Origin of the sequence: Parasphingorhabdus sp. (genome assembly GCF_039977335.1) — a bacterium.
Lineage (GTDB): Bacteria > Pseudomonadota > Alphaproteobacteria > Sphingomonadales > Sphingomonadaceae > Parasphingorhabdus.
Window position 1 is genome coordinate 400,158 of the sequence record NZ_JBDWDI010000004.1, and the last position, 57,671, is coordinate 457,828.

Here is a 57,671-nt window from a genome sequence, read left to right on the forward strand (position 1 = left end):
TGATTGTTGTCGGCTCGATTGACCCGCTGGGCAATATCTCCAGCATATCAAATCGTCCTGGTTCAACCTGCTTGTTAGAAAAGGGTGTTTGCAAAGGCGCATACCTGCGGGACCAGTTCATTGTGGCTCCAGGCGAACTTATCTTGTTGGCAGATGGCAACGGCGGCGTTACGCGCCGGTCTGGCACTTCTTTTGCCGCACCCTTGGTATCGGGCGCGATAACTTTACTCCATGATCGCTGGCCTTGGCTTGCCAAACATCCTGAAGAATCGGTCAGTATCATACTGGATTCGGCTCAAGACTTGGGCGCACCGGGCGTAGATGATGTTTATGGTGTCGGTTTGCTGGATGTGGAAGCATCGCAGTCACCGTTGGACTTTGGTTCTCTTGAAATTTATGAATATAGTTCTGGCCAGTTGACGTCACGTACTACAGCCGAAATTCTTCAAGGCGGAGTGGGCGATACTTGGGACACAGATGGCGTATTTCTAACAATGTTCGAGACAATCGGCGATACATATCGTGATTTTGTTGTACCATTTTCTGATCAACTTATTGGCCAGCAGTCGAGTGTTACGGGATCTGAGGAATATTTTCAGTCCTACATCACTGAGCGCTTTGTGGATTGGAATACCGGTCTGCCGAGCCTCAACGCCAGCGGCGGATTTACCGACGTAGCTAGCTATGCAAGTCCAAAACGCGAAGGTTGGAATTTTGCAATCTCGGCAAGCAATCCAACGCGTTATCTTACCAATGGCCGTCAAGGCGAATTACCGCATAGCGCAGTCAAATTTGGCGACGCGGCTGGCCAATTCTCATTCAACGCAGGTTATGGACAGGGCTCTATTGCATTGCTCGGGCAGCAATCTTTCGGTCTGACATCAGACTATGATACGGCAACCGGCGGCTTGAACCCTGTGCTGGGCCTTGCTTCTGGCGGAGGATTTCTTGACGCAGAGTTTGCGGTTGCGAAAAATACGAAAGTTGCGTTTGGTTTGACCCATCGGCGCCTTGATCATTCCGAAAACCAAGCGTTGACCGATGCCGAACGCGCGCAACTGCATGGCGCCAAAGACTATCAGGCGAGCGCATTCAACCTGCGTATGACACATAAACCGCTAAAGGCGGCGACAATAAGTGTCAGTTTCGCATCATTGAACGAAAAAGACGGCTTGCTTGGCGTGCAGTCTGCTCTTGAAAATGACCTCCGGTACGGCTCGAACAGCAAAACAATGACTGTCGGTGCTAGCCTTGATCTGCCACATGGTTTGAATATCGCTGCATCAGCAACTGCTGCAATGACCAAATCAAATGGTGGAACCAAGCAAAACCTGCGTACCGACGGTAATGTAAGAAGTTCAGCATATGCTTTCTCAATCGGCAAACAGGGATTGATGCGCAAAGACGATCGCCTGCGGTTGTCTTTCACCCAACCACTGCACGTAGAAAACGGCGCGCTGGAATATAGCGCGGTCGAAGTAATTGATCGTTCTACCGGTGAAATTGGATCTGTAACGCGTGACTTTAGTATCGCCGATAAAAACCGGCGTTTCACAGGGGAATTCCTCTATGCCACACCAGTTATGGGCGGCGGCGAATTCTCCTTATTCGGACGCGCGCAATATGATGCTTCTGCTAGTAACAATGTTAACGAAATAATAGCAGGTGGCGTGCTAACCCTCCCATTCTAAAAGATTTATCGGGGACAGAACGCGTAACCATGTTTGTCCCTGACTAGTCGGATTACTGAAGCGGGGGCTTATGGTGGGACGGAAAATAATTGCTGCTTTGATGTTTAGCTCTGCGCTAACCATTCCAGCTGTGCATGCACAAACAAAAACCGCACCGTCTGCATTTGAAGCGCAGATCGCAGACACTAAATCTTCCATGATGTCTAATCCTGGCAATGCACTGAAATCTGCTCGCAAAGCAGCGATAATTGCAAACGCTATGCCCGAGGAAGAAGCCGCATTGGCTATTGCGACTAGTCAATGGCTAGAAGGGGAAGCCCTTACGCGACTAAATAAACCGAAAGAGGCAACACCGGTAATCGCCAGCGCATTGAAAACTGTAGAGCGCGTTGCGCCCAGTACAAAGTTGAATGCCGATCTGCTGAAATCCTCAGCCGCGATTGCCATACAAACGGGTCGGGTAGAACAGGCCCTGCCCATGCTTTACGAAGCTTATCGGATATATGGCACGCTAGACCAAAAACGCAGCCAAGCGATCATATTGCATAATATCGGCTCGATCTATTATGAAGCCCGAGATTATCCTCGCGTACTCGACTATTATGATCAAGCTAAGTCGATTTATGCCGATGATCCAGCACTTAACCTTTCATCTTACAATAATCGTGGCAACGCCCACAGAGATATGGGTAAATTTGGCAAAGCTGAGATGGAATATGCCAAAGCGCTTGCTGTGGCAAAAGAAATGGACAGCCCGCTTCTGCAAACCCGGATATTGACCAATTTGGCTTTTGCCCAATATTCCCAAGGCGACCTCGCCAAAGCAGAGAAAACTACATTGGCCGGCCTAAGCATTGCTCAGGCCGGAGCGGCTGACTGGGAACCGTTCCTTTGGGGTACACGTGCAAAAATCGCACTGGCTGCAAATCGGCTCCCTGAAGCAGAGCGTTTTATACGCAAGGCTTTCAAGGGTGTGGATCTGCAAAGTTCAACAATGTCATATCGCGACTATCATTCAACCGCCTATCAGGTCTTCAGCGCGCTGGGGCGATACAAAGAAGCACTTAAGCATCTCGCTGCATTCAAGCGTCTCGACGACAATGGGCGTGAACTCGCCGCATCGACCAACTCAGCGTTGCTGGCAGCCCAGTTTGATGACGCTAATCGCGAGCTTGAAATTTCCAAACTAGAGGCAAAGCAAGCGCAACGTGAACTGCTGCTGGCCAAGTCACAGACAATTTTGCGTTATACAAGCCTAGTATTGGTGGTGGCGTTTGCCGTTATCGGCGCATTATTTTTTGCCGTGGTATCCGTCCGTCGCAGACGAAAAGCGGTTAGCGCAGTAAATGCAAAACTGTCGCATGCCGCCCGCCATGATCTGCTGACCGGCTTAGCCAATCGCCGCTACTACAGGGATCTATTGTCCGACGCACTTGTTAGTGCGCATGAAAATGGTGATCGTTGTGCTGTCATGCTGATCGACCTTGATCGTTTCAAGACCGTGAACGATACGCTCGGTCATAATATCGGCGATAAGCTTCTGTGCCATGTTGCAGAACTCCTGAAGCAAGCTGCTGGAGACAAAATTCACGCCGTGCGACTCGGCGGTGATGAATTTGCACTTGTGATTCCGAATATTGAAAATGACGGTGAAATTGAAAGGCTTGGTCAGAAGGTCATTGAGGATCTCTGTGGTACACATTCTATCAATGGAACTTCAGTCAATATTGGTGCTACCATTGGAATCGCGGTCGGTCCGCGAGATAGCGACGACGTTCAGACGCTTACTCGCTGCGCAGATCTAGCGCTTTACCATGGTAAAGAGTCGGGTCGCGGTCAATGCGTTCGATATCAGAAATTCATGCAGGTTGAAGCCGATGAACGGCACATTCTGGAAAATGATCTGCGAGATGCGCTGAAAAATGGTGACTTGTCCGTCGCTTATCAGTCGATTGTCGATGCCAATAGCGAAGAAGTCATCGGTTATGAGTCTCTCTTACGTTGGAACCATCCTACGCGCGGAGAGATTTCACCGACAATTTTCATTCCCATTGCCGAAGAGGCAAGGTTAATTGGCAATATCGGTGATTGGGTATTGCGGACTGCTTGCGCACAAGCAAAAAGCTGGCCCGATCACGTACGACTATCAGTCAATGTCTCGGCGCTTCAGGTTGAAGGCGGCGGCTTGGCCAACAATATAATCGGCGCGCTTGCCTCAAGCGGCCTCAGCCCTGAGCGCCTTGAACTCGAAGTAACCGAAAGTGTGTTTCTCGACAATCATGAGAAAACCGATGCGACGCTAGAAAGCTTGCGTTCGCTCGGTATCAATCTTGTATTGGACGATTTCGGCACTGGCTATTCCTCGCTTGGCTATCTGCGCCGCGCTAGCTTTTCGACCATTAAGATTGACCGAAGCTTCGTGAAATCCGCTACGCGTGGATCTACTGAAAGTCTGGCAATTATCCGTGCTATTGTTTCTATGGCACAAGAACTAGGGATGAAAACAACTGCCGAAGGCATTGAAAACATAAGAGAAATGGATGTCATGCGGGACCTTGGTTGCACACAATTACAAGGTTATTTGTTCTCGCGACCAACGGAATCAGTATCAAGCAAGCCTGATAGCGCTCGCGATATACCAGCCGTCATTCCTTTTTCTAATACCGAGTTAAAACGTAAAGCTGGTTGAACGGTTCAAATCACCCAACCTTGTTTGCGCACTTGCTGCCTAGTTATTCGCTTTACCCACTAGCGACGCATCCAAGCGGCTGAATACCAGAGCCACTTCTTCATGATCGTTACACGGATGCGCTTGCGGAGGATGCAATCGTATTTCTTTACGGGCTGCTCGATGGTGAACCGGCCAAAGTGGATGTGGTCAAGATGGTGCGGAAGAATGCAATCCTGCACCCCTATTCGATGTTCAACGAAGTTCGGCATCCTGATCGCCTCCAGCGGGGAATGGCCCATATTCTTGAACGCTTGCTGGACGGACGTTTAAAACCACGAATCAATGACCGCATCTTTACGATGAGCGACGCCATAGAAGCCTACCGATACATGCTCGCGGGCGAACAGGTCGGAAAGATTGTGGTGAAGGTAAGCGACTGAGGAAAATGGCCATAAAACTAGGTGCGGGTGTAAAGTAATATCCAGCAGAAATTAGGCGGGCCGAGATAGAAACTCAGCAGCTTAAAATGGTAGATTGCCACAATTGCTCTCTATATCATCCCCCGCAAAGGCCGCTTTCACAAATGGCAGCGTATCGCCGGTCGAACCCGGGACGACAGCACGGTGATCCAGCGTTGGGTATAGCGTTGATACGATAACCGATCCCGCCTTGCACGCCTGTTTGACGAAAGCTGCTTGCATACGTGGCGGAGTGTCTTTGTCTTTTGCGCCTGTACCAACGAAAGTCGGAACGGGCAGTTTGAGCTTGGGATATCCCATTTTGGAAAAAGCGGTAAAGAGATGCTCATCTGGCGCTTGTTTGAACACCCGGTTGTGGGTCAGTTTTTCGGCGACGACCCGTGCTTTTACGTCTTTGTGGCAGGTATTTTGAACGGATTGAGCAATGGGCATGACTTTATCCGAAACATAATCTGCCAGTTTGAAATCCCTATTGGTACGTTGGACCAAGGAGAGCGCGAGAAGATTATATCCTAACATGGGATCAACACGGTCTCGTGGACGACTTTCCTGCAGAGCAATCAAGGCCTCGGGAGAGAAAAATGGTACGCCTGTCGCCACAGCGCCGACGATGTTGACATCGGGCGCATAGTCAGCGGCATAGGCAGCGGTGGCTATGGCCGCGCCAGCGCCTTGAGATTGCCCAAACAGCACGACCTTGTTTGATACCGGAAAACCGGAGGATTGAACGGCCCGGATAATGTCGAGATTGCTGTAAGCTTCCGGGCGTGTGGCAAGATAAGGATGCGTGCCGGCGGTGCCCAAACCCTGATAGTCAGAAGCAACGACCGCATATCCGTTTTTCAGCCAGAATTCGAGATGGTCGCGATCCTGCTGCTGCCGACCATTCCATGATGGGGCGCAGATATCCGCTATTCCAACTGTGCCATGCGTCCATGCCATGAGCGGCCATCCGCCTGCTGGCGCTGTGCCTTCGGGCAGAAACAGGACGCCGGAAACAGGCAATACCGCCTCGCTATCCAACCCGTCGGTTGACGAATAGAGCAGACGGATATTCTTGGCTGCTCCGGGATTGGACTGTTGCGCGTTTAGCGGTTCCTTTTTCAAAAGAGCACCGGGCGCCGCCAAAGCGACTTCATAGCTGTAAAAATCCGAGAGATAGCTATCGCCCAGCGTCATGTTGGGCGGCGGACTAATCGCCGTTGCTGCTGGTCTTGTCTCGGCCATGGTTGAACAACCAGCCAATAACAAGCTGGATGCAAGGGCGATTATTTTCATACTATTCTTCATAAGCCTAGCTTCCTCTATTGATTGCTGTGCTGCTAACTGGATTTTGTATCACGAAAGGTAATTTTGCGCCCAAGTCTAGTCTTAGCCCATCATTCTGCTGGAGCAAAATCTGGGCCTGCTTCCATATGAGTTTGCTCACTAGTCTGCTTCAGCAAAAGAAAAACCACAATCAGGGCCGCCAAGCTGATTGTTACAGGCAAACCGGCAAAGCTCATTACTGCTTCCTGATAACGCCCAATATACGCTATGATTATACCGACGAGTAACGCACAATTTGCTGTTATCAACTGTCGTTTTGTAGCCTTCCGGCCAGAGCGGCTACCATATGCAATCATCGTCGCGAGCGACAGCCAAAATATCGCAACAAGCCCCAGGGCCGGAACCACATCCAGCAGCGCTACAAACAAGGTCAATGCCAACGCTGTTGGTGTACCCCAGATTATGCCTGCCCATGCCCCTTCCAGCCTAGGGGCTGGATCACCCTTCTCGCGCCGTTTGGTGAAATAAATCTTCAGTCCGGAAGCCACAATTACGCACAGACTGACACCAAATAGCAAATAGGCGAGTTTTACCGGTAAACCGCCCCAGTTGCCGAAATGCACATTATAGACAGAACCGATGATTTGCTGACCGATTGTGCCATCAGAAATACCGACATTTCCTTGATACTCGCCCGCTGCATTATAGGTATAATAGTCGCCGAAGATCAGCCGGTTATTATGCTTGCCGACTATTTGCGAATTTTGCCCGACAGTTCCGGGATCGTGCATGATAAAAAATGTTGGATCAATATCCGGAAAGGTTTTTTCGATGTGTTCGATTGGCTTGGTTATTGTTGCAATATTGGCCGGTGCAGCATTGGCCGCGGGCTCGCTGCCAAATATGGGGGCGAAGACATCCCCGGTCTCGCCATCAAATCCTGCGGCCGCGATGACAAAGGCAAGGACACTGGCAACGCCTAATATGGAGCCGGTTAGCGCATTGGAAAAATGGAAAGGCATGGTCCAAACGCTTAACCTGTTATGCAGATCGACGGTTGTTAGCCGCCCTGCTCCGCGCCGGAATGTGAAAGCGTCACGGAATATCCGGGGATGCGCAAGCACGCCGGATATCGACAACGCTATCAGCATGATCCCCAAAGCTCCTACGACCGTCAGCCCCAGCGTCTGCGGCATATGTAGATAATAATGCAGATCCAACAGAAACTGTGTCCAGGGGAATGATTCCTCGGCCACGATTTCACCATTTTCATCGGCGAAAAAAGCTTGGGTATCTGTTGTGATCACTGTCCTCGGCAAGTCTGTGCGCGGGAAGGTAACATAAAGGTGCGTTGTTGGCGTTTCCTCGCTCTTAAAGACTGCATAAGCTGCGCGCTCAGCTGCCTCTGCGCTGATGCTCTGCATTTCGGGTGCATTAGGCTGCTCCCAACGCTGGAGCTCATGATTAAAGACCGATAATGTTCCGGTAACCGCTAATATGTAGATAAGCCCGCCAAAAATAATGGCGAGCAAGCTATGGGCCTCCAACGAACGCATAACACGTAGTGCTGATTTCTTCGGTTTGCCGCTATCCTGCATGATCTACACCTTAACTTGTGAGGGTCAGGGCAACAGCGGGAGCAATCGCCAGACCCAATATTATCAATGACTTTCTTAGCATCGCCTGTTGTGAACCAACATAAACCGCCAAACTGGACCACAGGATCGAGAATAGGAAAGCGATCAGGGTCAGGTTGGCACTGTGCTCCATTCCGAACCAACGCAGCAGTATGAATAAGCCTGCTGATATAAAGACGGCGGCCAAGCCCGTTATGAGGAACAGCAAGATCCCGTTGTAAATGCGCAATAACCACAGCACCGGACCAACCTGCGGATGTTCGCTCGCCCGCTCAGGCACCTGACGTCCTTCTCTTTTCGCGCGCTTTGGCACCTGCAACGCGGTCATCGAGACCGCTAATCCACCGGTAATCACAACGACTATTATGCCCAATGCAGCCCCTTTGTCGGCACCGCTGGTTTGTGACCATGCGATAAGAGAGAACAGGACAAGTAACGAACCGCCCAGCGCTTCAAGTCCCGCATTCAAACGTTTTTGCCAAGCTTTGCGCAGCAGGAATATCCCACCAATGGCAACAACGGTACCAATGGATTGCCAAAGCAAGACGCCCTCCATGGTCAGAACTTATATCCGACGCGGACAACTGCGGTTCGCTCTTCACCTACGAAACAGTCGCCGCGCGCCAGACACGTTGAAAAATATTTCTCGTTTGTAATATTGCGGACGTTAAAAGTGACGTCCCAGCGTTCTGTTTCGTAACCCAGCAGAAAATCGCCAAGGACATTGCCGTCCGTCACCACCCGTATCGGGCCGACGGCACCGGTTCCATTGCTTTCATTGTCACCAACATAGCGCAAACCGAAGCCCGCTTTAAAACCTTGCAGGGCACCAGCGACAGGTTGGTACTGCACCCATGCTGACGCTTGTTCTTCAGGGATTGAGGCAAAGGGGACACCGTCGGCTGTCTCTGTATCTAATATGCTGCCGTTAAACTCCAGATACCAGTCGCCCAGCGTTGTCTGCGCCTGCATTTCGAAACCTTTGACTGTGCCAACGCCTTCTTGTTGGCTGTCCGGTTGATTGATCAGTGACGATGGATTGGGTAGATTGGATTCTTCAATATCGAAATAGGCAAATGTGATATAGGTTTGCGTTCCGGGCGGCTGGTACTTGACGCCCACCTCCCATTGTTTCCCCTCGCGTGGTTGAAGCGGATTGTTGGTCAAGCCGTCGGTCCCAATTACTGGCTCAAAAGACTCTGCAAAGCTGACATAGGGCGAAATACCACCATCAAATGCGTAAAGCGCGCCGACACTGAAAGATACCGCATCATCCTTTTGGACATTGGCGCCACTTTCGGTTTTGCTGTCATCGTAACGCAAACCAAAGTTCAATTTGAGATCACCGATGGACATCTGGTTGTTGAGGTAGAAACCATAGTCATCGGTTTTTGTATCCCCGACATCAAAAAAATTAGCGTCGTCGAAAAGCGGTGGCGGTACATTCCCGTAAACGGGACTATAGATATTTATCGCTCCGAAGCTGCGAGTTGTAGGATCGCTCAGAAAAATCACTTCGTTGCCGGTCTTGACGTTTTGATAGGCGACACCTCCGAATAGTTCATGTTCAATCGGACCGGTATTAAAAGCCCAACGGGCACGAAGATCAAAGGCAGCCTGTTTTGAAAAGGCATTGCTACGAAAAAACGTTCGTCCACCGTCACCGTTTGCATCCACACGTGGAGGACCTACTGCACCCAGAAAATCAATATAGGATTGTCGGTAATCTACATCCGCGTCCTTATATCGGAAGATGCCGTCGATCGAGAAATTGTCAGTAAATGAGTGGCTGGCGAGCAAGCTCACCAATGTAGAATTCGTGTCATAACGGTTAAAGCTTGGATCTCCCAGATATGTATCGAATTCCACCCGCTCGCCCGAAGAATTTGCGCACACAGCAATTGGTGTAATGGTAACATCACCACTGACGCAGCCAGTACCGGTCAATGGCAAAAATTGCTGGGCTGTATCGCTGTCACGGTCTACATATTCGAGCATCGCCGTCAGCCGGGTTTGGCCATCATCATAGGTTATGGATGGCATTACGATAATGGCATCGTCATTAACGTAATTAATCTGCGTATCAGATTCCCGGTACAGTCCCACAAATCGCACAAAGAGATTATCGACCAGTTCTGCGTTCAGGTCTGCGGCGGCCTGATAGCGATCAAAGGTACCGACATCAAAAATGACCTCACTCTGCTTGTCAGGGCCAGCCAGTTTTGACACCGCGTTGACAATGCCGCCAGGAGTGCCTTTGCCATAAAGGACGGACGCTGGCCCCTTCAGCACTTCCACTTGCTCCAAAACATAAACGTCGGACCGCGTGTTGTTGTAAAAACCGAAAAGAACTTGCTGGCCATCCCGATATTCCGCTGCATCAAAGCCGCGTACCTGGGGGAAATCACCGCGCGTCGCAAAGCCAAATGTATCGCCGACAACGCCAGGGACATAGTTCAATACGTCATCTAGAGTGAGCGCGCCCTTGTCGCGGAATTGTTCTTCTGTTTCAATAGTAACAGACCGCGTGGTCTCCACGATAGGGGTTGCTGATTTCAGCGCGCCAAAGTCAGAGAGCTGGCCGGTGACAATGATTACATCTTCTTCAAGCACTTCTCTGTCATTTCCATTAGCGTCCTGCGCAAATGCTGTGGATGGCAACGCCAGAGCGGTAGTCACCAAAAGAAGCTTCTTTATCATTTTTGATCCCTCATTTTCAGATTATCGGGAGCCACATAAAAGTTACTTTTGCTAATGTAAATAAGAATCATTATCAATATTTATATTAATTGAATAGCCTTATCCTAATGTCCGCTTTCGGGATGTTGGGGACATTGACATTAATGCGTTGCTCACACACTCATGGCTCTTTGAAACTTTGGGAAGGTTTGCATGATGAGCGCAACAGGTTGTGAAGCGAAATGTCATTGCGGCGCAGTGAAAGTGGCTATCTCTCACCAACCTGAATTCATGCAAGATTGTAATTGTAGTCTATGCAAAAAGAGTGGCGGTATCTGGGGATATTTCAAACCATCAGAAGTTGAAATTGAAGGCGATACCGGAAGTTACACGCGCAGCGACTATCCGCAACCGGCGGTTGAAACACACTTTTGCAAAAGATGTGGATCAACGACCCACTGGATACTGACGAAAGAACACGTGGCAAGCATTGGAAACAATGATCAGATGGGTGTTAACATGAAATTGTTCGATAGTGACTATTTGACCGGCATTGAGCTGAGGTTTCCAGACGGCAAAAACTGGTCTGGCGAAACCGAATTTGGATTCAGGCGTCAAGCAGTGATGTTGGGAGAAGACTTTGCGCTCTAGCTTCTGCTTTCGGGATAAAGCCGCCATATCAACATAGAAGTTTCAAAATATTCTACCGCAACTCCATATGGGTATATTTATGGGTATAAAATTTCAATAACCTTTTAAGTAATTGATATAAAGAATATTTATACAAGATTTTGGCGGAGAGACAGGGATTCGAACCCTGGGTACGATCGCTCGCACAACGGTTTTCGAGACCGCCCCATTCGACCACTCTGGCACCTCTCCGCACTTTGGCAAATAGCCTAGGAAACCATGGTCTAGCAGACCATATGTGTCGAACGTGCGGCGCGCTTAAACTATGATCTGCATTTTGCCAAGCGAGAAACCATTTTAACCCACAGATGGCGAGCGCTTGCATATGTCTGTTAACTGACTAAATTGAAGATATGGTTCAAACCAAACATCTTGCGTCCACCAATCCTCTCCCGAAGGACACACCTTCGGTGTTGAATGCCACTTTCACGATTGGTGATGTGGTCAAACATCGCTTGTTTGATTTTCGCGGTGTGATCTATGATATCGACCCGGTCTTCGCCAATAGTGATGAATGGTATGATGCCATTCCCAAAGACTTGCAGCCTTCGAAAGATCAACCTTTCTATCATCTTTTGGCCGAAAATGCCGACAGCAGCTATGTCGCTTATGTCAGTCAGCAAAATCTGCTTGAAGATGACAGCGGAGAGCCGGTGATGCATCCTGAGGTTGGGCGCATGTTCAAGGCTGTGGATGGCGGCAAATATAAGCTACACCGGATTCATCGGCATTAAACGATTTCAATAGGCTAGGATTTGATCTTCCAGCCTTTTTTAAGCAAAATATAGCATAAGGCTGTCAGGCCGACATTGATGCCCAACAGGACGACCGAACCTACCATTACAGGTGAATCGGCTTCTCCCAAAAATCCGTAACGGAAACCGGAAATCGCGTAAAAAAATGGATTGGCATGGCTGACGGCCTGAAATGTAGGAGCCAATCTGTCTATCGAATAGAATGTGCCTGACAGTAAGGCAGCCGGAGCGACAATGAAATTGGTCACAGCCGCTGCATGATCAAATTTTTCTGCCCAAATCGATGTCAGCACGCCCAGCAAAGCGAGCATTACTGAGCCCATGAATCCGAACCAGAGGACCGCCCACCAATGATTAACACTGACGTTTACACCTGGCCAAAGGGCCATGGCCAACCAAACCGCAAAGCCCACCAACGCCGCCCGTGTGATTGACGCAGCAACCAAGCCTGCCAACAATTCGCCAACAGACAGAGGTGGCATCAAATAGTCCACAATCGTACCCTGAATCTTCCCGACCAGAAGCGCAAAACTGCTATTCGCGAAGGCATTTTGGATCATACCCATGCAAATTAATCCAGGTGCAATGAAATCGGCAAACGGCACACCCAGAACGGTGCGATCCCCCCTGCCCAACGCGACCGTAAATATTACTAGAAACAGTAGCGTGGTAATCGAAGGTGCCCAGACGGTTTGGAGTTGAACCTTGAAAAAGCGCCGCACTTCTTTCCAGTAAAGCGCCAGAAATCCACCCCAGTTAACACCCCGAATGACGGCTACACCGGGCTCAGCGTATGTCTGTGCAATAAATTCAGATTGATCCGAGTTGTTATTTTTGGGCTGGTCTAACATAGGCTTTTCGCCTATCGGCTCCAGACAGCAATCACAACCCCATATTATATCGGCCGATATTTCCGTATGATTGAATATACGGCTATAAGGCTTATATTGGGCTCAGTATTGGAATAGTTAGGATTTTGCATGGCGTGGACCGACGAACGTATCGATCATCTGAAACAGATGTGGGAGAAAGGCCTGACCGCCAGTCAGATCGCAGAGGAACTCGGCGGCGTGAGCCGCAATGCTGTTATCGGCAAGGCCCATCGTCTTGGTCTGAAATCACGTCCGTCCCCGGTTAAAGCCAAAGCGAAGACTGCAAAAGGCGATAAGCCCGCAGCCAAACCGAAAAAGGCCGCGGTCAAAGCAACCAAGAAACCGAAGCAAAAAGAAGAACATGTGGCTCGGCGCGCGATGCCGCCGCCAACGCCTGCTGCGCGTACCCATGCCGCTCAACAGTCAAAAATGCCCAAGCCCGATGGACCGAAAATTGTATCCGTTGGCCCGGGTGGGTTTTTGCGTCAGGGCCCCGGTGATCAGCAAGCACCTATTCCGCCAGCACCTCCTCGGCGTCTTGTTCCGGCGAAACCCAGCGAAGAAATTGCCGACAAGACCAGCCTGCTGGATTTGAACGATAAAATCTGTCGCTGGCCTATGAACCACCCCGGCGAGCCCGACTTCCACTTCTGCGGCGAAGAGGTTAATCCCGGCTTCCCTTATTGCGTGGAGCATTGTGGACGTGCGTTTCAGGCACAATTGCCACGTGGTGCGCGACGGGCACCTCCGCCACTGCCTTTCGGTGGCCCAAGAGTCCGCTAAATCAGCCGACAAGGCAATATTTTACAGACCATTTGGCAAGAGGCCCAATAAGCCTCTTGCCAGTCTGACTCTGACGCTCTTATAGGATCATTATGTCTGATGATCTTTTTGGTGCTGATCCGCCAACCGCTTCAAAGCCCGGTGAATATGATGCCTCTGCCATTGAGGTATTGGAAGGTCTGGAACCCGTTCGCAAACGCCCGGGAATGTATATTGGCGGCATTGACGAACGCGCGCTCCATCACTTGGCTGCAGAAGTTATCGACAACAGCATGGACGAAGCCGTTGCCGGCCATGCGAGCCGCATTGAAATTACACTTGATAGTGAAAACCGTCTAACCGTTACCGACAATGGCCGCGGTATTCCGGTCGACCCTCATCCCAAATTCCCAGACAAGTCAGCGCTGGAAGTCATTATGACCACCCTGCACTCCGGTGGTAAGTTTTCTGACAAAGCCTATGCCACATCAGGCGGTTTGCACGGTGTTGGTGTCTCTGTGGTCAACGCCTTGTCATCCGATACCGTAGTGGAAGTGGCCCGCAATAAGACCATTTATCGCCAGTCTTTTTCGCAGGGCAATGCCGTATCAAAACTCGATGAAGTTGGCAGCACCCCCAACCGGCGAGGAACCAGTATTTCATTCGTTCCGGACATTGAGATTTTTGGCGAAGGTAACAGGTTCAAGCCATCTCGCTTGTTCAAAATGGCGCGATCCAAGGCCTATCTTTATGCAGGCGTCGAAATTCGTTGGAAATGCGACGCAGAGCAAGCCACTGACGATGTTCCTGCTGAAGCAGTGTTTCAGTTCCCCGGCGGATTGTCTGACCATTTGCGCGAACAGCTCAGCGGCCGAGAGTGCGTCACAACCGATTTCTTTGCAGGTAGTCAAGATTTTCCCGACAGTGCTGGACGCGTCGAATGGGCAATTACCTGGCCTATCTGGACCGATGGCAGCTATAGCTGGTATTGCAACACTATTCCGACACCCAATGGCGGTACCCATGAAACCGGGCTGCGCAACGCATTGGTCAAAGGCATGCGGGCCTTTGGCGAACTGGTGCAGCTTAAGAAAGCATCACAGCTAACCGCTGATGATATTATTTCGGGCGGAGAGATGATGCTTTCCGTTTTCATCCGCGATCCGCAATTTCAGAGCCAAACGAAAGACCGGCTAACGTCTCCAGAAGCAGCAAAATATGTCGAGAACGCCGTACGCGATCATTTCGACCATTTCCTGACTGACAATATGGATCGCGGCAAGGCGCTGCTCGGCTTTGTCATGGAGCGGATGGACGAACGGCTGAAACGCAAAGCCGAACGCGAAGTTAAACGCAAAACCGCCACTAGCGGGCGTAAAGTCCGCCTGCCCGGTAAGCTCACTGATTGTTCTGGCAATGACCCAGCAGGAACAGAAATCTTCATCGTTGAAGGTGACAGCGCTGGCGGGTCTGCCAAACAGGCGCGCAATCGAAAAACTCAGGCAATCTTGCCGATACGTGGTAAAATCCTCAACGTCGCTTCGGCGGCCAGCGCCAAGATTTTTGCCAATTCGGAAATAGCAGACCTGACACTGGCACTGGGCTGCGGCACGCGCAAAGACTGTGATCCTGACAATTTACGCTATGAACGCGTGATCATCATGACCGATGCTGATGTCGATGGTGCGCATATCGCCACGCTTCTGATGACCTATTTCTTTCAGGAAATGCCTGAACTGGTCCGGCAAGGACATTTGTTTCTGGCCCGTCCGCCGCTTTATCGCCTGACCGCTGGCGGCAAGAGCCTTTACGCGCAGGATGACGAGGCGCGGGCGGTAATCGAAAACGGGCCGTTTAAAGGCAAGAAGGTTGAGGTCAGTCGGTTTAAAGGCCTTGGTGAGATGAACCCGGGACAGCTGAAAGAAACCACTATGGATCCGGACACGCGTTCATTGTTCCGCGTCACTCTGCCGCAGGAATATGAGAACCGGGCGGTGGTAAAGGATCTTGTCGACCGTCTGATGGGTAAAAACCCGGAACACCGGTTCAACTTCATCCAGCAAAACGCAGCCAGCCTTGATGAGGAATCTATTGATGCCTGACCGGTTCAACCGGTTCTGGCTTTTCGCGGCACTCGCCTTTATATCCGTCGCAGGGGTTCCCTCTCCAGCAAGGGCGGAACAAATGTCGACTGTTTCTTCTGAATATCAGGACCGCGCGTCGGAGTTATTAGAAATCCTCAAAGGCTCGGAGCAGGAAGAACTTTTCTTCGCGGACTCTTTCTTGCGTGCTGTTCCGCTGATCCAATTTCGCGGTCTGCTGGTTCAACTCAACAAGCAATATGGCGAGCCGGTCAGCTTAAGCCGGATCATCCCGACAAATGATCATGATGGTACGGTGGAGATCACCTATGAGAAAGCTACCTTGGCCATGAAAATGGTTTTGGATAGCAAAGCGCCCCATCCGGTCATTGGGCTCCTGATCACCGGTGCCAATATGAACGACGACAGTATTGAGAAAATCACGGAAGAAGTCAGAATATTACCCGGTATTGCAGGGTTCCAGATTGCTGATTTGTCTGGTGATAGCCCTCTTTCAGTAACAGAACTCAACTCCGACAAACAGTTGGCTATCGGATCAACCTTCAAGCTCTACGTGCTTGCCGAACTATCTCGTAGCATCAAAGCTGGAGAAAGACGCTGGAGTGATGTCGTACCGTTAAACCGTAAATCCTTGCCCTCGGGTGTCTTGCAAGACTGGCCGGACGGCACGCCGCTAACGTTGCAAAGCCTCGCAACAATGATGATTTCGATCAGCGACAATAGCGCGACGGACATACTGATTGATGTTCTAGGCCGTGAAAAAGTTGAGGAAATGCTACGGATCATAGGACACTCCCAGCCAGACAAGATCGCGCCGATGCTTACGACGTTAGAAATGTTTGCGCTCAAAATGCCGACTAATAATGACCTTCGCGAGCGTTATGTTGCGGCTTCAGAGAGCGAACAGAAGAATATATTGAAGACTCAGCGAGACAGACTGGGTATCAAGTCTGTGTCCATAGCCAATTTCGCCAATGATCCTGTTCATATTGATACAATCGAATGGTTTGCTTCCCCGGCAGATATCAGCAACTTGCTCGACCATATCTTAAAAGCAAACGATCCCGTGGTCCTCGACATATTGAAAATCAACTCCATCGTCCCGCCAGGGGATGCGTTGCGCTGGTCCTATATTGGCGGCAAAGGTGGTTCGGAACCGGGCGTCATTTCCTTTGCCTTTTTGACTAAATCAAAATCGGGCAAAACCTATGCAGTTTCGGGAAGCTGGAATAATAGTGAAACGCCAGTCGACAATGGCAAATTTACTTTGATGATCAATCGCTTGCTAAACTTGCTCGCAGCACGCTAACCCTTCTCTCTCGCGGCCTGCCACTCATCCTGTAGCAGCCCGAAAATGAGACTGTCACGGATACCGATATGCGTTTCCCATTCTTGACGCAAATGTGCTTCCTGCTGAAAACCCCAAATCTTCAGCAGCTTGATCGAGGCCAGGTTATCAGGATCAACATCAGCATAAATGCGCCTTAGACCTAATTCTTCAAATCCGAACTGTATCACTCGGCCAACCGCCTCTCGCGCGATCCCGGTTCCCCAAGCAGGTCGGTTGAGAATATAGCCAATTTCTCTGACATTCGGGCGATCTAACGAACGGATAAAAACAACCCAACCCAGCGCCGTATCATCTTGCGTTGTCGTTATGGCCCAAGTTTGCCAGCGCGTACCATCGCAATTTTGCATCACATATTCCCGCGTTTCGGCAACAGTTTTATGAGGTCCGCTGGACCACCAGCGCATTAAGTCCTCATCTGCAAAAGCAGGATGAAGGGCATCGGCATCATCGACTCGTAACGGCCGCAGGCGAAGCCGTTCGGTCGTCAAAACCGCAAAGCTCATGCTGTCAGCGCGGCGACGAGCGCCTTAACCTTCTTCTGCCGCCATTGCGGAAGCGGCGCGACCAACCAATAGCCGCGTGAGGACTTGCTGTCCTCGCCAATCACGTCGACACGACCTGTTGCGACATCCTGCTGTACCAACATTTTGGGTACCCAGGCATGGCCAAAGCCGTTAGCAGCCGCTTCTATTGCCAGCCCGCCATCTGCAACCCGCATCAGGGTTTCTTCACCCTCGGAGATCGGACAGCCCGGCCAGTCAATTTTCTGACCCGGTTTGCCGCCAGACGCAGCCACTTTAACGAACATCGTATCGCCGATGATCACACCCTCATTGTCGCCGGGGCCGTCGGTCAAACCAATAGCCACATCCAGATTGGCTTCGGTGAAATCCGCGCCACCTTCGGAAGCAACCAGCGCGAAACTGACGTCGGCGTTTTCCTGCGAAAATTTCGCAAGCCTTTCGTTCAACCATTTTGCCGTCAAATCCCGCGGCGCAGCGATAGTCAATTTGTGTGATGATTGCCCCGCCTGCATAGCCCGTACGGCGTCTTCAAATTCCAGAAAACCAGATCGCAACGCATCCAGACCGGCGGCTGCTTCATCGGTCAGCTCCAGACCCTTTGGTGTACGCCGGAACATCACAACGCCCAGCATGTCTTCCAATGCCCTGATCTGCTGTCCGACAGCTGCAGGTGTGACGGCGAGCTCATCGGCGGCCCGCGTAAAGCTCAGGTGTCGAGCCGCAGCGTCGAGCACACGAAGCCCGTTAAGCGGTAAATGCGTACGCTTCATTGCTCGACTGTGGGCGCAGTCAGAGGAAAATGTGGGATTCGGACTTCAAAAGCATCTGGCTCTTCACCCACGAACATAAAATGCCCTGCCATGGCCCCACTTGGTGTGTTAAGTGGACAACCCGAAACATAGTCATGTGATTTGCCTGGCTGAATAATCGGTTGTTCTCCGATAACGCCGTCTCCATCCACCCGGTGCAATCCGCCACGCGCATCGGAAATCCGCCAATGGCGGGTCAACAGTTGAACCGCGCTATCGCGCTCATTTTCGATACGAATGTGATAAGCCCAAAACCAACGTAACCCGTCTATGTCGGATTGCTCCGGCAAAAAAGTAACCGAAACTCGGACAGTCACGCCATCGGTAGTTTCAGAAAATGGAAAGAACGCCTGCATCATCAAATTGTAATAGCGTCAAAGACCGACAGACGAAAGGGCTTGATCCAAATCTTCGATCAAATCGGCGGGATCTTCCAGACCAACATTGATCCGCAACATGTCTTCCGTAATTCCGATTTCCAACCGCGCTTCCTCACCCAAGCCATGATGGGTGGTCGAAGCCGGGTGACACATGAGTGATCGACTGTCTCCAATATTATTGGATATGTCTATTAGATTCAATGTATTAAGTAGACGATGCGCTTGCTTACGACCACCGCCAACATAGAGTGAGAAAATCGGTCCTGCTGCTTCCATCTGGCTCATCGCAAGATTATGTTGCGGATGACTTGGCAAACCTGGATGCAATATTTTCTCTATCCGCTGCTCTAAAAACTTGCCGACTTCAATAGCATTCGTACTCTGTTTACGGATTCGTAGGTCAAGAGTTTCGAGTCCCTTCAATACAACCCAAGCGTTAAACGCACTCAGAGTCGGTCCGGTATTGCGGATGAAGGCGAGCAGAGTTTCTTCGATAAACTCCTCTGTCCCACAAACAGCTCCAGCCAATACGCGCCCCTGACCGTCCATCATCTTGGTCGCGCTATAGGCAACCACATCAGCACCAAATTCCATCGGGCGTTGCAGGACATTGGTAGCAAAAGCATTGTCCACCACGCTGGTAATGCCTTTCGCCCTCGCCAGATCACAAACAGAGCGCAGGTCGATGACATCCATGGTCGGATTCGCTGGCGTTTCGAAGAAAAACACTTTGGTCTTTGACGTGATCGCCAGTTCCCAATTTTCGATCTCACGGCCATCAATGACGGTGGTTTCTATTCCGAATTTCGGCAACAAACTGTCGGTCAGCCAGCGGCAAGAACCAAATAAAGCTCGGCTCGCCACCACATGATCGCCAGCTTCCAATTGACACAATAAAGCAGCGGTCATTGCCGCCATACCAGAAGCTGTCGCACGACAAGCATCTGCGCCTTCCATCACTGCAATACGCTCTTCCAGCATCTGGACCGTCGGATTTTGCAGGCGGCTGTAGGTCATACCGGATTGTTCGCCATTAAAGCGTGCAGCGGCATCTTCAGCACAGTCATAAGTATAGCCGGATGTCAGGAACAAAGCTTCCGATGTTTCACCAAATTCACTCCGCATAGTGCCGCTGCGAATAGCTTTGGTTGCGGGGCGCCAGTTTTTGGTGATCGCTCGATTTTGACCAGTATCTCTTTTCATATCTATTCCTACGCCGCTCGGCGCTTAACTGGCAAGCTGTGCGACAACTGCATCGCCGATTTCGCTTGTCGAGGCACTGCCGCCCAGATCATGCCCCAATATACCTTGCTCAAGAACATCAGCCACAGCCTGTTCAATCCGCAAAGCTTCATTTTCCATATCAAAACTGTGACGCAGCATCATCGCGGCAGACAATATCATTGCAGAGGGATTGGCAATCCCCTGCCCCGCAATATCAGGCGCACTGCCGTGAATTGGTTCATAAAGGCCGTGGGTTCCCGTACCTAAAGACGCAGAAGCAAGAAGGCCGATTGACCCTACACACATGCTGGCCTGATCAGACAATATGTCACCAAAAATATTGCCGGTCAGCATCACATCAAATTGTCCAGGATTGCGCACCAGCTGCATTGCGGCATTGTCGACATACATGTGGCTGAGCTCGACATCAGGGTAATCGGCAGCCAATTCATTTACGACAGCCCGCCACAATACCGATGTTTGTAGTACATTGGCTTTGTCCACCGAACATAGTTTCTTCCGGCGCCCTTGTGCTGCCTTAAATGCGACATGGGCGATGCGAGCAATTTCTTCCTCATCATAGGCCATGATGTCATAGCCTTCCCGCAAACCAGCATCGGTCGTCCGTTGCCCCTTTTCACCGAAATAGATATCCCCAGTCAGTTCCCGTAGGATCAACAGATCAATCGCACCCGCGACATCCGGCTTCAGCGCAGAGAGGTTTTCCAGCCCCGCAAAGGCTTTGGCAGGGCGCAAATTGGCGAAGGTTTGCATTTCCTTACGCAATCCAAGCACGGCCTGTTCCGGGCGCAAATGACGTTCCAGATTATCACAATCGGGATCACCAACGGCTCCAAATAATACAGCATCGGCGGCCATGACCAATTCCAGTGTCGCCGGTGGCAAAGGATGGCCGTGGTTCTTATAGGCCATGCCGCCTACATCTGCATGATCAAGACGGATGTCGGAGAGCCCTAGCGCTTCCAATACGCGTAAGGCCTCGACCATAATTTCCTGACCAATGCCGTCCCCGGCGAGCACCGCTATATGCATGTTGTTTTTCCCAGACTTTCTCGGCAAGTTTCGCCACTCCCTGCCGCGCCCAACCGAATTAGGCAACCACCCTTTTCAAACGATCCACCAAAACTGAACGTGCCGCCATAACGTCATTGCGACGGTCTTCAAAAAAATGACGCTTGAGGAAAAATCCGGTGACCCTCAATCCATCAAAAATATCATCCCATTCGGGACTATCTGGTTCTTTCAAAAAAGTCGGCAGCGGAAGCAGCTTGTCCTTGTAAATCTGCCCTGCCCTTGCACTCACTGCTGTCGCGCTTTTGGGGCTGATAAAGATCAAATCTTCCTTATCACCGGTCACCGCACATCTATCGAGCGACAGGCCAAATCCCAATTCTGACAAGAGGAGCAGTTCATAGCGCACCAGTGCCACAGCCCAACCCTTGGCCGAGGGCGCGCCACATATCGCATCGAGTAACGCAGATAGCGCAGAATGAAGTTGCGGATAGCTATGTTCTTCCGGCAATATCGCTGCGGTCAGCGCGGTCACCCAATCCAGTGCAGCACTCGCTAAAGGTTCACCAAGATAGGGGCCCCGGCTTTGCTGAAGCTCAGCCGTCATGGACGCGAGTTGATCCTCGGTCCGAGCCCGGTAATCGGCCTGCACAATATTGGAGGGGATCAATACAGGCCGCATCGTCCGCGAGCGCGCACCCCGCACATAGCCCGCCATCAATCCATTCTCGGGTGTCAGAGACCGCACAACCGCTCCATGCTCACCATGCTGGCGAACGGAGCAAATAATTGCTGAGGTGCGTAAACTAGCCATGAAAATAGTCGTATACTTTTTGCGCCACTGTCGCGGAAACGCCTGGCGCTCCCTGCAAGTCTTCCAATGACGCGTTTTTCACGGCGCGAGCGGTTCCAAAATGCAGCAGCATCGCCTTTTTTCGAGCGGGGCCAATGCCCGGCACATCATCTAGCGAACTATGTCCCACCGCTTTGGCTCGCTTCTGACGATGCGCGCCAATTGCGAACCTGTGTGCTTCATCCCGTAAGCGTTGGAGATAGAATAACACTGGGCTGTTGATCGGTAGGTTGAGTTCCCGGCCATCCATAAAATGAAACGTCTCCCGCCCGGCATTCCGATCCGGCCCTTTGGACACACCGATCATATTGACGTCTTCGACCCCGATTTCCGCCAACGCATCCTTGGCTGCACTCATCTGGCCCTTGCCGCCATCGATCAATACCAGATCAGGCCACTCTCCCTTTTCCCGGTCCGGATCTTCTTTTTGGGCCCGAGCGAAACGGCGCTCAAGCACTTCACGCATCATCGCAAAATCATCGCCGGGAGCGGTGTCAGGGTTTTTGATGTTAAACTTGCGATAGGCGTTCTTACGAAAACCTTCAGGTCCAGCAACAACCATGCCGCCCACCATATTCGTCCCCTGAATATGGCTGTTGTCGTATATCTCGATACGATCAGGCACCGCTTCGAGTTCCAGTAGATCTACCATCTCGCGCATGATTTTGGCTTGTGTAGAGGACTCGGCCAAACGGCGGTCAAGCGCCTCTTCAGCGTTACGGCTCGCCTGCTTCAGCAGCTTCAGGCGGTCGCCACGCTGAGGTTTCGAAACGCTGACTTTATACTCTGCCCGCGTTCCGAGCGCTTCTGACAGCAAAGCTTCATCCGGCAACTCACGGTCCAGCAACACTAATTTCGGAGGCGGCATCCGGTCGTAAAATTGCATCAGGAAGCTGGAGAAGACCTCTTCAATCTCGACATTAGTCGTATGGGCGGGAAAGAAGCTACGATGTCCCCAATTTTGGCCGCCACGAATGAAAAAAGCTTGTATGCAAACGGTTGAACCCTTAGCTGCCAATGCGAAAATATCGGCATCGGGCAGACCTGCTGCATTGACCGCCTGATTACCCTGAATGAAGGTGAGAGCTTTTAATCGGTCGCGGTAGAGAGCGGCCATTTCAAAATCGAGTAGCTCGGAAGCCTTTTCCATCTGCGCGCCGAGTTTCTGTTGCACCTCCGTAGACTTTCCGGAGAGGAAGTTCCGCGAGTCTTCAACCAATTCGGCATAATCATCCTTGGTGATCCGGTCCACGCATGGTGCCGAACAGCGCTTGATTTGATAGAGTAAACAAGGGCGCGAGCGGTTATTGAAGAAGCTGTCAGTGCATGAACGAAGCAGGAAAAGTTTCTGCAGTGCGTTGAGCGTTTGATTGACGGAGCCAGCGCTCGCAAAAGGTCCAAAATATTTGCCCTTCGTTTTTTGTGCTCCGCGATGCTTCTGGATACGCGGAAAGTCGTGATCTTCGCGTAGCAGAATGAACGGAAAGCTCTTATCGTCGCGGAGCAGCACGTTATAAGCTGGACGGAATTTCTTGATCAGCTGCGCTTCGAGCAACAAAGCTTCAGCTTCACTGCCCGTCGTTACGATGGTCATCGACCGGGTTTGCGCGACCATACGCAGTAACCGATGAGGTAGTCGGTTCATCTGGACATAAGATCCGACACGGTTTTTAAGGGACCGGGCTTTGCCAACATACAGCACATCGCCGCGGCTATCCTGCATCCGGTAAACACCAGGCCGCGTTGGCAGCGTATTTAATGTTTCGCGGATAGCCGCCATGCCTGTTTCAAGGTCAGGCGTTTCATTGCCGCGCACGGCATAGGTTGCCTTATCCTCGTTAAAACGGTCAGGAGATTGTGGGCCAGACATAGCGTATATCTAAGCCTCGACGCCGATCATTACCAGCGCCTAATCCTTTGCAGAGAATGATAATTTAGTTGAGCTTAGTACCCAAATCGCTGATCGTTTTGTCAATCAAGCCTTTGTCTGCAGTCGCGTCATGTTTGGCAGCAATCAAATTCTGCGCCGCGATAGTCGCTGCGCCGGCTGCTTTTGACCGAACATCGGCAATAGCGGCACGTTCGGCAGCGCCGATCTTATCTTCAGCCATTTTCTTACGGCGCGCAATCAGATCAGTCGTGGCTTTCTTTGCGTCCGCAACCACCAGTTCGGCTTCGCTCTCTGCTTGCGCCAAAATTTCAGCAGCTTCGTCGTCTGCCGCCCGCAAGCGGGATTCATATTTCGCGCGCAATTCTTCGGATTCTTCGCGCAACTTCTTGGCTTCATCCAGTTGTTCGCGAATATCGGCTATTTTCTTATCCAGCGATGCACCAATAAGAGCTGGAACTTTCTTCCAAAGCACCAAGCCGATAACGACCAGCATAGACAGCGACACGAACACAGTCGCATTGAACACGCCGAATACAGACGGCGTAACATGCTCTTCAGCAGCGCCCGACGCCAGTATTGCGACGTCAGCCGCTGCGGATGCTAGATTAGCGAAATCAACCATGTTTCAAAGCTGCCTTTGTTTCTTTCAATGCCGCCGCTTTAGTCACTTTCGCGCCAGAGATTTTGGCAACCAAGTCCTGCGCGACTTCGGCAGAGACGCCTTCAATCTCTTTCAAAGCTTCGCCGGCGCGGGCTTTGATATCCGCTTCTGCCGCCGCCACTTTTGTAGCAATGTCAGCATTGGCTTTGTTTTTGCGCTTCTCGGCAGCCGCATTGGCTTTCGCTTTGCTTGCTTCTACCAGAGCCTGAGCCTCGCTACGGTCATTTTCCATTTTGACACGGTAGCTTTCTTCCAACTCATCTGCTGTTACGTTCGCAGCACGAGCGGCTTCGAGATCGTCGGCAATCCGTTTGTCACGGGCATCAACTGTGCCCTGAATTTTCGGGAACATGCCTAAACCGATGACAAAAAATGTGAACCCGAAAGTCAGCAAAAGCCAGAAAATCTGGGACGCATAGGTTGCGGCGATTTGATCTATTTGAGGCATTGAACCAAAGGCTCCAATATTTTGAAACAGCAGGGCAGCTTCAACGCTACCCCGCCAGTTTCACATCATTCATTAGGCAACGAAAATCAGGATCATTGCGACAACAAATGCCAACAGACCCAAAAGTTCAGCTGCGGCAAAGCCGATGAACAAACGGCCCTGTTGACCGTCTGCAGCAGAAGGATTGCGCAGTGCGCTTTCCAAGAAGCTGCCGAATACGTTACCCACACCAACGGCGGCTACACCGGCACCAATTGCTGCCAGACCTGCGCCCAATAATTTTGCTGCTTCTGCGTCCATGATAATAACTCCTGTTCAAAAATATCGTTTGGAAATTTAGTCGTATTTCAAATCAATGCAGGTTCTCTGCATCATTGATGTAAAGCGATGTCAGCAATGCAAATACATAGGCTTGCACAACCGCCACCAGCAATTCGAGAGCGCTAATACCGATCATCAGCGCAAAACTAGGGATCCCAACAAGTACGCCGTAGCCCGCACCTGCGTTGGAACTGTTGATCACAAAACCGGCCAGAACCTTCAGTAATATGTGACCCGCTGTCATCGCAACAAAGAGACGCAGGGCAAGGCTGAAAGGACGAACCAGAAAAGACAGCAGTTCAACGATGAAAATAAACGGGATCATCGGAAGCGGCGTGCCATGTGGAACGAACAGTGAGAAAAAGTGCAGTTTATGTTTGGCAAAGCCAACGATCAGAACAATCGAAAAACTCAAAATGGCCAGCACGCCGGTAACCGTCAAATGGCTTGTCACCGTAAACGGATGCAATCCTAATACACCAACGGGGAGAAGACCAAGCACGTTGGAAAATAGAATGAACATGAAGAGCGAGAATACATAAGGCGCGTATTTCTTGCCCGCAGGGCCGATATTGGCTTCCATCATATTGTCTATAAAGCCGGTAAAGCCTTCAACCATCATCTGCCAACGACCGGGAACCAATTCGCGCTTCATCCCACCGCGCATAAATACGAAGATAACTAGGACCGCAAATCCCATCCACACAGCACTATTGGTCAGAGCAATCTGCTGACCACCTAGCGAAAAGCCCTCAAAAATCGACTGCACCTCAAACTGGTGCATTGGATCAATTTTACCTTCTTCAGCCGCCACGCAATGGACCCCTGTTTTTCAAATAGTACGCAAAATCACTTATGTTTTTTTGCATTCTCATTTGAGAGTTTAATAATATTTCTGAACGCCACGATGATACCCAGAAACAGGAACATCAAAAGAAGCCAAGGCCCGGTTCCGATAAAATAGTCAAGCGTCCAGCCGACCAATGCACCGCCACCAATGCCTGCAATCAAATCCGCCAAAACCCGGTTTCCGAGCCGATAATTATCATCGACCCCTTTTTGGGTTTTGCCTGATCTGACTGCCTCTTCCGATTGCGCCTGATCGATCCGCTTCTTCAGCGCCTCTATCTTAGCATCATCGTCCATCAGATTTACCGGTTCCATTCTCTGTCGTGATTCTTTGAAAAACTAACGAAAATCAGCGAAAAAGCCGATTAACTTGGTTCTACCCACGACAGCGAGCAGTCCCGCTAACCGCGCCCGTTTAGAAAAGCGGGTGCGCCAAGTCAACAGCCATGCTGCACTGCAGAAAATTCAGCCAAATATCAGCAATTTGAAACGAAAAAAGGCGCGCTGATATTACCAGCGCGCCCGATGTCAAAATATTATTATATATTAGCCTTATGGGCAGCGCGAATCACGCACTGGATCGGCCGAGGCCCGGGTCTGCCAACTGCCATCCGGTGCCTGGTATTTCTCGCCAGATACCGTGCGCTTGATAAGATTACAGCCAGAGGTGAAAGCAAATTGCTCCACAGTCGAATTGGTTTCCTGCGCCTTGCGGGTATATGCCGCCTTACGCTTGATATTCAAATCCTCGACCAATGCCTTCACTGAAGCAGATGGCGCACTTACATAGCCCAGATAACCATCTGGTTTCTCGCCAATCGCGCCAGAAGCACGTGCAGCGGCATAGGCTGGATCGCGCTGTGCCAAGACTGGCGTTGCCACAATTGCGGTCAAAGCCAATCCGCCTACAACGGCAACCGCTTTATTTTTCCGTATAAACTCAAACATCAGAAAATCTCCGCTTCACTATTAATCAAATCCTGTGCATCGCCATCCAGTCGATACACGACTTCCTGCTTTATATTGATATTCAGGTTGATCACGATGGGTTTATCTGGCGCAGAAACCTGCACACATCCTGCCAGAACGGCACTTAGCCCCAAGGCGACACCCGATATCAGGCCGGTTGTCTTCCTACTCTTCATAATTGCTCGAATCGCATTTCCAGACCGATCCGTCAATTGGCATATCTTATGGCTCATTATCGCTTTCCCGTGGCTGAACAGTTGATTCAGAATTGTTTTTTAACGCTTTTTCCGCCTCTGTAGCCCGCTCTTCTTGTGCTCTTAGCAGGGCTGGTAAATTCTGACCAACCAGTATTTCCGGCTCATAAAAGGCTTTTGCGCTGCTCATGAGCTGCATGAAGGGTGCTTGAATTCTGACATTAAACTCAAGAGGAATCTTGGCGATCTGCTTCGTGAAGAAATTTTTGCTTGCACTATCGCCTTGTTGCAGCCCCGCAAACTTCACTTCAGTAATGATTTCACCATCGATTGCACCATCCATACCAATAGTAAGTTGGTCATATTTTAACGATTTCAAAGCGTTAAAGGCGAAATTTGCGAATGTCCCCATATCTTCATAGGTCAATTCACCGATATAAGACAGCGAACCACCGCCCTTCCGTGCCACCAGATAGCCGCCAGCGATCCGGCCACCATCTTGATCAAAGACCATCGGGAGCTTGCCGTCAAAAACGCCCGTCGCGGTCATATTCTCGAAATCAAATTGCGTCAGGAATTGAGCCGCGTCTACCCCGACAACCGTGAATTCCAGCCGTCGCTCTGCTTCCTCACCTAGGTCAAGAATTGTCGGTTCCAGATAGAGCATACCGCCCGCAAATGGCCACTGACCACCTTCGACCTCCATTTTATAGTCAGGCAATAATCGATAGAATAGCTGGCCGTTAAAGGCGGCCACGCCGGGATTAACCTCAGCCATGCGCACTAACTGCCCCGCCTCAGTTTCGAGGCCCAGCAAATCAGAAAACTTGATCTCGCCGGCAAGCCCGGTAACCGGACCAAAAGCGGCTGCCAAATTGATGGATTTGGTACGGAAGGCACCAGTGCTGCGAATGCCATCGCTTTTGTCATCCCAGTTGATTTGGCCAGAGCCAGTCACAACTCCATTGACATTGGCAATGACACCCAAGGTCAGCGGCGTCAGCATTTCTGGTTGTAGTGCATCATCGAAAGTCAGCGAGCCAACATCAAGAAGTGCCTGGCCTGTGCTGTTGTCGAGAGTGTGCACCATGTTGATAGTCGCAACCTGCCGCAATGTCGTGGGCTCTCGCAACATACCGTCAGCAACTATCCTGCCCTCGGCAAATTTCAACTTCACGTCATCGCTTATGAGAGGCCGGAAGCGCTCAACCTGCTCTTCATCGCGGACACGCAGCTTAGCATCAACCAAAAATTCACCATCGACATAGCGCCAATCGCCTTCGACATTTTCCAACAACAGCGGCACGCTGGCAATCTGCCCATTGGCGTCAGAGATTTTACCCGTAATATTGCGACCAAAGGCAGCACTGAGCAGCGCCATGTCGAACTTGGTCATGCTATCTGCAGTGCCCATTCGTAAGGAAACATCTTGAGCCCGCATGCCTTTCGCCAGAGAGATGCCGACCGCGCCACTGGAAAGGGAAAGCGGTGTTCCATCAACTGTACCGGTCAGGTCAAAAGATGGCGCACGAGCCGCGACGTTGATCCGACCGCCATTACTCGAAACGATGGCACGATTGCCCTCCGGACATAGCCGGGTTCGGGTTGGACCAGCGATGAAAGAGGCCGTCCGTAGACTGGCAAATTGCAGATCCACACATTTGCGAAATACTGAAAACCCACCTCGCCCATCAAAAGAACCGCTGATGGGCACTTGCAATCCGGTGACCTGCCCATCGGCTAAAGGACCAGAGAGAATCAAGCGGCCGTCGAAATTGGTGCCGCCTCTCGAAGAGGGTAAGAAATTAAGGCTAGGAATATTGAGCTTCGCGCTACCTGCTTGATATGCCGCCATCTGGACATTGCCAGAAAAGCCGCGCGACAGACTGCCATCATTCAAGTCTATCCTGGCATCAGGGAACCCGCCACCATTTATCTGAAGGTCCCCTTCGGCAAGCATTTTTACATCATCGCCAATAAATGTCAGCAAAATGGGATTGTCCAGCGCCATCTCCCCGCCTGACCGGGACCGCGCATTCAATTCATTGATCGCTAATTTTGTTCCTGTTGCGCCCATGTCAAAGCGCACATCGCTCGACATGTTCAAAGCACGACCAGCCTCGCGCATGGCGGTGACGAGCTTCTCGGCAATCGGTCCCACTGGTGTGCCGTCGGTTGATGATGCCAGTCCAGCGGTTTGTCGCAGCAGGCTATTTGATATCCGAGCGGAACGAATTTCCGGAGCTCCTTCAAACCGTGCTGTCATCGGATCATCACCATAGCCAATTTGAAATGGTCCGCTGACCTGACCAATATCAGCGCGGCCATAGGGCGATTTCACACCATTTGTTGTGAGATCAATATTCCCGCTGCTGCGATCCAAGTCACCCGTAAAGGCAATAGTCGATTCGATCTTTTCAGCGCTATAATCTGCATAGGTCAAAGCGCCGCTGGATATACCTGCATCGCCTGACCAGCTTGTGAAACTTTGTCCCAACTCCATTGCAAGCTGAATGCCCACATCCTGAACAGCCATATCCATATCCGGGCATTTGACAGCCGGTAACCGCAATGGTCCATTTAAACGTGGTTTCCGATCACCAATAGCGATCTCGCCGAAATAGCTAGGCTTGGAAATAGCGCATCCGCCCAAATTGAGTTGCTCACTCAAAGCTGCAAGCTCGCCCTTAAATCCATTATGCAAATTACCGGAACCGTTTAAGGCCAATCCAATCGGGCCATAATCGCTATCAATCCGCAACTGAGCCTTTTCCAACGTCAGCGAAATATCAGGTAGCGCCAAAGGACTGTCATCCTCTGGATCAGAAAATTTATCGAGCGCTCCGAAGGATAGTTTCCCATCCTGCAAGCGACCATAGACCTTCACTCTGCGCGCTCTTACCCAGTTTATACCAGCGCCCTCGGTGCCTAGGCTATTGCCGATCTCGACCAGATCAGCCGCCAAGTCGGGATTGTTGGGATCTCCGATAACCAGATTGCGGATGATCTGTTTGCGAAAACCGATATCCTCAATCTCGTAACTGGCCTCGATGCCCAATTTACCCAGCTCCGAGCGGACAAAATTGTCGGCGATACTAATCCGGCTGAACCAGATTATGATAAAACCGACGAGCAACAAGAAAAGGATCAGATAGACCAATAGTCGTGGCCGTATTCGGCTGCCTAAAGGCTCTTGGTCTATTTCTTCCTCCATCCCAGCTGAAATGCATAAGTCTAGCTTAAGTTGCAATGTACAAGTGCATGGACTGCACAGTTTTTACGCTATTCATTTGAGATTGGACATATTCGGCCAATCCTTGGCTTTGATAGGCTTTCTCATCCCATTCTCGAGCAAACTGGTTATTGTTCAAAAATGCCTGAATTGGATCTCGAATTGGACATCGCCAAAAAATCCAATGGAAACTCTCAAGCACATCATGGCGAGGGACATCGTGGGCGATTGCGGGAACGTCTATTGGACGGCGGCAGTAATGCACTTTTGGATCATGAGCTTGTCGAATATCTCCTCAGTTTAGCAATTCGAAGACGGGATACGAAACCATTGGCAAAGGACTTGATCGACACATTTGGTAGCCTGTCTGCTTTGCTAACCGCCGATGGAGAGTCGATCAAAAAAGTTCCTGGCATGGGAGATGTCAGCACCGCAGCCATTAAAATTGTACAGGCCGCTGCCTTGCGTATGATTTCCGAGCCGGTGCGTGAGCAGCCTATTTTGACGAGCTGGCAGGCGCTGCTTGACTATCTGCGTGCCGACATGGCTCATCTGGTCCATGAACGCGTGCGGGTGTTGCACCTCAATAGCAAAAATCGATTGATACGGGATGAGTTAGTTAGCGAAGGGTCCATTGATCAGGCTGCTATATATACTCGCGAGGTTATCAAACGTGCGTTGGAGCTGGGATCAGCAGCCATCATATTGGTCCACAACCACCCTAGCGGCGATAGCGCGCCCAGCCGTCAGGACATCGCCATCACCAAGGATATTTGCGATGCCGGACGCAAATTGGGCATCGCGGTGCATGACCATATCATCATCGGCAAGGATGGACACACGTCATTCCGGTCAAAAGGCCTGATTTAAGCGAAGCTCTAAGCGCCGCTATCCTTGCCGGTGATGAGACGGATACCAAGCTGCAGCGTGAAATAGGACCATATCCAGTTCACCAACACCGCTATCCGATTTCGCATGCCGGAGAGAAAGCCAACATGCACTGCTCCCCAAAGCCACCAAGCCAAAGACCCATGTAGTTTCATAAAGCCAAAATCAGCGACTGCACTTTTCCGCCCGATGGTCGCAAGGCTGCCCTGATGTTTATATTTAAAAGGCTCGACTTGTTGGCCGTCCAGAAGCTGTTGCTGGATATAGTTGGCGACATAGGCTCCTGCTTGTTTGGCCGCAGGCGCTAGCCCAGGAACCGGATTCCCATCCCAAGCGTTGCTGCCCGCTGTATCTCCAATCGCAAAGACATTTTCGTGGCCCGCAACCCGCATATGCTCATCGACTGCAACGCGCCCTGCCCGGTCCGTATCGGCTTCCAGCCATTTGCCAGCAGGAGAAGCAATAACGCCGGCAGCCCAAAGGACCGTCTCCGTCGCAATCTCTATATCGTCGCCGATTTTGACGCGGTCGGCAGCTATATCGGTCACGCGTGATTTCAAACGGATATCCACACCCAAATTGCTGAGCGACGCCGCAGCATGGGTAGACAGGTCTTCCGGAAAGGCTGGCAATATTCGGTCGCCTGATTGCACAAGGATGATTTGCGCCTGTTCTGGGTCAATCCGGCTGAATTCGTCTTTGAGGCCGTGATGCGCGAGTTCGGCAATGGCACCGGCCAGCTCGACACCCGTCGGCCCAGCACCGACAATGACAAAAGTCATCAGACGTTTGACCCGTTCCGGGTCATTGGACGATTCCGCTCGCTCAAACGCGCGCAAAACATGACCTCGAACCGAAACGCCGTCTTCGATGGTCTTTAAGCCGGGTGCAAAAGGCGCCCATTCATCTTTACCAAAATAGCTATGCGATGCGCCTGTAGCCAACACAAGATGATCGTAATCCAAACTGTTTTGGCCGTAGGTCAGTGATTTCTTTGTACTATCAATGCTGCTTACTTCACCCAGCAATACCCGGACATTTCCATCATTGCGGAACAACCCTCTTATAGGAGTCGCCACATCCGCAGGTGACAACGCAGCCGTTGCAATTTGATAGAGCAGCGGCTGGAACAAATGATAGTTATGCCGGTCGATAAGCGTAATCCGCACTGGTAAGTTCTTGAGTTTAGCGACACATGCCAGTCCGCCGAAGCCAGCGCCGACCACAACAATATGAGGCCAATGCTTTGGAACATCCTCATATTTCCGGTCGAACAATATATTGGATTCCAGCCAGGCAGAAATTATCCGGTCGACCGACAAATAGCCCGCTCCAAAAATGGTCATCAATCCAAAAAGCAACATCGGATAAAGCGTGAGATCAGGATGCAGGCCCATGACAGCCAACGTGCTGAGCGAAACAATAAGCGTTAGTCCCGTTAGCGGAACGACCAACCCAATGATCAACAATACCGCTAAACAAACGGCCAAAGCAGGGCTGATGCCAACGAAAGTTTTAACGGGAAGGAACACTTCCTGACCCGCCATGCCGATTATTCCAGCAACCGCAAGTAAGGTCGCGGCCAGCCATATCCGGACGACCAGCAACCATCCGATTGCAGCCTTGTCCGTCAAAAACTCAAACAGGCGCAAAACAGGATCAGTAAATGGTATAGCGCTGCCGCTTAATCCGCCTGCCACGGCGCGGTCGAAAGAAAAGCCTTTTGCTCCACGTAGCACAAACCAGCCCAATATCGCGATCAACCAAAGATTGAGATCGGTCGGAACATATTCAACCTGACTAACCGCCAGCAGCAGCAATATTGCCAAAGCTGCCTCGCGTGTTAGAAGTCCGATCAGCAGCAATATAGGCGCAACAATTTCTATAGTCACACCAACTACGGCCGCCGTTTCTGGAGCCATCCAAGATACCGGATATTCGAAGCGTGCAAGGCTAAGGGCCGTATCCCAATCGGAGAGCTTCACTACGCCTGAACGAAATATCGCCTGCGCGACGAACAACCGGACCAGCAGATCAAAAATGGGACTGATCAACGCTATGATCGAACGACAGGTCTTTACCCAGATGCGTAGAGTAACTCGCAAAAATGGCGACAGGCGTTCTTCTTGCAACACGGCTTGATCGATAGTCATTTCAGGATCCCCTTACCACCCTATTCGCAGCATCTCTTCGCAGGTTACAGCCTGCTTTCACGCAATCAATATAGAAACATCGGCATACCTTCTATTTGCACGAGATTGGCACGATATTCGCGCGCATCATATAAACCTGATACATTGACACCTTTGGTGCCGCCAAGCAGCGTACCGATAGGTACCACGCCATAATTGCCGTCAGTCAAGCAAACCATGTTGGACGTGCGCCCTTCCTCGATTAGCTGCACTGCCAATGCTCCAAATGCGAAGCCAACCATCCGGTCCATCGCATCCGGTTCTCCCGCGCGCATCAAATAAGCTAGTTCCTGAACGATCGTGCGCTCCGGAGAACGCGCCTCGATTTCTCTCGCCAATTGTGTGCCGATGTTAACGCCGATACGATTGGTATTGGATTTGCTCATTTCACCATCATCGGCATTGCTGCCAGCCAGTTTTGCGCCCTCCGACACCAAGCATATCGCATAGCTTTCCGGATTATTGGCTTTGTCTGCCAGCAACAGCGGCAGCAAAACATCAATATCGGCTGGCACCTCGGCAATAACAGTGCGATCGGATTGCGACAGAAAGCCGGACAATAAAGCCGTTTCACCGGACCGGCGCCCGAACAATTCAATAACCGCTATCCGTTCATGACTCGCCACCGTCGTGCGCAGTGCATTTATCGCTTCCACCGATCGTGTAACCGCTGTGGAAAAGCCGATACAATAATCGGTACCAAAAACATCATTGTCCATCGTCTTCGGTATCGAGATAACGTTGCGGCCAAGACTAGCCAGATGTGCCGAAAAACGCAGCGTACCATCACCGCCCATTGTAATGAGAGCGTCGACTTTCAGCGCGTCCAATATATCGAGTACCTTTTGCGTCTGATCACCTTCAAGGGTTGCTCGAGGATCACAGCGCGAGCTGTGCAATATTGTTCCGCCTTGCCGATCAATGCCGCGCACAGCGTCCTTATCCAGCACCATGGCACAATTTTCCAGCGACCAAGGATCTGTCGGATCTGTCTCCAGTACCCCTTCCCATCCCCGGCGCAGACCAATAATATCCCAGCCGCGCTGCCAGGCCGACATCGCAATCGAACGGATACACGGGTTAAGCCCCGGAACATCGCCGCCACCGGTTAATACTGCCAGACGCATATTCTTCTCCCCAATGATCCACCCGTTGCCGACTCATAATGTAGCTGCTAGCGGGGCGGCAAATCTCAGATCATCTAAAGGTTGGATTAAACCAGCTTTTTCAGTTTCAAGGAAAGAAAAAATGATACCGCGCTATTCCCGACCCGAAATGGTTGCCATTTGGGAACCTGAATCCAAGTTCCAAATCTGGTTTGAAATAGAAGCACATGCGACGGATGCCTTGGCTGAGCTCGGCGTGGTACCGAAGGAAGCTGCAGCCGCAATCTGGACCAAAGGAAAATTCGATGTTGCGCGGATTGATGAGATTGAGCGCGAAGTAAAACATGATGTTATCGCCTTTCTGACCAATGTCGCGGAAAATGTTGGTGACGAAGCGCGCTTCATGCATCAAGGCATGACATCCAGCGATGTTCTCGACACTTGTGTTGCCGTGCAGCTGACGCGCGCCACCGACATATTGCTCGCAGACATGGATAAGCTTCTAGCCGCAATAAAGACCCGTGCTTATGAGCATAAAATGACGCCAACCATTGGCCGCAGCCATGGTATTCACGGCGAACCGGTCACCTTCGGTATGAAACTGGCGCAGGCTTATGCCGAGTTTGAACGGAATCGCGAACGTTTGGTATTGGCGCGCAAAGAGATTGCAACCTGCGCGATCTCCGGAGCTGTGGGCACATTCGCCAATATCGATCCCAAGGTCGAAGCGCATGTCGCAGAAAAAATGGGCCTCGAAATTGAGCCCGTCTCGACACAGGTCATTCCTCGTGACCGCCATGCGCAATATTTTGCTACATTGGCTGTCATTGCTTCGTCCGTCGAACGGCTGGCGGTTGAGATTCGCCACTTGCAACGCACTGAAGTGCTTGAGGCCGAGGAATATTTCTCACCTGGTCAAAAGGGCTCCAGCGCGATGCCGCACAAGCGCAATCCGATCCTGACCGAAAACCTGACCGGTCTTGCTCGCATGGTGCGCAGCTACGCGCTGCCCGCGATGGAAAATGTCGCTTTGTGGCATGAGCGGGATATCTCACACAGCTCGGTCGAGCGCATGATCGGTCCAGACGCGACTATCACATTGGACTTTGCCCTCGCCCGCCTGACCGGTGTTGTTGAAAAACTGCTCATCTACCCGGAGCGCATGCAGAAAAACCTCGATCGGATGGGCGGCCTCGTTCACTCGCAGCGGGTTCTGCTAGCCCTTACTCAAGCAGGTATCAGCCGCGAGGACAGCTACCGGATCGTACAACGCAATGCCATGAAAGTCTGGGAATCAGATGGTCAAATCGCGTTACTCGATCTGCTCAAAGCTGATCCTGATGTCACCGGAAAGCTGACTAATGAAGAGCTGGAAGAACGGTTTAACCTCGATTATCATTTCAAGCATATCGACACGATTTTTGATCGCGTATTTGGCGAATAAGCCGCTGGCTTAACCCTAAATAGTAACAACTCTGGTCACTGATCGAATTTACGCGTATTATGTAAAAAAATGCTCGAATGAGGGTTCTATATGCAGTTTATAAAAACGCTTTTCTGGGTGATATTGGCGGTCATATTGGTTGTATTTGCAGCCAATAACTGGTCACCAACATCCGTTCTAATTTGGGAAGATATCCGCATCGATACCAAATTACCGGTTCTGGTAATTGGCGCATTTCTGCTAGGATTCGTGCCTCTATGGTTGATCCATCGAACATCCAAATGGCGCCTCAACCGCCGGATCAAAACCTTGGAAGCAGCTGCTCGGCCAACACCTGCGCCAGCCAAAGCCAACGCATCACCGGCACCGCCTCCGGCATCGCCGCAGGCAAAACCTGCTGCCGCTCCGCTCGATCTTGGCAAAGAAAAAATCGCCGAACCGGCCCCGGCCGTCTCATCCATCACTGATGACAAGGCAGCGGGCGCATGAGCAACCCGATATTTGTCGCGCTGGATACACCGATACTCGACAATGCCATTGAACTGGCCAAATCCGTCAAAGGTCATGTCGGCGGCCTGAAACTGGGCTTGGAATTTTTCTGTGCTAATGGGCATCACGGCGTCCATGAGATCCAGAAAATCGGTCTGCCCATTTTTCTAGACCTGAAATTGCACGATATTCCCAATACCGTGGCCAAGGCTATGCAGGCGATCAATGTCCTTGAGCCAGCCATTGTCACCGTCCACGCTTCTGGTGGACGGGCGATGATGGAAGATGCCAAGGCAGCGGCTGGCAGCCATACCAAGGTTGTTGGCGTGACCCTGCTGACCTCTTTGGACGAGCGTGACATGGGATCTATTGGTTATAGCGGTAGTCCTCATGATCAGGTTGAGAGGCTCGCCAATCTAGCTGCCGAGGCTGGCTTGGACGGCATTGTCTGTTCCGGCAATGAAGTGGCCACCGCCCATAAAGTCTGGAAAGATGGCTATTTCGTCGTTCCCGGATTGCGCCCCGCCAATGGCAAGGCTGGTGATCAGAAACGCACGGTAACGCCAAGAGCTGCTCGTGATGATGGGGCCAGTATATTAGTCATCGGTCGTCCGATTACCGCAGCGGAAAATCCCAATACGGCGGCGCGGTCGATTGAGGCAACGCTTTAGTCGAATCGATGAAAACACAGATTAAAATATGTGGCTTGTCCAACGAGGCCAGCGTCGCAGCGGCTGCTCAGGCTGGGGCAGACTATTTCGGCCTCGTTCATTTCGAGAAAAGCCCGCGTCATGTGTCATTGGAACGCGCAGCCGAACTGCGTGAATCTGCGCCGGATTCGCTGAAGACAGTATTGTTGCTGGTCAATGCAGACCCGAAACTGACCGGGCATGCGATTAACTTTGTTCGCCCCGATGTGATCCAGTTTCATGGCAGTGAAACACCCGAATGGATCAAACTGGTGCGCGATCAAAGCAATGTCGAGGTTTGGAAAGCACTGGGCCTGCGCGACAAGGCAACGCTCGCTAAGAGCGCTCGGTTCGATGATGCCGCTAATCGTCTGTTGTTCGATGCTCCGGCAAAGGCCCTACCAGGCGGCACGGGAACGAGCTTTGACTGGTCTGTCCTGAAGGGGCATGATCACAAATTGCCATGGGGTCTTGCCGGCGGTTTGGATGCCGATAATGTCGTGAGTGCGATGGAAGCGACGAGTCCTCCACTCGTCGATGTTTCCTCTGGCGTTGAATCCGCGCCAGGCGTCAAAGATGTGGACAGAATCGCTGCCTTTTGCCAAGCGGTTCGCACCTATGACGAAACACGATAAACTCTCGAACAGCTTCCGCAATCAACCCGATGAACGCGGCCATTTTGGCCAATTTGGCGGGCGTTATGTGGCCGAGACGCTGATGCCGCTGATCCTTGATCTGGAAAAGCACTATCGCGCCGCTCAGGCTGATCCTGCTTTTGCGGAAGAATTTGATGACCTGCTGGAACATTATGTGGGTCGTCCCAGCCCGCTCTATTTTGGCGAGCGCCTGACCGATCATATCCGCAAAGAGGCACCGGAAGGCAAAGGCGCGCAAATCTGGTTCAAGCGCGATGAGCTCAATCATACCGGCGCGCACAAGATCAACAATTGCATTGGCCAGATTTTGCTCGCCAAACGCATGGGTAAGACGCGGATCATCGCGGAAACTGGCGCGGGCCAGCACGGAGTTGCCACCGCCACCGTATGCGCTCGCTTTGGTCTACCCTGCGTCATCTATATGGGCGCAACCGATATTGAGCGGCAGAAGCCGAATATTTTCCGGATGCGTTTGTTAGGCGCAGAAGTCGTGCCAGTAACCAGTGGTTCCGCAACGTTGAAAGACGCAATGAATGACGCTTTGCGCGACTGGGTCGCCAATGTGCACGACACGTTCTACATTATCGGCACTGCCGCTGGCCCCCATCCCTATCCCGAACTGGTGCGCGATTTCCAAAGTGTTATCGGCCGCGAAGCGCGCGAGCAGATGCTGGCGCGTACCGGCCGTCTGCCCGATATGCTGGTTGCAGCCATTGGCGGCGGGTCCAATGCCATTGGCCTGTTCCATCCATTTCTCGATGATCCCGACGTCGAAATGTTGGGCATTGAAGCGGCTGGTCATGGTTTGGAAAAAGAACATGCCGCATCGCTGGCGGGCGGGAAACCGGGGATATTGCATGGTAACAAAACATATTTGCTGCAGGACGAAGACGGGCAGATTGACGAAGCCCATTCGATCAGCGCTGGCCTCGACTATCCCGGCATTGGTCCTGAACATAGCTGGCTGAAAGAATCCGGCCGGGTGCGCTATGACAGCGTGACCGACACCGAAGCGTTAGAGGCGTTCCAATTGCTGTGCGGCACGGAGGGGATCATTCCGGCACTGGAGCCGAGCCATGCGATTGCAGCCGTGGCGCGGGAAGCGGTGAAGATGGACAAAGATCAGATCATCCTCGCTAATCTCTGCGGTCGGGGGGACAAGGATATTTTTACGGTCGCCGAGGCTTTGGGGACTGAGATTTGATCGCAAGCTTTGTCTATCGCCTGATGCGTTACATCGCGATCCTAGGTTGCCTCGTGTACATCGTGTCACCTGGAATCAGTTTCTTTCGTGGCAACGGATTTGTAATCAACGAGACCGATTGGATTCTCGTAATTCCTGTCGGAATAATCATGCTAGTTCATGAGATACGTCGATATCGCAAATCATTGCCATGAACGGAGATCGATTCTTGACCCGCCTTTCCTCGGCCTTCCCAACCGACCACGCAGCCCTCGTCGCCTTCGTCACCGGAGGTGATCCCACCGCTGCGGACTCTGGCGCAATACTTGACGCGCTCGTCGAAGGCGGCGCGGATATCATCGAACTCGGCATGCCCTTCACCGACCCAATGGCTGACGGCCCCGCCATTCAAGCCGCGAATATCCGCAGCCTGAGCGCTGGAACAAAAACCGCCGACATATTGAACATCGCGACTGCTTTTCGGGAGCGCCATCCCTCTGTTCCGCTCGTCCTGATGGGCTATGCCAATCCGATGACAATACGTGGAGCTGATTGGTTTGCCAACGCTTGCGTTAAAGCAGGCGTTGATGGCGTGATCTGCGTCGATATTCCAGTCGAGGAAGATGATAGCCTGGGCGACGCGCTGCGCGCCAAGGATGTCGCGGTGATCCGTCTCGCTACACCAACAACCGATGCCGAACGCTTGCCGGAAATCCTGAACAATGCCTCGGGCTTTCTCTATTATGTTTCTGTGGCCGGCATAACCGGACTGCAACAGGCTGCACAAGCCAGCATCGAAGAAGCGGTCTCTCGCCTAAAAGCCGGAACGGATCTGCCCGTCGCCGTTGGCTTTGGTGTCCGCACACCGGAACAGGCCGCGGATATCGCCCGCGTTGCCGATGGCGTTGTCGTTGGCTCAGCCATTGTCGAGATCATCGCTGAACATGGCGCCGACGCTGCGCCGCATGTCAAAGACTATGTAAAATCACTTTCTGATGCTATCAGAAGCGCACGATAAAAATCTGGGGAATTGACGCATGTCTTGGCTTAGCAACGTCCGTAACAAGATCGCTTCGATCACCAAAAAGGAAACACCGGATAACCTCTGGCACAAATGCAAAAAATGCGAAGCGATGGTGTTCCTCAAGGAATATGAGGACAATATGCATATCTGCCCGAAATGCGAGCATCATGGCCGCATCGGGCCGATGATCCGCTTTGACCAGATTATGGACGAGAATAGTTGGAAGATTATTCCGTTTACGGCGGTCAAGGAAGATCCGCTGAAATTCAGGGACCAGAAGAAATATACTGATCGCTTGAAAGCCGCGCGCACCAAAACCGAAGAACAGGACGCGCTCATCACCGTAACCGGGACCATAGAAAATGTTCCCTGTGTCGTCGGTGTCCAGGATTTTGCGTTCATGGGTGGCTCCATGGGACTAGCTGTCGGGCAAGCCTTTGTCGATGGCGCCAACCGTGCCCTAGAAGACCAATGCCCCTATATCATCTTCACTGCTGCCGGTGGCGCACGGATGCAGGAAGGCATTTTGTCGCTGATGCAGATGCCTAAAACCACGGTCGCCATCTCCATGCTACGCGAGGCGGGACTGCCGTTTATCGTCGTATTGACCGATCCGACGACCGGTGGGGTAACCGCTAGCTATGCGATGCTCGGCGATGTCCAGATATCAGAACCCGGCGCCTTGATCGGTTTTGCTGGCCAGCGCGTGATTGAGAATACCATCCGCGAAAAACTGCCCGAGGGTTTTCAGACAGCAGAATATCTGCTCGAGCATGGCATGGTCGACATGGTTGTGCATCGCAAAGAATTACGCGCTCAGTTGGCTCAAGTCATGAGCTATCTCATGGCCTGGAAAACTGCGGCTTAAACCAGCCGTACCGATTATGGCAGACGGCGCACGCTCCGACCATCCGGCGGTTCAGAAACAACTCGACCGGCTCTCACTGCTCTCCCCCGGGCGCGATGTGCTGGGGCTGGAGCGGATTAACGCAGTTGTGGAGCGCGTGGGCAACCCGCATCTGAAACTGCCGCCCGTTTTTCATGTCGCCGGAACCAACGGCAAAGGTTCAACCTGCGCCTTTTTGCGCGCGGCGATCGAAGCAGAGGGCCTGAAAGCCCATGTCTATTCCAGTCCCCATTTAGTGCGGTTTAACGAGCGGATCAGGCTTGCCGGGACACTGATCGAGGACAAATATCTTGCGGCGTTGTTGGCGCGTGTCCTCGACGCCAGTGAAGATATAAACCCAAGTTTCTTTGAAGCCACGACCGCTGCGGCGATGCTCGCTTTTGCCGAAACACCAGCCGATGCCTGCATATTGGAAGTTGGCTTAGGCGGCCGGTTAGATGCGACGAATATCGTGCCTGCGCCTGCCGCGACCGGTATAGCAGCGCTCGGTATTGATCATGAAGCTTTTTTGCTATCCCCGGAAGATGGCGCGCCGGATGATCCAATGGTCCGCATCGCTTGGGAAAAGGCAGGTATCGCCAAGGCTGGCGTGCCACTGGTGACTCAGCAATATGATGACGCAATGATGGACATCATAGATAAGCATGCAAAGACCAAAGGTGCGCAATGGATAGCACGCGGTGACGCTTGGAATTCCGCCATTTATAAGAAACAGCTCCATTACCGTGACGAAATGGGGCAGCTGAGCCTCCCCTTGCCAGCGCTGGCTGGCGCGCATCAGGCAGATAATGCCGCGCTTGCGATCGCCATGATGCGGCATCAGGACGCCGTGCAGGTTTCCGACGGTGCATTCCGAGCGGCAATGGGGTGGGCCCAATGGCCCGCGCGCCTGCAAAAGCTAGACCCCGGACCGTTGACGGCGCTTTTGCCCGAGGCAGAAATCTGGCTCGACGGCGGTCATAATTCCAATGCGGGCGAAGCGCTGGCCGGCTATTTCCAGAACTCAGGGCGCGGCGAGATTCATCTGGTCATCGGTATGCTCGCGAACAAGGACCCTGAATCCCTGCTCCACTGGATGGATGGCGATCTTGCCAGCATAACGGTCGTCCCGGTGGAAGCACATGAGCATCATGATGTTGACGCTTTTACACGACCCGGGTTGGATGTTCGGAAAGCGGGTAGTGTCGAGGCGGCACTTCGAAAACTGAGTCAGGATCAACCGGAAACCGTTTTAATCGCCGGATCGCTCTATCTTGCAGGAGACGTGTTGCGCGCTAATCGGCAACCGCCGGATTAGGTGGTTTGTTGCGTAGCGCATTACGATTGGTTCGAACCCACTCAAACAAACAGAGAATAATCGCGCCAACACCAAGCGCAGCGGTAAACAAGAATATTTGATAATAGCCATTTCGCTCAATCATCTCGCCAAGGGCTCCACGTCCCAAAGTCCCAATCAAGAACGTCAACGACGAAAGGAGCGCATATTGCACAGCGCTATATTGCTTGCTCGTGATCGAAGACAAATAAGCAACAAAAGCAGCGCCAGCCAAGCCACCCGCTAAATTTTCGCCAGTTATTGCAAGCATGAGCTTAGCCATTCGTTCATCAGCTCCAAACAGACCTACCAACCATGTAAACCCTGTAACCTTTGCAAAAGTTGCAATTGCAGCGCCTCCGGCGGCCAGATTGGCGTATAGTAAGTTGCTGGCGGCAGCTGTCACTGCACCGATAGTCAACGTCGCCATGCGACCAAAATATGCGAAGGATATGCCACCCAGTGCGATACCCAACATAGTCATTCCTACACCAAAAAACTTCGAGGCAACTGCGACTTCACTCTTCGTGTATTGCAATTCCCCAAGATAAAATGGGTAAGCAAAACTACCCCAGATATTATCGGTGATCCGGTAAGACAGGATCAATGCCAGCACTAATATCGCAGCCCAACCAAGTCGCCCCATGATGTCAGCAAGAGGAAGTACTAACGCTCGATAACCATGATCCAAGACAGCGTCGAAAGTCGTTTCGCGCTTCGTATCGGTTTGAAGAACATATTTTCCGTTGCGGCGCCAATATTCGAGAACGGCCGCGATAATGGCAGGAATTATGACTGTGGCAATAACAATCAATGGTCCGTTAAATTGAATAAATGCAACTGAATCTGGACGCAGTTCAGGGTCTGATCCCAGTGACTGCACCATAAATACTCCGACCCTGATAAGGGCCCATGTCCAAAGCACTCCAACTATGACCAAGCCATATGCACGGATTTTGGGATCAAGTTGCCCTGCCATACGCAAGACATTGTCTCCATCAGAGCTGTCCATCGCCTGTGTATCGGGTGCAAAAAACGAAGCAACAGAAATGACGATCATGATCACACCCATCAGTGCGTAGACAAGAGGCCAGCTATATGCATCCGCTAAAAACAACGCCAAAGCACCGCCAGCTAGTGCAGCTATTCGATATCCTAGTTGATACACAGTAGACAGCATGTCGAGCGTCGCCACTTCGTCAGCCACATCTACACGCCAAGCATCAATTACGACATCTTGCGTAGCAGAAGCAAAAGCTCCAAGACCCGCCAGCAAAGAAAACCAGCCAATTGAAGTTTGCGGGTTAAGAATGGACATTGTTAGCAGAATAACCCCAAGCAACAGTTGCGCTGGGATCAGCCAACTCTTGCGACGGCCCAGTCGATGAAGACCTGGAATTTTCACACGATCAACAATCGGCGACCAAAGGAATTTGAATGCATAAGCAAGGCCGATGAGAGAAAATACACCCATGGTCTCAAGATCAACTTTTGCATCGGAAAGCCAAGCGTAGAGTGTTCCAAGCAACAATGAATAAGGCAGACCAGCAGAAAAACCGAAAATGAACATCATTCCGGTCTTTCTTTGACCCAGCGATGCAATCAATTTTTTGAAACCCGGCTTTTCTTCTGATTGGGCTGCTTCACTCACGCCATACTCTCCCTCGAACTGAGGGAAACACTAGCGGCAAATGCCTCGAATGCCAGTCAGATTTTTCAGAAGCCCCTAAATATCGAGCAGCTTGGCGCCAATAATCGTGCCTGCGCCGGGGCGCTGGACGATAATCGCATATTTGTCGGCTCCGGCGACATTCAAGTCGTCATCGGAAAGCCTGACGCGCATGGACGTACCATCCCAACTGCCGAGATTGCGTTCGCTCTTCACCACATTGGTGTAATGCAGCTTACGTCCGCCATTTTCGCCGCGACCGACCTGTACCGTTTCCGATGAGCTCAGCGCTAGCAGCGAAACACCGGCCATATAGCGGGATTGCCCTGTCACGGTGACGGTAACATCACCGCTTTTATCGCGATTGGCTTCAATGACAGGACCAGCATCGTTTTTAGCTAGCCGGACCAGCGATCTTATATCACCTTCGCGCGAGCCCACAGCTCCGCCGCCACCATTGATGATTACTTGCGGCGTATAAACGCCGGAACCGGTCTTACCTTTTCCGGCATAGGTGCGCTGCAACTGGGTATTTTCTTCCCGTGCCAGCGTGTCTTTCCAACCGAGACGGTCCCAATAAGTAACAGGTCGCGAAATCACCAGCAGGGAGACATCTTTTGCTAGCCGGGACGCTAGCATGTCTGCAGGGGGGCAGGATGAACATCCCTGGCTGGTGAACAGTTCGACAACGACCGGTGTAGGGGAACCCGTTTCGTCGCCTAGTGTTTTCGCGGGTGTCGTTGCTTGTGCAGAGGCCTCGCTCGACGACTGGGCGATTTGGGCGCCCATAAAGCCTGCAAATGCAGTGGCTGCAATCATTGCTGGCAATATTATCTTACGCATCGAGAGACCTTCCTAACAAGTAACTATCCTGTCATTCGCGGGTACCATCCTGCAGGTTACAGATTGCGACAAAGTTTTTTTTCCGCCATGCGCAAAATCATGACCGATAAAGAATCAGGCAAAATCTATAAGGCCAAACCAACGCGTGGTGCAAAGCAGCAACCGGCAAAGGCCCAACCTTCAGAACCGCAAGTGCGCGAAGGGCAACGCATTGCCAAATTGCTGGCCCGCGCGGGTGTCGCCTCGCGGCGGGAAATCGAGCGGATGATCGGAGAAGAGCGGATCGCGCTCAACGGCATGACCGTGGATCATCCGTCCTTGCTGCTTAAAAACCTCACCGGGATCACTGTTGATGGCAATCCCGTCGCTGAACCCGCGCCAGCTAAATTGTTTCGTTTTCATAAGCCCAATGGCTATATCACCGCCGAACGCGATGCTTCGGGAAAGAAAACCATCTATGATGTGCTTCCTGACGATCTGGAGCGGGTCATGCCAATTGGCCGGCTCGATCTGAATACGGAGGGCTTGCTGCTGATGACCACAGACGGCGAGTTTAAGCGCGAGATGGAATTGCCCAAAACCGGCGTCGAACGCACCTACCGGGCACGCACTTTCGGTGACATCACACAAAACCAGCTCGAAGAACTATATCGCGGCATCACTATCGAAGGCATGCACTACGGCCCGATTGAAGCTAATCTAGAGCGGCGCACCGGGCGTAACCAGTGGATTGAAATGACCCTTACCGAAGGCAAAAACCGCGAAATCCGCCGCGTACTCGAACATCTTGGTCTGAAAGTTTCCCGCCTGATCCGCACCCGCTATGGGCCATTTGTGCTCGGCGATCTCGCCAAGGGTGAGATTGACGCTGTCCGCCGCCATGATCTGGTAAAGTTTCGGAAGACTCTCAAATAATGCGGATAATATCAGGCGACTGGCGCGGGCGTAAAATTGTAGCACCTAAAGGAGACACCACCCGTCCGACCGCTGATCGCACGCGGGAGCGGCTATTTTCCATGCTGACGAGCCGGTTGGGCGATTTCACTGATCTACAGGTTCTGGACCTGTTTTCTGGTTCCGGTGCGCTTGGCCTCGAAGCCTTGTCACGGGGCGCAGCCCATTGCACCTTTGTCGAGCAAGACCGTGAAGCCCTTAAAGCACTGGAAAAAAACATCGATGTGCTGGGAGCAAAGGCGGACGTCCGCATCGGTTCGGTGCTGGCCCTTGGACCGGCGCGCAAGGCTTATGACTTGATCTTAATGGATCCGCCCTATGACACAGGCGCCGGAGCGGTCGCCCTGGACAAGCTCGGCCGCCAAGGCTGGTTCGCGCCTTCCAGTTGGATTGCGATAGAAACGTCCCGAAAAGAGGACATAGCCATTAAAGGTTTTGAGCTGGAAAGTCAGCGGGATAGCGGCAAAGCAAGGCTGCATATCCTGCGCCCCGCCGGATAGCATTTTTAGCTATTGGCAGTCTCATAGGCCGTAGCTGTTTCACTTTGATCATTTTGCGTCTGCGCATAAAAACTTGTGGTCGCCATTAGGGCGGTCGCGAGTATCGCGCTAAACATCAGTCTTTTACTCATTGTCGGTTCCAATCCGGGGAAGAATTTCAATCTGAAACGCATATGGTGCGACGCAACATAAGTTACAACCTGCCCATAGGGTCATGTCAAAAGTGATATTGGTCTTGCCGCCGCTTCCGATGTTCCCTAACTGTTCACCTGTGACCAATGCTGTAAACACACCCGCTGAAAGCGATCCACCCTATGTGCGGGGCTTAAATGCACCGCAGCGCGATGCTGTGCTAAACACCGAAGGACCTGTGCTGGTTCTGGCTGGTGCCGGTACAGGCAAAACTGCCGCTCTCACGCGGCGACTGGCGCATCTGGTTTACTCTCGCAAGGCTTGGCCGTCCGAAATTCTCGCGGTGACTTTTACCAATAAAGCGGCACGGGAGATGAAGGAACGGATTGGCACAATTGTCGGTGACGCGGTCGAAGGCATGCCATGGCTCGGCACGTTCCACAGCATCGGTGCCAAAATGCTGCGCCGCCATGCCGAATTGGTCGGGCTGCAGAGCAATTTCACCATTCTCGATACAGATGACCAGCTGCGCCTGCTGAAACAACTCATTCAGGCCGAGGAACTGGACGAAAAACGCTGGCCCGCACGCGCCCTCGCCGGGTTGATCGACCAATGGAAAAATCGTGGGCTAAACCCTGCTGATCTCGATACCAATGAGAATGAACGTTATGCCAATGGCCGCGGTCAGGAATTTTACGCCGCCTATCAGGCCCGTCTAAAGGTACTGAATGCCTGCGATTTCGGCGATCTTTTGCTTCATATCCTTAACCTGCTCAAGACCGACCGCGAGATTTTAAAACTCTATCAGGAGCGCTTCAAATATATCCTCGTCGACGAGTATCAGGATACGAATAGCAGCCAATATCTCTGGCTGCGGTTGCTTGCCCAAGAGCGCAAAAATATCTGCTGCGTGGGTGATGACGATCAATCTATCTACAGTTGGCGCGGAGCCGAGGTTGCCAATATCCTGCGCTTCGAGAAGGATTTCTCCGATGCCAAGGTGATTAAGCTCGAGCAAAATTATCGCTCTACACCTCACATATTGGCGGCTGCCTCTGCGCTGATCGCCAATAATAGCGGGCGGCTTGGGAAGACACTTTGGACCGAGGAGCAGGATGGCGATAAGGTGCAGGTCACCGGCGTCTGGGATGGCCCCGAAGAAGCCCGGCGTACCGGTGAAGAAATGGAAAGCCTGCAAAACAAAGGTGTGTCGCTCAACGACATGGCGATCCTCGTCCGCGCGCAGTTTCAGACGCGCGAGTTTGAGGATCGGTTTATTTCCATCGGTATGCCGTATAAAATAATCGGCGGCTTTCGCTTTTACGAACGCGCGGAAATTCGCGATGCCCTCGCCTATTTACGGGTCATAGCGCAGCCCGCTGACGATCTCGCCTTTGAACGGATCGTCAATGTGCCGAAACGCGGCCTTGGGGATAAAACTGTGGAAAAGGTCCATAGGCTAGCTCGTGCGCAGGGCATTCCGCTGGCCGCAGCGGCGCTCAGCATTTGTGATACAGACGAATTGCCTGCGCGTGCCCGAACAACGCTGCAGGAACTCATGCGCAGTTTCGCCCGATGGCGGACCAATGCCGATGAGCTGCCCCACGCCGAACTTGCGCGGATTGTCCTCGACGAATGCGGCTATACCACCATGTTGCAGGCGGACCGCACGCCGGAAGCTGCTGGCAGGCTCGAAAACCTGACCGAGCTCACCCGGGCGATGGAAGAATATGAAACGCTCGGCGATTTCCTGGAGCATGTGTCACTAGTGATGGATAATGACGCGGCGAGCGACGAAGCCAAGGTCACGATCATGACCATGCACGGGGCCAAGGGCTTGGAATATGACCATGTCTTTTGCGCTGGATGGGAGGAAGGCGTCTTCCCATCTCAACGCAGCTTGGACGAAGGCGGGATTGCCAGCCTCGAGGAAGAACGACGCCTTGCCTATGTCGCGATCACCCGGGCCAAGAAAAAATGCACGATTTTTCATGCCGCAAACCGGCGGATATATGGTCAGTGGACGAGCTCCATCCCTTCCCGCTTCATTGGCGAATTACCGCCCGAACATATCGAAGAAGAATCGAGCATGATGGGCGGCGAGAGCCTGTGGCGCGCCAACTGGTCGGAACGGGCTGATCCTTTTGCTGATAGCAAGCGTGGCTCTAGTCGCGGACCGGGTTGGAAACGGGCGCGCAACACCGGCAGCTTTGACAGCACACCTAAAAATATCAAAGAGGCGCGGCGCAGTGCCGTGTCTCTGGGCAATAAGGGCCGCGATGATGTCACCGTGGGCATGCGCGTCTTCCATACCAAATTCGGCTATGGCGAAGTCATGGAGAAGGAAGGCAATAAGCTGGAAATCGAATTCGAAAAAAGCGGCCAGAAGCGGGTGCTCGATAGCTTTATTGAAGTTGCTTGAGCGAACAGCTTGATCTTTAAGCAAAAACAAGGAAGAAAAGGCCATGCCTGCTCTTCATAATCGCGCCGCTCATTTCATTCTCAAACGCTTGGGCCTGTTCAACCGCAGCTATACCGAAGAAGCCTTTGGACGCCGGTTCGTCGTGCCAATTATCAATGGCCGGAAAACCTATATTTCCGAACCGTGGATGGCGGAAATGATCGCACGGCTGTTCAAACAGAAAAAAGGCGCCTTTATCGATGTCGGCGTCAATCTTGGCCAGACCATGTTGAAGGTGGCAGCGGCTGACGCGGATCGCGGCTATGTTGGCTTCGAACCCAACCCGGCTTGCGCTGACTATGCGCAGGCGCTGATTGCCGCCAATCACCTGCCTTATACAGTTGTGCCCGCCGGACTGGGCGTCGAAACGGATGTCCTGCAACTGCAAATTTACCGTAATGAAGATACCGACCCCTCAGCCAGCTTGGTTGAGGGGTTTCGCGAAGGTGCTATTGCAACAAAATCCGTTGTTGTTGTGGGTCTCGATGATCTTCCCAACGGGTTGATTCCGGATGAAATTGCCATCGTCAAAATTGACGTAGAGGGCGGTGAGGCTTTTGTCATTCAAGGCATAAAATCGTTACTTGAAGGGCCGCGCCCCTATGTCCTGGTGGAGATACTGCCGGCCTATAATGAAGAGAATCTATCGCGCCTTGCACAGCAGAAGATCATCGAAGATCATTTGGCCCAAGCAAATTATGTGATGTTCCGGATCAAGCGCAATGCAGATGAATCCTTATCAACCATCGAACAAATTGATGAGATCGGGATTCATGGTGATCTGGCGCTGGCCGATTACCTCATGGTGCCATCCGAAGATGTCGACCGCATAAAGGCCGCCATTTAACATTTTCGGCCAAATGCCTTTTTGCGGCTGTGCTCCGCTCGTCAAATTGATATAATCCGATCGGTAGGGTCGTAACTCGCGCAAAATGCGCGAGTCTAGTTGTTAGAGGCAAGCTAGTGATTATTGACCTGAGGGCATCCGACCCTTTTACGCTGTTCGAAACGGATATTTGCATAGTGGGAGCAGGCGCAGCAGGCATCACGCTTGCGCGGCAACTTGCCGATTCCGGAATGCGAATAATGCTGCTCGAAAGCGGCGGCATCGACTTTGAAGCTGACATACAGGCGCTGGCCGATGGCCCATCCACTGGCCATGATTATTATCCGCTGGCCGATGCGCGGCTGCGATTTTTTGGCGGCACAACTGCGATCTGGGGCGGGCGCTGCGCAGAGTTTAATCCGATAGATCTCGAACGCCGGGACTGGGTTCCGCATAGTGGCTGGCCGATTTCTCATGCGGACTTGTTGCCCTATTATGACGATGCGCGCAGGCTGCTTGGTCTACCGCCGAGAGAAACAACCGCAGCGCTTTGGCCGCGGCTAGGTCGCACGATGCCAGGCTTTGCAAAGGACAGCCTGACCACCGATTTCTGGCAATTTACACCGCAAACTGAACAGTTTACGTTGCGCAAATGCGGTGACCTGGTGGAAAGCGAAGCCGTTCGCATCCTGCTGCATGCAACGGTTACCGCCATCAATACAGAATATGGCAGCAACACCATCGAAAGCATGACGGTCGGGGATATATCGGGTTACAATGCCACCATCAAAGCCAAGCACTATATTCTCGCTGCCGGCGGTATCGACAATGCCCGGCTGTTGCTCGCATCCAATATCGGCAATGGCCATGATCAGGTCGGCCGCTATTTTATGGAACATCCCCATGCACGGGGCGGTCGCATGACTAAGGGTCGGTTCTGGCAGCTGCTCAAAATGCTCCATGGCCGTATGCGTGACGATAAGGGTCATATGCACGCCCCGCTCATCCGGCCTTCGCGGGCCATGCAAAAGCGTGAAGGCATATTGAACAGTGCATTCTCGCTAGCCGCGCGCCAAGCGCCACAGGCCAATATGGTTGCGCCAGTCAAAGCCTATAATGGCCTCAAACATGCGCTTGCTCCGACCAAGACAAACCGGTCGCTCTGGCTAAATGTCAAAAAAGCCATGAACCGGTTCAACGAAATGGCTGGACCGCTGCGCCCCCGGACACTTACCGCCATGGGTTGGGACTTGACCGCTATTATGCGCGCGGAACAGGCACCCAATCCCGACAGCCGCGTGAAGCTGGCTCGGGAGCGCGACGCGCTGGGCATGCCGCTGACCGAACTGGACTGGCGCTTTTCCGAACTTGATAAACATAGCGTCAAAGTGATGATGCAGGAGTTCTCTATTCAACTGGAGCGCATGGGTATTGGCCGGTTCGATCCCGCCCCCTGGCTGGACGAAGCCGCCACGCTTTGGACGACGGACCCTCTTATCTCAGCCCATGCAAAAGGCGGTTATCACCATATGGGCACGACCCGCATGTCGGGATCAGCGCGAACCGGAGTCGTCGATGCGGATTGCCGGGTGCATGGCGTGAACAACCTCTATGTAGCCGGTAGTTCCGTTTTTGCGACGTCGGGATGGGCCAATCCAACCTTGGGTATCATCGCGCTGAGCCTTAGACTTGCAGATCATCTGGCGCAAAAAGACACCAAATCAAAAACGACAGCCCGTGATGCTCAGAGTGTAAATGCAATCATCCCTCAATGATCATCCTGCGATAATCTGCTCACCCAGGTCCAGCATTTTACCATTTGTCACAATAACCCGGTCACCAAGTTTGACTTGCTCGAACAATAGTCTTGCAAATTCTTCCGGCACACCGATACAACCCCGCGTGCCATAGCCCCATTTTACCTCTGCCGCGTGAATGGCAATGCCGTCGTTGGTCAACCGCAACATGTAAGGCATTGGCACATCATAAATGTTGGAGATGTGATCCTTGCTCTTCTGGGTAATTGGAAAAACACCAGTGGGAGTGGGCTTCAGCGCATCGCCAAATTTGATCACCGCTGCGCCAATTTCATAACCGTCCCGGAAAACCGAGATGGATTCAGCCTTCAAATCCACCGTGATAACAATTTCACCATCCGGCACATTTTCGTCATTCCACTTATAATAGCCGTGCACAAACGGCTCATCAATTTGCAGGACGCGTTTGACGACAAATGGAGAATTGGGGGGAGAATCCACGACGGGCTGCGCTACCGGCGCCGGTTCAATAATTTCAGGTTCCGCAGAAAAGGCCACTGGCACTGGTACTTTCTCCACAGCCGCTAAGGGTGCAGCAGGGGCCGGCTCCGCCGCAATAGCGCGAATAAGGCCGAGCGTCATCAATCCCAATATGGCAAATCCGGTTACGACCAATATGCCACCGCTTACTCGCACCATAATCTGCTTCGTCATATTCCGAACCTCTCAATTCCTTAAGACGATCTTTACCAAGAAACCGGGAACGGGACGAACGATCAATTCGACCTGTACCGGTTGGAGACGCAGAGATGAGAAACATTGAGAGATAAGGTTAAACTCACTCAAAAACGAGAAAGTTCTCACTTTGTTCTTTCCTACATGTTTGCCGCTATGACATGCTGGGGCCATGACCGATATATCCCCTGCGCACCAAGCGCCTATCGCCAGTGAGGCCGATCCGCTCGCCTTCACTCCTGTTCCATTTGCCGTGAAACGCTATCGCGGCTGGACGCCTGATCGCCAGCGCCGGTTTATCTATCAGCTGTCCCGTATCGGTATCGTTTCGGCAGCCGCCAAAGCCGTTGGGATGAGCCGGGATTCCGCCTATAAACTGCGCGGACGCAAGGGCGCAGATAGCTTTGCCTCCGCTTGGGACATGGCACTCGAAATGGGGCATGACAATGCCAATGAGCACGCCATTACAAGAGCCATAGAAGGCTATATGGTGCCCTATTTCTATGGCGGCCTGATGCGGGGTGAGGTTCGGCGCTATGATAGCCGGCTGTTGTTCGCCCTGTTGAAGGCACGCAGCAAGCGCAACCGTTCATCGATGATGAGAAACGGTTAAACAGAATTTGACCCCCGTTTTACGTATCATTTGTATAATTTCTCGGCGCGGACAAAAGCGCTTCAGCGACCTGTTTGATAACGGTGAATAGACCAACGCATCATCACAATATCCTTCGGCGGACAAAGAAATTTTTGCTGTCCAGCGAAGCGAGACTTGCTTAGAACCAATTGTAATCACCGAACATCATAGAAAACACAAATCATCGAACAGAGCGCGCCTCATCCTTTTAGCATAGCCAATTACCGCTATCTGTGGTTCTCGCGCCTATCGTCGATGTTCGCTCTCTATGCGATGATGCTGATCCTCGGCTGGCAGGCTTATAATCTTGCTCGTGAGGATATGGGTGTCAGTGCATCGGCTGGCATATTGGGATTGCTTGGGCTTTTGCAGTTCGTACCGCTGTTCCTCCTGACCCCACTGGTCGGCTGGGTGGCAGATCATCTCGATCGCCGCTGGATTGCACGGATCGTCCTCGGCGCGCAGGCCGCTATCGCTGTGGTACTCGGATTACTGACGGTTAGCGGCGAGATTTCTTTGTGGGCCATCTATATTATTTCGGTCCTGCTTGGCATCTGCCGCGCCTTTCTTGGACCGGCGGTCACTTCGCTGGCCCCTAATCTGGTCCCGAAAGAGTCGCTGCCACGCGCGATCGCGCTGTCTACGATAGCCTGGCAGGTTGGTGTCATTGCCGGGCCCGGTATGGCGGGACCGTTGTACAAAATTGCGCCGTCCCTACCCTATTTCGTCTGTGCAGCCCTTTATGCGCTTTCGATGCTGTCGATTTTCATGATCGGACCGGTGACACGCAGCGCAATTGACCGAACCAAAGGACCTGTGCGCCAGGTCATGGATGGCATGTCCTATGTCTGGACCAATAAACTGGTGCTGGGCGCAATAACGCTGGACCTGTTGGTCATGTTTCTCGCCGGTGCCACGGCCATGATCCCGGTCTTTGCTAAAGATATATTGGGTGCGGGAGAAATCGGCCTGTCGCTATTGGCCGCCTCCCCTGCGGTGGGTGCGGTGATCGTCGCCGTCATATTTTCCTTTGCGCCGCTGTCCCGCAATGTCGGTAACATGATGCTGATCGCAATGGCTGTTTTCGGCGTCGGCACGATTGGGTTTGGCCTCAGCACCTCCCTTCCCCTTTCCATGGCGTTCCTCGCTTTGTGCGGAGCAGCAGATATGTTTGGCGTCTATGTGCGCAGTTCGCTGATCCAGCTCCACACGCCGGATGACCGGCGCGGCCGGGTCAATGCCGTTAGCCAAATGACGATCAGTGCATCCAATGAGCTGGGTGATGCCCTGTCTGGTGGTTTGGCCGTGTTATTTGGTCCGATTGCAGCCATTGTAGCGGGCGGAGCCGGTGCTATAATGGTGACAGGAATCTGGTCGCGCCTATTCCCCCAACTTGGTGCAGCCAAGACTTTTGATCCGCCACCAGATTTGGAAGCGGATGGAAAAATAGAAGACAAATCAAACACTAGTGCTAAAGACTGAAATCTAGGAGAACAGAGAAATGATCGCCGATACTATTCTCGATACGATTGGGAATACACCCCATATCAAAATGCAACGCCTGTTTGGCGATGCCAATGTCTGGATCAAGTCCGAACGGTCTAACCCCGGTGGTTCGATCAAAGACCGGATCGCAATGGCAATGATTGAAGATGCCGAAAAATCTGGCGCGCTCAAACCTGGTGGAACCATTATCGAGCCGACATCCGGCAATACCGGTGTGGGACTTGCCATGGTGGCGGCCGTCAAAGGCTATAAGCTGATCTTGGTTATGCCCGAGTCCATGTCTTTGGAACGCCGCCGGTTGATGCTGGCTTATGGTGCGAGCTTTGATCTCAGCCCCAAAGAAAAGGGCATGAAAGGCGCCATCGAACGCGCTCAGGAATTGATCGACTCCACGCCGGGCGCGTGGATGCCGCAACAGTTTGAAAATCCTGCTAATTTTGAAGTGCATAAACGTACGACGGCGAAAGAGATTTTGGCTGATTTCAAAGATAATCCGCTGGATGCGATCATCACCGGTGTTGGCACCGGCGGTCATATTACTGGCGTCGCCGAAGTGTTGAAACAGGAATGGAGCGGACTGAAAGTCTATGCCGTTGAACCGGCCGGTTCGCCTGTCATTGGCGGCGGACAACCCGGACCACACCCGATCCAGGGCATTGGCGCTGGCTTCATTCCTGGCAACCTGCATACGCAGAGCATTGATGGTGCGATTCAAGTCGAACCGGTTGATGCGAAAGCAATGGCTCTTCGCGCAGCGAAGGAAGAAGGCATGCTGGTTGGGATAAGTTCCGGCGCCACAATGGCTGCCATTGCTCAGAAGCTTCCAGAGCTTGGCGATGGTGCCAATGTGCTTGGCTTCAACTATGATACCGGCGAACGCTATCTTTCTGTGCCGGAGTTTCTACCCGAAGAATGAGCTCAATCGAAGTCAACACCTTCACCTATCATCATGGTGACTTGGAATTGGCGGGCTATATGGCCCAGCCGAGCCGTTATCCGCGCGCGGCTATATTGATCGTGCCGACGATTGCCGGTCCGAACAAGATCATGTTTGAACGGGCACGCTGGTTGGCATCTATCGGTTATTCGGCGATGGTTTGCGACCTTTATGGTCAAGGCGAAATAACCGACAATCGCCTCGCGCAAACCATGGCCAACGCCCTGAGAGCGGATCCGGAAAATTATCGGAATCGCTTTCGCTGTGCTCTGGATGAACTGCGCACACGCTCAAGGCTTGCCAACCATCGGATTGCCGCGATTGGTTATTGCATGGGCGGGGAAATTGTTCTCGAAATGGCGCGCGGCGGGGAAGATATCGCGCTTGTTGTCAGTTTCCATGGACTATTGGCGACGCCGCTACCGGCCAAAAGAGGGGCGATCAAGGCGCGTCTTTTGGTATGCCACGGCCGCGCGGATCCATTGGTTCCGCCGAAACAGGTTCGTGCGTTTCTCGAAGAAATGGATATTGCCGGAGCAGATTGCCATATGCACACCTATACGGGTGTGGTGCACGGTTTTACGGACCCTGCCAGTGACGGAAAGCCGCTTGATGCCGTATCTTACAACAAGTCTGCAGACATACAGAGTAAGGCCGCGATGCTGAGCATGTTTGAAGAATTATTCTAGACAATAAAGAACCGGGCCAGATTGCTCCGGCCCGGCTCTTTTCATTTGCGATGGCTTAATCGGGTTTACCATCACCGTCGTCGTCAAGCAGGTCGGGCTTGCCGTCACCATCAGTATCCCAGGCGTCTGGTTGGCCATCACCGCTGCGATCCCAGGCATCCATCGTTCCATCGCCATCAGTGTCGATGGTTGGTGCTGGAATTTCAGATTCCGCGGGTTCTTCCTGCGTATCTTGCGCCGCTATTGCGCCCGTTGCCATTGAGAAACCAACGCCAACGGTAACCAGATAGGGAGTCATCCTCCGCATTGGGCTTAACGTTTTTTTGGAATGCATTGCATCTTCTCCTAATGCAGATCATTCCCCTGTCCTGCACAGAGATGTGCTACCGCCGCCCGCGAAACAAGCGGGCAGCGGTTAGATGAGGCATAAACAAGACTTTTCGGCGGTTTTTGCCAGTTGTCGTACGTCAGACACTGTCCGCCGTGATGCAAAACCGGGCTTAGGCGACTGCGAACAACTCTGGATCAAGCGCCATGATCGCTTCGCTTCCACCTTCAATTTTACGGCGCAGTGATCCGGCATCAGGGAAAAAGCGTTCAGAGAAATATCGTGCTGTTACCAGCTTACCGTCGTAATATTTCGCGTTGTCCTCGCCAGCAGCCAAGGCTTCTGAAGCCGCCTTTGCCATCCGGAGCCACATCAAACCGAGAGCAACAATGCCCATGATATGCATATAGTGGTGAGCACCGGCCCCGGCATTATTGGGGTTCGCCATGGCGTTTTGCATGAACCACATGGTCGCCTTTTGCAGCTCGCCATTGGCCTTCTCGAGACCTTCTGCGAAGTCCTTCAGCTTGTCATCGGCTTTGGCTTCTTCAACTTCCTTAGTGATCACAGCAAAGAGAGCCTGAACACCACGGCCACCATTTTGGGCAAGTTTCCGGCCAACCAGATCCATCGCCTGGATACCGTTCGCACCTTCATAGATCATCGCGATACGGGCATCGCGGACATATTGTTCCATGCCCCACTCGCCAATATAACCGTGACCACCATAGACTTGCTGCGCATTGGTCGCGATTTCATAGCCTTTGTCGGTGCCATAACCTTTAATCACTGGCGTAAGCAGCGACAGCAGATCATCCGCCATCTGGCGTTCTTCTTCGGTCTGTGCCTTGTGAATCAAATCCGCTTGCAATGCGCCCCATAGGCATAGAGCCCGCATGCCCTCGGTAAAGGCTTTCCCGTCGAGAAGCATCCGGCGTACATCGGGGTGAACGAATAAGGTATCCGCTTTCTCTTCCAGATCTTCCGGACCTGTAAGTGCCCTGCCCTGACGGCGATCATTGGCGTAATGAACGGCATTTTGATAGGCTACCTCGGCAATACCAAGCCCTTGCTGGCCAACGCCCAGACGCGCCACATTCATCATGATGAACATAGCGGCGAGGCCCTTATTCTCTTCGCCGACCAGATAACCAGTCGCCCCGTCATAGTTCATCACACAAGTAGAGTTACCGTGAATGCCCATTTTATGCTCGATCGAACCGCAGGACACAGCGTTCTTATCACCGAGCGAGCCATCTTCATTGACGATGAATTTGGGTACGATGAACAAGGAAATACCTTTTACACTATCCGGAGCGTCCGGTGTCTTCGCGAGCACCAGGTGGATAATGTTGTCGGCCATGTCATGTTCACCAGATGAGATGAAAATCTTGGTTCCGGTAATCGCATGAGAGCCATCGGCATTAGGTTCAGCCTTGGTTCTGATCAGCCCGAGATCGGT

Annotated in this window: 54 protein-coding genes and 1 tRNA gene (2 of these 55 cut by a window edge); 26 read left to right on the forward strand and 29 right to left on the reverse strand. The window is 52.1% G+C overall.

All coding sequences use genetic code 11. The features are described 5' to 3' along the window. From ABJM21_RS09105 to ABJM21_RS09115, 3 genes are all read left to right on the forward strand, one after another. Window positions 1-1,691: the 3' portion of a S8 family peptidase gene (locus ABJM21_RS09105; RefSeq protein ID WP_348301459.1), read on the forward strand. Its footprint begins 1,357 nt before the window's first position; the window shows 1,691 of its 3,048 coding nt (coding positions 1,358-3,048); the start codon falls outside the window, past its left edge; its stop codon occupies window positions 1,689-1,691. A 73-nt stretch (window positions 1,692-1,764) separates the two neighbouring features. Next, window positions 1,765-4,380, forward strand: a complete 2,616-nt coding sequence (locus ABJM21_RS09110; protein ID WP_348301458.1) for an EAL domain-containing protein — start codon at window positions 1,765-1,767, stop codon at window positions 4,378-4,380. Window positions 4,381-4,559: 179 nt separating this feature from the next. Further along, complete coding sequence (locus ABJM21_RS09115) at window positions 4,560-4,802, forward strand: zinc-binding dehydrogenase (RefSeq protein WP_348301457.1); 243 nt, start codon at window positions 4,560-4,562, stop codon at window positions 4,800-4,802. An 81-nt stretch (window positions 4,803-4,883) separates the two neighbouring features. On the opposite strand, the gene ABJM21_RS09120 is transcribed toward ABJM21_RS09115, so the two are convergent. From ABJM21_RS09120 to ABJM21_RS09135, 4 genes are all read right to left on the reverse strand, one after another. Further along, window positions 4,884-6,131 (reverse strand): lipase family protein, encoded by a 1,248-nt coding sequence (locus tag ABJM21_RS09120; RefSeq protein WP_348301456.1) that lies wholly within the window; start codon window positions 6,129-6,131, stop codon window positions 4,884-4,886. Window positions 6,132-6,220: 89 nt separating this feature from the next. Further along, window positions 6,221-7,708: a PepSY-associated TM helix domain-containing protein gene (locus tag ABJM21_RS09125; RefSeq protein ID WP_348301455.1), complete on the reverse strand. Its 1,488-nt coding sequence runs from the start codon at window positions 7,706-7,708 to the stop codon at window positions 6,221-6,223. 10 nt (window positions 7,709-7,718) lie between these two features. After that, window positions 7,719-8,291: a hypothetical protein gene (locus ABJM21_RS09130; protein WP_348301454.1), complete on the reverse strand. Its 573-nt coding sequence runs from the start codon at window positions 8,289-8,291 to the stop codon at window positions 7,719-7,721. Between the two features lie 14 nt (window positions 8,292-8,305). Then, entirely contained in the window at window positions 8,306-10,447 is a 2,142-nt protein-coding gene (locus ABJM21_RS09135; protein WP_348301453.1) for a TonB-dependent siderophore receptor, read from the reverse strand. Window positions 10,448-10,639: 192 nt separating this feature from the next. Here ABJM21_RS09135 and ABJM21_RS09140 point away from each other — a divergent pair, with 192 nt between their 5' ends. Next, window positions 10,640-11,077: a GFA family protein gene (locus ABJM21_RS09140; RefSeq protein ID WP_348301452.1), complete on the forward strand. Its 438-nt coding sequence runs from the start codon at window positions 10,640-10,642 to the stop codon at window positions 11,075-11,077. A 141-nt stretch (window positions 11,078-11,218) separates the two neighbouring features. On the opposite strand, the gene ABJM21_RS09145 is transcribed toward ABJM21_RS09140, so the two are convergent. Continuing rightward, window positions 11,219-11,308: transfer RNA gene (locus ABJM21_RS09145), tRNA-Ser, on the reverse strand. Between the two features lie 161 nt (window positions 11,309-11,469). On the opposite strand from ABJM21_RS09145, the gene hspQ reads away from it, so the two are divergent. Then, the gene (gene hspQ, locus ABJM21_RS09150) at window positions 11,470-11,850 is read left to right on the forward strand and encodes a heat shock protein HspQ (RefSeq protein WP_348301451.1); all 381 of its coding nucleotides are present in this window, start codon (window positions 11,470-11,472) and stop codon (window positions 11,848-11,850) included. Window positions 11,851-11,864: 14 nt separating this feature from the next. Here hspQ and ABJM21_RS09155 read toward each other — a convergent pair whose 3' ends face one another. After that, on the reverse strand, window positions 11,865-12,722 hold the full coding sequence (locus ABJM21_RS09155) for an ABC transporter permease (protein WP_348301450.1): 858 nt from the start codon (window positions 12,720-12,722) through the stop codon (window positions 11,865-11,867). Window positions 12,723-12,851: 129 nt separating this feature from the next. Between ABJM21_RS09155 and ABJM21_RS09160 the strand changes: the two genes are divergently transcribed. The 3 genes from ABJM21_RS09160 (at window position 12,852) to ABJM21_RS09170 (ending at window position 16,916) form a co-directional block, all read left to right on the forward strand. Further along, on the forward strand, window positions 12,852-13,526 hold the full coding sequence (locus ABJM21_RS09160) for a GcrA family cell cycle regulator (protein ID WP_348301449.1): 675 nt from the start codon (window positions 12,852-12,854) through the stop codon (window positions 13,524-13,526). A gap of 92 nt (window positions 13,527-13,618) precedes the next feature. Next, the gene (parE, locus tag ABJM21_RS09165; RefSeq protein WP_348301448.1) at window positions 13,619-15,607 is read left to right on the forward strand and encodes a DNA topoisomerase IV subunit B; all 1,989 of its coding nucleotides are present in this window, start codon (window positions 13,619-13,621) and stop codon (window positions 15,605-15,607) included. Further along, window positions 15,600-16,916 carry a serine hydrolase gene (locus ABJM21_RS09170; protein ID WP_348301447.1) on the forward strand — a complete coding sequence of 439 codons (1,317 nt, stop codon included), beginning with the start codon at window positions 15,600-15,602 and terminating at the stop codon, window positions 16,914-16,916. Before parE ends, ABJM21_RS09170 begins: the two co-directional genes overlap by 8 nt. On the opposite strand, the gene ABJM21_RS09175 is transcribed toward ABJM21_RS09170, so the two are convergent. The 15 genes from ABJM21_RS09175 to ABJM21_RS09245 form a co-directional block, all read right to left on the reverse strand. Next, the gene (locus tag ABJM21_RS09175; protein WP_348301446.1) at window positions 16,913-17,461 is read right to left on the reverse strand and encodes a GNAT family N-acetyltransferase; all 549 of its coding nucleotides are present in this window, start codon (window positions 17,459-17,461) and stop codon (window positions 16,913-16,915) included. The genes ABJM21_RS09170 and ABJM21_RS09175 overlap by 4 nt on opposite strands. After that, window positions 17,458-18,252 carry a LysR family transcriptional regulator gene (locus ABJM21_RS09180; protein WP_348301445.1) on the reverse strand — a complete coding sequence of 265 codons (795 nt, stop codon included), beginning with the start codon at window positions 18,250-18,252 and terminating at the stop codon, window positions 17,458-17,460. Before ABJM21_RS09180 ends, ABJM21_RS09175 begins: the two co-directional genes overlap by 4 nt. Beyond that, window positions 18,249-18,647 carry a Co2+/Mg2+ efflux protein ApaG gene (gene apaG, locus ABJM21_RS09185; RefSeq protein WP_348301688.1) on the reverse strand — a complete coding sequence of 133 codons (399 nt, stop codon included), beginning with the start codon at window positions 18,645-18,647 and terminating at the stop codon, window positions 18,249-18,251. The genes ABJM21_RS09180 and apaG overlap by 4 nt, the downstream gene beginning before the upstream one ends. 18 nt (window positions 18,648-18,665) lie before the next feature. Continuing rightward, entirely contained in the window at window positions 18,666-19,874 is a 1,209-nt protein-coding gene (locus tag ABJM21_RS09190) for an aminotransferase class I/II-fold pyridoxal phosphate-dependent enzyme (protein WP_348301444.1), read from the reverse strand. A gap of 24 nt (window positions 19,875-19,898) precedes the next feature. After that, complete coding sequence (leuB, locus tag ABJM21_RS09195) at window positions 19,899-20,948, reverse strand: 3-isopropylmalate dehydrogenase (RefSeq protein WP_348301443.1); 1,050 nt, start codon at window positions 20,946-20,948, stop codon at window positions 19,899-19,901. Between the two features lie 58 nt (window positions 20,949-21,006). Further along, complete coding sequence (gene recO / locus ABJM21_RS09200; protein ID WP_348301442.1) at window positions 21,007-21,741, reverse strand: DNA repair protein RecO; 735 nt, start codon at window positions 21,739-21,741, stop codon at window positions 21,007-21,009. Then, window positions 21,734-23,650 carry an excinuclease ABC subunit UvrC gene (gene uvrC, locus ABJM21_RS09205; RefSeq protein WP_348301441.1) on the reverse strand — a complete coding sequence of 639 codons (1,917 nt, stop codon included), beginning with the start codon at window positions 23,648-23,650 and terminating at the stop codon, window positions 21,734-21,736. Before uvrC ends, recO begins: the two co-directional genes overlap by 8 nt. 64 nt (window positions 23,651-23,714) lie before the next feature. Then, window positions 23,715-24,293, reverse strand: a complete 579-nt coding sequence (locus ABJM21_RS09210) for a F0F1 ATP synthase subunit B (protein ID WP_348301440.1) — start codon at window positions 24,291-24,293, stop codon at window positions 23,715-23,717. Then, the gene (locus ABJM21_RS09215) at window positions 24,286-24,780 is read right to left on the reverse strand and encodes an ATPase (RefSeq protein WP_348301439.1); all 495 of its coding nucleotides are present in this window, start codon (window positions 24,778-24,780) and stop codon (window positions 24,286-24,288) included. The genes ABJM21_RS09210 and ABJM21_RS09215 overlap by 8 nt, the downstream gene beginning before the upstream one ends. A gap of 72 nt (window positions 24,781-24,852) precedes the next feature. After that, the gene (locus ABJM21_RS09220) at window positions 24,853-25,080 is read right to left on the reverse strand and encodes a F0F1 ATP synthase subunit C (protein WP_108809819.1); all 228 of its coding nucleotides are present in this window, start codon (window positions 25,078-25,080) and stop codon (window positions 24,853-24,855) included. Window positions 25,081-25,132: 52 nt separating this feature from the next. After that, window positions 25,133-25,915 carry a F0F1 ATP synthase subunit A gene (locus ABJM21_RS09225; protein WP_348301438.1) on the reverse strand — a complete coding sequence of 261 codons (783 nt, stop codon included), beginning with the start codon at window positions 25,913-25,915 and terminating at the stop codon, window positions 25,133-25,135. Window positions 25,916-25,950: 35 nt separating this feature from the next. Continuing rightward, on the reverse strand, window positions 25,951-26,265 hold the full coding sequence (locus tag ABJM21_RS09230; protein WP_348301437.1) for an AtpZ/AtpI family protein: 315 nt from the start codon (window positions 26,263-26,265) through the stop codon (window positions 25,951-25,953). Window positions 26,266-26,502: 237 nt separating this feature from the next. Continuing rightward, on the reverse strand, window positions 26,503-26,898 hold the full coding sequence (locus ABJM21_RS09235; protein WP_348301436.1) for a YdbL family protein: 396 nt from the start codon (window positions 26,896-26,898) through the stop codon (window positions 26,503-26,505). Then, window positions 26,898-27,095 (reverse strand): YnbE family lipoprotein, encoded by a 198-nt coding sequence (locus tag ABJM21_RS09240; RefSeq protein ID WP_229953630.1) that lies wholly within the window; start codon window positions 27,093-27,095, stop codon window positions 26,898-26,900. Before ABJM21_RS09240 ends, ABJM21_RS09235 begins: the two co-directional genes overlap by 1 nt. Before the next feature lie 46 nt (window positions 27,096-27,141). Further along, a complete protein-coding gene (locus ABJM21_RS09245) occupies window positions 27,142-30,273 on the reverse strand; it encodes a YdbH domain-containing protein (RefSeq protein ID WP_348301435.1) in 3,132 nt (1,043 codons plus the stop codon). Window positions 30,274-30,486: 213 nt separating this feature from the next. Here ABJM21_RS09245 and radC point away from each other — a divergent pair, with 213 nt between their 5' ends. Further along, window positions 30,487-31,215, forward strand: a complete 729-nt coding sequence (gene radC, locus ABJM21_RS09250; protein WP_348301434.1) for a DNA repair protein RadC — start codon at window positions 30,487-30,489, stop codon at window positions 31,213-31,215. Window positions 31,216-31,223: 8 nt separating this feature from the next. Here radC and ABJM21_RS09255 read toward each other — a convergent pair whose 3' ends face one another. Further along, a complete protein-coding gene (locus tag ABJM21_RS09255; RefSeq protein ID WP_348301433.1) occupies window positions 31,224-33,386 on the reverse strand; it encodes an FAD-dependent oxidoreductase in 2,163 nt (720 codons plus the stop codon). Between the two features lie 65 nt (window positions 33,387-33,451). Beyond that, entirely contained in the window at window positions 33,452-34,552 is a 1,101-nt protein-coding gene (locus tag ABJM21_RS09260) for an ATP-dependent 6-phosphofructokinase (RefSeq protein WP_348301432.1), read from the reverse strand. Between the two features lie 121 nt (window positions 34,553-34,673). On the opposite strand from ABJM21_RS09260, the gene purB reads away from it, so the two are divergent. The 8 genes from purB (at window position 34,674) to ABJM21_RS09300 (ending at window position 42,220) form a co-directional block, all read left to right on the forward strand. After that, the gene (gene purB, locus ABJM21_RS09265) at window positions 34,674-35,975 is read left to right on the forward strand and encodes an adenylosuccinate lyase (RefSeq protein WP_348301431.1); all 1,302 of its coding nucleotides are present in this window, start codon (window positions 34,674-34,676) and stop codon (window positions 35,973-35,975) included. Window positions 35,976-36,065: 90 nt separating this feature from the next. After that, complete coding sequence (locus ABJM21_RS09270; RefSeq protein WP_348301430.1) at window positions 36,066-36,464, forward strand: hypothetical protein; 399 nt, start codon at window positions 36,066-36,068, stop codon at window positions 36,462-36,464. After that, window positions 36,461-37,135, forward strand: a complete 675-nt coding sequence (gene pyrF, locus ABJM21_RS09275) for an orotidine-5'-phosphate decarboxylase (RefSeq protein WP_348301429.1) — start codon at window positions 36,461-36,463, stop codon at window positions 37,133-37,135. Before ABJM21_RS09270 ends, pyrF begins: the two co-directional genes overlap by 4 nt. Window positions 37,136-37,143: 8 nt before the next feature. Then, the gene (locus ABJM21_RS09280; RefSeq protein ID WP_348301428.1) at window positions 37,144-37,788 is read left to right on the forward strand and encodes a phosphoribosylanthranilate isomerase; all 645 of its coding nucleotides are present in this window, start codon (window positions 37,144-37,146) and stop codon (window positions 37,786-37,788) included. Then, the gene (gene trpB / locus ABJM21_RS09285; protein ID WP_348301427.1) at window positions 37,772-39,013 is read left to right on the forward strand and encodes a tryptophan synthase subunit beta; all 1,242 of its coding nucleotides are present in this window, start codon (window positions 37,772-37,774) and stop codon (window positions 39,011-39,013) included. Before ABJM21_RS09280 ends, trpB begins: the two co-directional genes overlap by 17 nt. Window positions 39,014-39,221: 208 nt before the next feature. Then, a complete protein-coding gene (gene trpA / locus ABJM21_RS09290) occupies window positions 39,222-40,010 on the forward strand; it encodes a tryptophan synthase subunit alpha (RefSeq protein ID WP_348301426.1) in 789 nt (262 codons plus the stop codon). Between the two features lie 19 nt (window positions 40,011-40,029). After that, window positions 40,030-40,884: an acetyl-CoA carboxylase, carboxyltransferase subunit beta gene (gene accD, locus ABJM21_RS09295; RefSeq protein WP_348301425.1), complete on the forward strand. Its 855-nt coding sequence runs from the start codon at window positions 40,030-40,032 to the stop codon at window positions 40,882-40,884. A gap of 16 nt (window positions 40,885-40,900) precedes the next feature. Continuing rightward, on the forward strand, window positions 40,901-42,220 hold the full coding sequence (locus ABJM21_RS09300) for a folylpolyglutamate synthase/dihydrofolate synthase family protein (RefSeq protein ID WP_348301424.1): 1,320 nt from the start codon (window positions 40,901-40,903) through the stop codon (window positions 42,218-42,220). Here ABJM21_RS09300 and ABJM21_RS09305 read toward each other — a convergent pair. Next, entirely contained in the window at window positions 42,198-43,808 is a 1,611-nt protein-coding gene (locus ABJM21_RS09305) for an MFS transporter (RefSeq protein WP_348372102.1), read from the reverse strand. The two genes, ABJM21_RS09300 and ABJM21_RS09305, sit on opposite strands and share 23 nt — an antisense overlap. Window positions 43,809-43,964: 156 nt before the next feature. After that, complete coding sequence (locus ABJM21_RS09310) at window positions 43,965-44,750, reverse strand: DUF1223 domain-containing protein (protein WP_348301422.1); 786 nt, start codon at window positions 44,748-44,750, stop codon at window positions 43,965-43,967. A gap of 99 nt (window positions 44,751-44,849) precedes the next feature. Here ABJM21_RS09310 and ABJM21_RS09315 point away from each other — a divergent pair, with 99 nt between their 5' ends. Both ABJM21_RS09315 and rsmD read left to right on the forward strand, forming a co-directional pair. Continuing rightward, the gene (locus ABJM21_RS09315; RefSeq protein WP_348301421.1) at window positions 44,850-45,665 is read left to right on the forward strand and encodes a pseudouridine synthase; all 816 of its coding nucleotides are present in this window, start codon (window positions 44,850-44,852) and stop codon (window positions 45,663-45,665) included. Next, window positions 45,665-46,204 (forward strand): 16S rRNA (guanine(966)-N(2))-methyltransferase RsmD, encoded by a 540-nt coding sequence (gene rsmD, locus ABJM21_RS09320; protein ID WP_348301420.1) that lies wholly within the window; start codon window positions 45,665-45,667, stop codon window positions 46,202-46,204. The genes ABJM21_RS09315 and rsmD overlap by 1 nt, the downstream gene beginning before the upstream one ends. A gap of 5 nt (window positions 46,205-46,209) precedes the next feature. Here the strand turns inward: rsmD and ABJM21_RS09325 are convergent, their stop codons facing one another. Continuing rightward, entirely contained in the window at window positions 46,210-46,335 is a 126-nt protein-coding gene (locus ABJM21_RS09325) for a hypothetical protein (protein ID WP_348301419.1), read from the reverse strand. A gap of 119 nt (window positions 46,336-46,454) precedes the next feature. Here ABJM21_RS09325 and ABJM21_RS09330 point away from each other — a divergent pair, with 119 nt between their 5' ends. The 3 genes from ABJM21_RS09330 to ABJM21_RS09340 all read left to right on the forward strand — a co-directional run bounded on the left by ABJM21_RS09330 (window position 46,455) and on the right by ABJM21_RS09340 (window position 51,398). After that, on the forward strand, window positions 46,455-48,758 hold the full coding sequence (locus tag ABJM21_RS09330) for a UvrD-helicase domain-containing protein (RefSeq protein ID WP_348301687.1): 2,304 nt from the start codon (window positions 46,455-46,457) through the stop codon (window positions 48,756-48,758). 43 nt (window positions 48,759-48,801) lie between these two features. Then, window positions 48,802-49,644: an FkbM family methyltransferase gene (locus ABJM21_RS09335; RefSeq protein WP_348301418.1), complete on the forward strand. Its 843-nt coding sequence runs from the start codon at window positions 48,802-48,804 to the stop codon at window positions 49,642-49,644. Between the two features lie 116 nt (window positions 49,645-49,760). Continuing rightward, window positions 49,761-51,398 (forward strand): GMC family oxidoreductase, encoded by a 1,638-nt coding sequence (locus ABJM21_RS09340; protein WP_348301417.1) that lies wholly within the window; start codon window positions 49,761-49,763, stop codon window positions 51,396-51,398. Here the strand turns inward: ABJM21_RS09340 and ABJM21_RS09345 are convergent, their stop codons facing one another. Continuing rightward, complete coding sequence (locus ABJM21_RS09345) at window positions 51,399-52,094, reverse strand: L,D-transpeptidase family protein (RefSeq protein ID WP_348301416.1); 696 nt, start codon at window positions 52,092-52,094, stop codon at window positions 51,399-51,401. It abuts the gene before it with no gap. 193 nt (window positions 52,095-52,287) lie between these two features. On the opposite strand from ABJM21_RS09345, the gene ABJM21_RS09350 reads away from it, so the two are divergent. From ABJM21_RS09350 to ABJM21_RS09365, 4 genes are all read left to right on the forward strand, one after another. Further along, window positions 52,288-52,728: a hypothetical protein gene (locus ABJM21_RS09350; protein WP_348301415.1), complete on the forward strand. Its 441-nt coding sequence runs from the start codon at window positions 52,288-52,290 to the stop codon at window positions 52,726-52,728. A gap of 204 nt (window positions 52,729-52,932) precedes the next feature. Then, window positions 52,933-54,231, forward strand: coding sequence for an MFS transporter (locus ABJM21_RS09355; protein WP_348372831.1), 1,299 nt, complete (start codon window positions 52,933-52,935; stop codon window positions 54,229-54,231). 19 nt (window positions 54,232-54,250) lie between these two features. Further along, complete coding sequence (gene cysK / locus ABJM21_RS09360) at window positions 54,251-55,171, forward strand: cysteine synthase A (RefSeq protein WP_348301414.1); 921 nt, start codon at window positions 54,251-54,253, stop codon at window positions 55,169-55,171. Continuing rightward, complete coding sequence (locus ABJM21_RS09365) at window positions 55,168-55,881, forward strand: dienelactone hydrolase family protein (RefSeq protein ID WP_348301413.1); 714 nt, start codon at window positions 55,168-55,170, stop codon at window positions 55,879-55,881. The genes cysK and ABJM21_RS09365 overlap by 4 nt, the downstream gene beginning before the upstream one ends. 55 nt (window positions 55,882-55,936) lie before the next feature. Here ABJM21_RS09365 and ABJM21_RS09370 read toward each other — a convergent pair whose 3' ends face one another. Then, window positions 55,937-56,215: a hypothetical protein gene (locus ABJM21_RS09370; RefSeq protein ID WP_348301412.1), complete on the reverse strand. Its 279-nt coding sequence runs from the start codon at window positions 56,213-56,215 to the stop codon at window positions 55,937-55,939. 166 nt (window positions 56,216-56,381) lie between these two features. After that, window positions 56,382-57,671, reverse strand: the 3' portion of a protein-coding gene (locus tag ABJM21_RS09375) for an acyl-CoA dehydrogenase C-terminal domain-containing protein (protein ID WP_348301411.1). Its footprint extends 513 nt past the window's final position; the window shows 1,290 of its 1,803 coding nt (coding positions 514-1,803); its start codon lies off the right edge, out of view; the stop codon is at window positions 56,382-56,384.

Excerpts from the sequence above, each read along its gene's own strand:
- ABJM21_RS09120 (WP_348301456.1), bottom strand. The coding sequence starts at position 6,131 with ATGAAGAATAGTATGAAAATAATCGCCCTTGCATCCAGCTTGTTATTG.
- ABJM21_RS09125 (WP_348301455.1), bottom strand. The coding sequence starts at position 7,708 with ATGCAGGATAGCGGCAAACCGAAGAAATCAGCACTACGTGTTATGCGT.
- ABJM21_RS09135 (WP_348301453.1), bottom strand. The coding sequence starts at position 10,447 with ATGATAAAGAAGCTTCTTTTGGTGACTACCGCTCTGGCGTTGCCATCC.
- ABJM21_RS09140 (WP_348301452.1), top strand. The coding sequence starts at position 10,640 with ATGATGAGCGCAACAGGTTGTGAAGCGAAATGTCATTGCGGCGCAGTG.
- hspQ (WP_348301451.1), top strand. The coding sequence starts at position 11,470 with ATGGTTCAAACCAAACATCTTGCGTCCACCAATCCTCTCCCGAAGGAC.
- ABJM21_RS09155 (WP_348301450.1), bottom strand. The coding sequence starts at position 12,722 with ATGTTAGACCAGCCCAAAAATAACAACTCGGATCAATCTGAATTTATT.
- ABJM21_RS09160 (WP_348301449.1), top strand. The coding sequence starts at position 12,852 with ATGGCGTGGACCGACGAACGTATCGATCATCTGAAACAGATGTGGGAG.
- parE (WP_348301448.1), top strand. The coding sequence starts at position 13,619 with ATGTCTGATGATCTTTTTGGTGCTGATCCGCCAACCGCTTCAAAGCCC.
- ABJM21_RS09170 (WP_348301447.1), top strand. The coding sequence starts at position 15,600 with ATGCCTGACCGGTTCAACCGGTTCTGGCTTTTCGCGGCACTCGCCTTT.
- ABJM21_RS09175 (WP_348301446.1), bottom strand. The coding sequence starts at position 17,461 with ATGAGCTTTGCGGTTTTGACGACCGAACGGCTTCGCCTGCGGCCGTTA.
- ABJM21_RS09180 (WP_348301445.1), bottom strand. The coding sequence starts at position 18,252 with ATGAAGCGTACGCATTTACCGCTTAACGGGCTTCGTGTGCTCGACGCT.
- apaG (WP_348301688.1), bottom strand. The coding sequence starts at position 18,647 with ATGCAGGCGTTCTTTCCATTTTCTGAAACTACCGATGGCGTGACTGTC.
- ABJM21_RS09190 (WP_348301444.1), bottom strand. The coding sequence starts at position 19,874 with ATGAAAAGAGATACTGGTCAAAATCGAGCGATCACCAAAAACTGGCGC.
- leuB (WP_348301443.1), bottom strand. The coding sequence starts at position 20,948 with ATGCATATAGCGGTGCTCGCCGGGGACGGCATTGGTCAGGAAATTATG.
- recO (WP_348301442.1), bottom strand. The coding sequence starts at position 21,741 with ATGGCTAGTTTACGCACCTCAGCAATTATTTGCTCCGTTCGCCAGCAT.
- uvrC (WP_348301441.1), bottom strand. The coding sequence starts at position 23,650 with ATGTCTGGCCCACAATCTCCTGACCGTTTTAACGAGGATAAGGCAACC.
- ABJM21_RS09210 (WP_348301440.1), bottom strand. The coding sequence starts at position 24,293 with ATGGTTGATTTCGCTAATCTAGCATCCGCAGCGGCTGACGTCGCAATA.
- ABJM21_RS09215 (WP_348301439.1), bottom strand. The coding sequence starts at position 24,780 with ATGCCTCAAATAGATCAAATCGCCGCAACCTATGCGTCCCAGATTTTC.
- ABJM21_RS09220 (WP_108809819.1), bottom strand. The coding sequence starts at position 25,080 with ATGGACGCAGAAGCAGCAAAATTATTGGGCGCAGGTCTGGCAGCAATT.
- ABJM21_RS09230 (WP_348301437.1), bottom strand. The coding sequence starts at position 26,265 with ATGGAACCGGTAAATCTGATGGACGATGATGCTAAGATAGAGGCGCTG.
- ABJM21_RS09235 (WP_348301436.1), bottom strand. The coding sequence starts at position 26,898 with ATGTTTGAGTTTATACGGAAAAATAAAGCGGTTGCCGTTGTAGGCGGA.
- ABJM21_RS09240 (WP_229953630.1), bottom strand. The coding sequence starts at position 27,095 with ATGAAGAGTAGGAAGACAACCGGCCTGATATCGGGTGTCGCCTTGGGG.
- radC (WP_348301434.1), top strand. The coding sequence starts at position 30,487 with ATGCCTGAATTGGATCTCGAATTGGACATCGCCAAAAAATCCAATGGA.
- ABJM21_RS09255 (WP_348301433.1), bottom strand. The coding sequence starts at position 33,386 with ATGACTATCGATCAAGCCGTGTTGCAAGAAGAACGCCTGTCGCCATTT.
- ABJM21_RS09260 (WP_348301432.1), bottom strand. The coding sequence starts at position 34,552 with ATGCGTCTGGCAGTATTAACCGGTGGCGGCGATGTTCCGGGGCTTAAC.
- purB (WP_348301431.1), top strand. The coding sequence starts at position 34,674 with ATGATACCGCGCTATTCCCGACCCGAAATGGTTGCCATTTGGGAACCT.
- ABJM21_RS09270 (WP_348301430.1), top strand. The coding sequence starts at position 36,066 with ATGCAGTTTATAAAAACGCTTTTCTGGGTGATATTGGCGGTCATATTG.
- pyrF (WP_348301429.1), top strand. The coding sequence starts at position 36,461 with ATGAGCAACCCGATATTTGTCGCGCTGGATACACCGATACTCGACAAT.
- ABJM21_RS09280 (WP_348301428.1), top strand. The coding sequence starts at position 37,144 with ATGAAAACACAGATTAAAATATGTGGCTTGTCCAACGAGGCCAGCGTC.
- trpB (WP_348301427.1), top strand. The coding sequence starts at position 37,772 with ATGACGAAACACGATAAACTCTCGAACAGCTTCCGCAATCAACCCGAT.
- accD (WP_348301425.1), top strand. The coding sequence starts at position 40,030 with ATGTCTTGGCTTAGCAACGTCCGTAACAAGATCGCTTCGATCACCAAA.
- ABJM21_RS09300 (WP_348301424.1), top strand. The coding sequence starts at position 40,901 with ATGGCAGACGGCGCACGCTCCGACCATCCGGCGGTTCAGAAACAACTC.
- ABJM21_RS09305 (WP_348372102.1), bottom strand. The coding sequence starts at position 43,808 with ATGTTCATTTTCGGTTTTTCTGCTGGTCTGCCTTATTCATTGTTGCTT.
- ABJM21_RS09310 (WP_348301422.1), bottom strand. The coding sequence starts at position 44,750 with ATGCGTAAGATAATATTGCCAGCAATGATTGCAGCCACTGCATTTGCA.
- ABJM21_RS09315 (WP_348301421.1), top strand. The coding sequence starts at position 44,850 with ATGACCGATAAAGAATCAGGCAAAATCTATAAGGCCAAACCAACGCGT.
- rsmD (WP_348301420.1), top strand. The coding sequence starts at position 45,665 with ATGCGGATAATATCAGGCGACTGGCGCGGGCGTAAAATTGTAGCACCT.
- ABJM21_RS09325 (WP_348301419.1), bottom strand. The coding sequence starts at position 46,335 with ATGAGTAAAAGACTGATGTTTAGCGCGATACTCGCGACCGCCCTAATG.
- ABJM21_RS09330 (WP_348301687.1), top strand. The coding sequence starts at position 46,455 with ATGTTCCCTAACTGTTCACCTGTGACCAATGCTGTAAACACACCCGCT.
- ABJM21_RS09335 (WP_348301418.1), top strand. The coding sequence starts at position 48,802 with ATGCCTGCTCTTCATAATCGCGCCGCTCATTTCATTCTCAAACGCTTG.
- ABJM21_RS09345 (WP_348301416.1), bottom strand. The coding sequence starts at position 52,094 with ATGACGAAGCAGATTATGGTGCGAGTAAGCGGTGGCATATTGGTCGTA.
- ABJM21_RS09350 (WP_348301415.1), top strand. The coding sequence starts at position 52,288 with ATGACCGATATATCCCCTGCGCACCAAGCGCCTATCGCCAGTGAGGCC.
- cysK (WP_348301414.1), top strand. The coding sequence starts at position 54,251 with ATGATCGCCGATACTATTCTCGATACGATTGGGAATACACCCCATATC.
- ABJM21_RS09365 (WP_348301413.1), top strand. The coding sequence starts at position 55,168 with ATGAGCTCAATCGAAGTCAACACCTTCACCTATCATCATGGTGACTTG.
- ABJM21_RS09370 (WP_348301412.1), bottom strand. The coding sequence starts at position 56,215 with ATGCATTCCAAAAAAACGTTAAGCCCAATGCGGAGGATGACTCCCTAT.